Genomic DNA, 55,325 nt, shown 5'->3' with positions numbered 1-55,325 from the left:
GGAGCGGGAGAACGCCGACAGGGCCTGGATGGGGCCGAGTGAGTCCGGGTCGCGCTCGTACGCCTCGCTCAGCAGCCGGTGGCCCTCGGAGGCGTCGTGCCGCATGCCGGACAGGGCGCGGCGGATCTCACCGAGGGACTCGTGGTCCAGGGGGCCGCTGCGGCCGCGCTCCATCAGGCGGCGGGCTTCGCTGAGGCGCGTGGAGGCGTGGTCGAGGTAGACCCGGCCGCGCTCGTCCGCCCCGTCGGCCAGGCCGAGCTTGACGTCCTCGATGCCGCGCTTGAGGCCGTAGAGCGAGTCGCCGGGCAGGGCGTCCGAGCTCGCGGCGGAGACTCCGCCGAAGGCGCTCGCGGCCACGCCGACGCTGAGTCCGCCCGCCGTGAGGCCCTTGGCGAGGCGGGACCGCGGCCGGAACTTCTTCAGGGAACTCGCGCGGTGAGCGCCACGGGCGCGGGTGGAGCGCTGCTCGGGGACCGCGCGGTCCGTCGCCCCGCCTCCCGCGGTGCCCTCCTGGAGCATGGCCTCGAACGCGGCCACCAGCTGGGCCCGCTGGACGACCTTGACCTCCGGGTCGAGCTCCGGCTTGGGCAGCGCCCCGAGACCGGAGGCGAGCGCCAGCAGGCGCGCCCCTTCGGTCGCTTCCGCGGCTGCCGGGGCCGGTGCCGCGCCCTCGGACTGCTCGGCCGCCGCCGTGCCCGGCTCGGACTCCTCCAGGGCCTGGGCGAAGGCGTTCGCCCGCCGGTGCGCCGATACGTTCGCGATCACTGGCGGCACCTCCTCTCGTCATGACGGTCGACTCCCCAGGGGGTCCTGAGGGTTGCACACCCTGACGGCAACCACACGATCGAGTGATCGAAGTCGGCCAGGGAGTGACCACAGGGAGCCTGCATCCCGCACAACGAGCGGCGCGGCACTTGGGTTACGGACGCCGGAGGATCGGATGCCGAAGTCAACGGACTTTCACGGATTGTGAGTTGGCTGTCGCCAAGCGTGCGGGCCGGTCAGCGGGCGTCTTCCGGGAGGAGCCGGGCGAGGGTGCGGACGGCCCGGTACTGGAGGGTCTTGATGGCGCCCTCGTTCTTGCCCATGACCCGGGCGGTCTCGGCCACGGAGAGGCCCTGAAGGAAGCGGAGCGTCACGCACTCCTGCTGCTGCGGGTTGAGCCGCCGCACCGCGTCGAGCAGGGCGGCGTTGGAAAGGGACTCCAGGACGGAGTCCTCGGGGGAGCGCTCGACCTCGTTGGCGTCGAGCATCTCGCCGGTGGTGACCTCCAGGCGGAAGCGGCTGGACTTGAAGTGGTCGGCGACGAGGTTGCGGGCGATCGTGACGAGCCAGGCGCCGAAGTCACGGCCCTGCCAGGTGAAGGTGCCGATGCGGCGCAGGGCGCGCAGAAAGGTCTCGCTGGTGAGGTCCTCGGCGGTCGCCTTCCCTCCCACTCGGTAGTAGATGTAGCGGTACACGGTGTCGCTGTACTGGTCGTAGAGACGCCCGAAGGCGTCGGCCTCGCCGGCCTGGGCGCGCTCGACGAGGTCCATCATCCGGGCGCTGTCGCTGTCCGCCGCCGGGCGGCGGGCGGTGGCCGCCCCGGACGGGCGGCCTCGTCTGCCGACCGCGGCGCTGCCGTCGGCCAGTGCGTAGCACGGACCGACGGGCGCGGCGGTGGCGAATGCGGGGACGGCGTACGCGGTGGGGACGAAGCCGCGCAACAGGTCGAGGACCGTTGCGCGCAGCGTAGCCAGGCCCGAGGCGTCAACCCCGACGTGTGGGTACACGGGACTCCCAGAGGCAGAGCTTCCATCACGTGCAGTGCGGGACCTTTCACCCGTCGTAGCGACGGAGGGGTACCGGTTTGCGTCTGAGGAGAATAACGCTTCGTGCAGGCGCTGCTACACCGAGTTGCTCAAATCATCGATTACGTCGCTTCCGTAACCGATTGACGCCGGATCAAGTGCCGGAGCGTGAGCGGTTGTTGATCGGAAAGGTTCGGATTGGGGCTGAGTCCAGGGCGTGTTGTGGCCGTGTCCAGCCAAGAGGACTGGACACGAGGTTGTGGGGGTACGCCAGTTGGATTTACGGGGTTTGTCATCCCGTAAACGAAGGTGTCCCGCTTTGATCGACCGGTCAGCGACGGCGGCGGTGCAGGGCGATGGCGGCCGCCGTGCCGCCCGCCACCGCGCCGACGCCCGCGGCGGCCGGGATGCCGACCTTGGCGGCCTTGCGGCCGGTGCGGTAGTCGCGCAGGCGCCAGTCCAGCTCGCGGGCGTGCCTGCGCAGCTTGGAGTCGGGGTTGATGGCGTACGGGTGACCGACCAGGGAGAGCATCGGGATGTCGTTGTGCGAGTCGCTGTAGGCGGCGCAGCGGCCGAGGTCCAGGCCCTCGGCGGCGGCCAGGGCGCGGACGGCCTCGGCCTTGGCGGGGCCGTGCAGCGGCTCGCCGACGAGTTTGCCGGTGTAGACGCCGTCGACGGACTCGGCGACCGTGCCCAGGGCGCCGGTCAGGCCGAGGCGGCGGGCGATGACCGTGGCGATCTCGACGGGGGCGGCCGTGACCAGCCACACCTTCTGCCCGGCGTCCAGGTGGGCCTGGGCGAGGGCGCGGGTGCCCGGCCAGATGCGCTCGGCCATGTACTCGTCGTAGATCTCCTCGCCGATCGACTGGAGTTCGGCGACGCGGTGGCCCTTGACGATGGACAGGGCCGACTCGCGGGCCTCCTGCATGTGCTCGGGGTCCTCGACGCCGGCCAGCCGGAACCACGCCTGCTGCCAGGCGAAGCGGGCGAGCTCGCGGGTCTCGAAGAACTTCCGTTTGTACAGGCCCCGGCCGAAGTGGAAGAGGGCGGCGCCCTGCATCACGGTGTTGTCCAGGTCGAAGAAGGCGGCGGCCCGGTCGTCGCCGTGGACCGGGAACTGCGGTTCCTCGGTCGTGCCGGCGGCTTCCTGGGAGGACTTGCGTGCTGCCTCCGCCGAGGCCTCGCCTGCCAAAACGCTCCGCGCCGTGGCGGAGCGCCTACGGGGGGTGAGCCATCCGAGAGCGGCCATGGCGTGAGCATAGCCAGTTTGTTCGGGGGTTCCGGAGCCGAGAGGTTCGGACCCTGTGAACTCTCGGCGAGCGTGTCGTTAAAGACGCCGTGCGGGACGGGCGCGTCCGGCGTGTCCCCGGCCCTCCGGCGGGCTTCCCCGCACGCGCGGGCGCGCGACAATGGCGGAATGAGCCCTCTCTTCCGCCGCAGGCCCTCCGGGGACCGGCTCGTCACGCTGATCCGCAAGCCCGGCTGCCACCTGTGCGACGACGCACAGGTCGTCGTGGAGAAGGTGTGCGCCGATCTGGGCGTCCCCTGGGAGCAGAAGGACATCACCCAGGACCGGGAACTGCACGACCGGTACTGGGAGCAGATCCCGGTCGTACTGGTGGACGGCGAGCAGCACACCTTCTGGCGCGTGAACGAGGAGCGCCTGCGCAGGGCGCTGACCGACTGAACGCGACGGCGAGCGGACTGACCGAGCAGTACAAAGTGGCCCGAACGTCGCTTAGGATCGATGGCGACTTGGTCTCGGGGGCGGGATTCACTGAGGAAGTGTGTGGTTTTGCCCCCAGAAGACAAGGAACGGTGGTGCCTGTGCGCCGGTTCCCCACACCCGCGCCGGGGGTGCGTGAGCCCGGTCACGTTGGGCGGGCAAATCGGACACCATCTTTGTGCACGCGTTCACAAAGACATAGCCTGCATTCGACGGGGCGGTCATGTAGGGACGTATGACCGCCTACAGCCCCGCTCTACCCGCAGGAGCACCGTGGCAACTGGCCGAACTCACCGACCGGCGACCCGCAGCCGAGGGATTCCCGAGGCCACCGTCGCCCGGCTTCCGCTGTACCTCCGCGCGCTGACCGCACTGTCGGAGCGCTCGGTGCCCACGGTCTCCTCCGAGGAGCTCGCGGCCGCGGCGGGGGTCAACTCCGCGAAGCTGCGCAAGGACTTCTCCTACCTCGGCTCCTACGGGACCCGGGGCGTCGGCTACGACGTCGAGTATCTCGTCTACCAGATCTCCCGCGAACTGGGGCTCACCCAGGACTGGCCGGTCGTGATCGTCGGTATCGGCAACCTCGGCGCCGCCCTCGCCAACTACGGCGGCTTCGCCTCCCGCGGGTTCCGCGTCGCCGCGCTGATCGACGCCGACCCGGCCATGGCGGGCAAGCCCGTCGCCGGGATCCCGGTGCAGCACTCCGACGACCTGGAGAAGATCATCCAGGACAACGGCGTGTCGATCGGTGTCATCGCCACCCCCGCCGGTGCCGCCCAGGCCGTCTGCGACCGGCTCGTGGCCGCCGGTGTCACCTCCATCCTGAACTTCGCGCCGACCGTGCTGTCCGTCCCGGACGGCGTCGACGTGCGCAAGGTCGACCTCTCCATCGAGCTGCAGATCCTCGCCTTCCACGAGCAGCGCAAGGCCGGCGAGGAGGCCGCCGCCTCCGACGGGGGCGCCCCGGCCGCCGCCGCGCGCAGCGAGTCCGCCGACCAGGGACCCGACGGGGACATGCCCGCCGTGATGCCGGCATGAGTCTCCTCGTCGTCGGGCTCAGCCACCGCAGCGCCCCGGTCAGCGTCCTGGAGCGGGCCGCGCTCAGCGCTGACGCCCAGGTCAAGCTGGTGCAGGACACCGTCGCCGCCGAACCGGCGAGCGAGGCCGCGGTGCTCGCCACCTGCAACCGCATCGAGCTCTACGCCGACGTGGACAAGTTCCACGCCGGTGTCGCCGAGCTGTCCACGCTGCTCGCCCAGCACAGCGGGGTCGGCCTGGAGGAGCTCACTCCCTATCTCTACGTGCACTACGAGGACCGGGCCGTCCACCACCTGTTCTCGGTGGCCTGCGGGCTGGACTCGATGGTCGTCGGCGAGGGGCAGATCCTCGGCCAGATCAAGGACTCCCTGGCCCGGGCGCAGGAGCTGCACTCCGCGGGCCGGCTGCTGAACGACCTGTTCCAGCAGGCCCTGCGGGTCGGCAAGCGCGCCCACTCCGAGACCGGCATCGACCGCGCCGGCCAGTCCCTGGTCACCTTCGGCCTGGAGCAGCTGGCCCGGGGCGGCGATGTCCAGGAATGGGCCAGGGGCAAGAAGGCCCTGGTCATCGGGGCCGGATCGATGTCCTCCCTGGCCGCGGCCACGCTCGCGCGGGCCGGGGTCGCCGAGCTCGTCGTCGCCAACCGCACCTTCGACCGGGCCGAGCGGCTCGCGCAGATCCTGTCCGAGGGCGACGACACGGACGTGCTGGCCCGCGCGGTCCCGATGGAATCGGTGCCGGTCGAGCTGACACGTGCCGATCTCGCCGTCTCCTGCACCGGCGCGACGGGCCTGGTCCTGACGGCCGAGGCGGTCGCGCGGGCGGTCGAGGGCCGAGTGGCCGCGCCGCCGGCCGGCGGGGACGGACCGGCGGCGGCGGGCCGCGCGACCGGGCCAAACGCGCCGCACGGCACGCCTTCCGCCGCCGGTCCCGGCGGCGAGGACGGCTGCCCGCTGGACCTCTTGGCGGTGCAGGGCACCGCCGGGTTCTCCGTGCTGGGCGAGGCCGCCGTGGCCGGGATGGCCGCCGCCGACCTGGAACAGCACGCGGCCTGGGTCGACAACGGCACGGCGGGCGGCGCCCAGCGCGGTCCCGCCCGGGCCGGAGCGGCCGGCACCCTCGACCCGGCCGCGGACACCGACGCCATCGCCGCGCTCGCCGCGACCGTGGCCACCGCCGGGCGGATCCCCGAGCGGCGCCGGCCCGAGCCGGCCGAGCAGCCGCAGCGGCCCGAACCCGTGCTGTTCCTGCTGGACCTGGCCATGCCGCGCGACATCGACGCGGCCGCGCACCGGCTGGCCGGAGTGCGGCTGGTGGACATCGAGTCGCTCGCCGAGGCGTCCGCGGACGCTCCGATGGCTGCCGATGTGGACCAGGTCAGGCGTATCGTCTCCGACGAGGTCGCGGCCTTCGGGGCGGCCCTGCGGGCCGCGCACATCACGCCGACCGTGGTCGCCCTGCGCACCATGGCCGCCGATGTCGTGGCCAGCGAGATCGCCCGCCTGGACGGACGGCTGCCCGGCCTCGACGACAAGCACCGCGCGGAGATCACCCAGACCGTGCGGCGCGTGGTCGACAAGCTGCTGCACGCGCCGACCGTGCGGGTCAAGCAGCTCGCGGCCGAGCCCGGCGGCGCCGGGTACGCGGACGCGCTGCGCACCCTGTTCGACCTCGACCCCGAGACGGTGGCCGCCGTCTCCCGGGCCGAGGACAGCACCACCCAGAGAGACCGAGGCCCGGCATGACTGACAAGGCGCTGAGGCTCGGCACCCGGCGGAGCAAACTCGCCATGGCCCAGTCCGGGCAGGTGGCCGAGGCCGTGACCCGGGTGACCGGGCGGCCCGTGGAGCTCGTCGAGATCACCACGTACGGCGACGTCTCGCGTGAGGCGCTCGCGCAGATCGGCGGCACCGGCGTGTTCGTCACCGCCCTGCGCGACGCGCTGCTCAGGGGCGAGGTCGACTTCGCCGTGCACTCGCTGAAGGACCTGCCGACCACGCAGCCCGACGAACTCGTCGTGGCCGCCGTGCCCGAGCGGGAGGACCCGCGGGACGTGATCGTCGCCCGGGACGCGCTGAAGCTCACCGACCTGCCCGCCGGGGCGCGCATCGGCACCGGCTCGCCGCGCCGCATGGCCCAGCTCAACGCGTACGCGCGCAGCCACGGCCTGGACATAGCGACGGTCCCGATCCGCGGCAACGTCGACACCCGCATCGGGTTCGTGCGCAGCGGCGAGCTCGACGCCGTCGTGCTGGCCGCCGCCGGGCTGAACCGGATCGGCCGCGGCGACGAGGTGACCGACTTCCTGTCGGTCGACACGATTTTGCCCGCCCCCGGCCAGGGGGCCCTGGCGATCGAGTGCACCGCGGGCAACGCGGACCTCGTCGCCGCGCTCGCCGAACTCGACGACCCGTTCACGCGGGTCGCCGTGACGGCCGAGCGGTCACTGCTCGCCGCCCTGGAGGCCGGCTGCAGCGCCCCCGTGGGCGCGTTGGCCGACCTGCCCCCGCTCTCGGCTCCGCTGGAGCGCGGGGACCCCCAGGCCGACCGGCAGATTTTCAAGGAAATGCGCCTGCGTGGCGTCGTCGGCACCACCGACGGCTCGCGCATGGTGCAGTTGTCCACCACCGGTCCCGTGCCCGACACGCACGAGGGGGCCATGGCGCTCGGACGCGAACTGGCGTCCGAGATGCTCGCCCAGGGCGCGGCCGGTCTGATGGGGGAGCGAGCACATTGAGCCCCACCACCCTTTCCGCCGGTCCTGAACACGGGCACGTCACCTTCCTGGGTGCCGGACCCGGAGATCCGGGACTGCTGACTCTGCGCGCCGTCGAGGCACTGGCCAACGCGGACGTCCTCGTCGCCGAGCACGAGGTGCTCGACGTCGTACGTCAGCACGCCAGGCAGGGCGTCTCCGAGGTGCACACGGACGCGGATCCTTCGCAGGAGCCGACCCCGGGCACAGGAACGCCCCAGCTGACGGTAGTTGACGGCACGTCAACCACCGCGCCCGTCCCCGCGGTGCGGGATGCCGCACATCTTGTCATGGAGGCCGCGCGGGGCGGCAGGCGGGTCGTGCGTGCGGTGTCCGGTGACCCGGGCCTCGACACGTACGCGGCCGAGGAGATGCTGGCGTGCGCCGCCGCCGGGGTGCCCTTCGAGGTCGTCCCCGGCATCGCGAGCGCCGTCGGCGTGCCCGCGTACGCCGGTGTGCCGCTGCGGGACGCGCAGGGCGCGGACGTGCGGTTCGTGGACGCGCGCACGGCCTCGGACCGGTGCTGGACGGAGGTCGGGGCGTCGGACGGCACGGTCGTCGTCTCCACGACGCTGGACTCCGTCGCCGCGGCGGCCGGCGAGCTCGTCTCCGCCGGGCGCAAGCCGGACACCCCGATGACGGTCACCGTCGCCGGCACCACCACCCGGCAGCGCACCTGGACCGCCACGCTCGGCACGATCGCGCAGACGCTGAAGCAGGCCAAGGTGCTGCCCTCGCCCGAGGGCGGCCGGCCGGTGATAGCCGTGGTCGGGGATCGTTCCGCCGCCGCGCAGCGCGACCAGCTCGCGTGGTTCGAGTCCAAGCCGCTGTTCGGCTGGAAGGTGCTCGTACCGCGCACGAAGGAGCAGGCGGCGTCGCTCTCCGACCAGCTGCGGTCGTACGGGGCCGTGCCGCACGAGGTGCCGACGATCGCCGTCGAGCCGCCGCGCACGCCCCAGCAGATGGAGCGCGCGGTCAAGGGCCTGGTCACGGGCCGCTACGAGTGGATCGCCTTCACCTCGGTGAACGCGGTCAAGGCCGTGCGGGAGAAGTTCGAGGAGTACGGGCTCGACGCGCGTGCCTTCGCGGGCATCAAGGTCGCGGCCGTGGGCGAGCAGACCGCCAAGGCGCTGATCGCCTTCGGTGTGAAGCCCGACCTGGTACCGAGCGGCGAGCAGTCGGCCGCCGGGCTGCTGGAGGACTGGCCGCCCTACGACCCGGTGTTCGACCCGATCGACCGGGTGTTCCTGCCGCGGGCCGACATCGCCACGGAGACGCTGGTCGCCGGGCTGATCGAGCTCGGCTGGGAGGTCGACGACGTCACGGCCTACCGGACCGTGCGGGCCTCGCCGCCGCCGGCGGAGACCCGCGAGGCGATCAAGGGCGGCGGGTTCGACGCCGTGCTGTTCACGTCCTCCTCCACCGTGCGGAACCTGGTCGGCATCGCCGGCAAGCCGCACAACGTCACCGTGATCGCCTGTATCGGCCCGGCCACGGCGAAGACCGCCGAGGAGCACGGGCTGCGAGTGGACGTCATGGCGCCGGAGCCGTCGGTGCACAAGCTCGCGGAGGCGCTGGCCGACTTCGGCGCGAAGCGGCGGGCCGCGGCCCTGGAGGCCGGCGACCCGGTCACCCGGCCGAGCGAGCGGCGGCCGGGGGCGCGGCGGCGGCGGTCGACCACGTAGCGGCCGCGCGGGCCGACCTGCTGGGTGGCTGCGGCTACGCGGGTGTCACCGCGTGGCCGTAGCGCAGCAGGTTGTCCGGGTCGTAGGTGGCCTTGTCGTGGCGCAGGCGCGCGTACACCTCCGGGGTCCAGGCGCGGGCGATGTCCTGTTCGTCACCGGGCGTGCCGTGGATGTTGACCATGGTGCGGCCGGTGCCGTAGGGGGCCATCGCCGTGTAGAGGCGCCGGGTCGCCTGCTCGACGGCCTCCGCCACGGGCGGTGCGGGCATGATCCCGACCGACTCCATGAAGTACCCGGCGTCGCGGGCGCAGACGGCGTCCTCGACGGGGGCCGGGCGCGCGAGTGCCCCGCCCATGTGGCGCAGCGAGGCGACGAGCAGGGGGTGCTCGACCCCGGCTGCGGGGCCGACCTGCTCCAGGAACGTGCTCAGGGCGTCGGGGGTCAGGTCGCGCAGGAGCATGCAGCACTCCCGGGCCGGCAGCGGGTCCTGGGGTTCCATGTGGATGCGGTCCAGGGCCGCGTACTCCATCTCCTCCACCAGGTCGACGGCCACGGGGGCGATCCGGCGCAGCGGGGCGATCAGCGCTTCGCCCTCGGCCGGGTCGCCCGGCCAGGCGACGGCGACCCGCGCCCAGAAGCCGCCGCGCAGGGGTTCCGGGATCTGGGGGATGGGCGGCAGGCGCAGCACCGAGAACATGCTGCCCATCGCGTCCGGGACCGTGCGGGTCCAGTCCGACCAGGCGTGCAGCAGGGCCTCGGTGTGTCCGGCGTGCCAGTGGAGGCCGCCTCCGTAGAGGCGGGGCAGCGGGAGCACTTCGGTGACCAGGGAGGTCACCACGCCCACGTTGCCCTTGCCGCCGCGCAGGGCCCAGAACAGTTCCGGCTCGTGGTGGGGGTCCGCCTCGCGCAGGCGGCCGTCCGGGGTGACGACCTGGAAGGAGCGGACCAGGTCGGCGGCGTAGCCGTAGGCGCGGCCGAGGACCGGGAGTCCGCCGCCGAGGGTGTAGCCGACGACGCCCGCGTCGGTGGAGGTGCCGCACAGGCCCGCCAGGCCGTGCGGGGCGCAGGCCGCCAGCACGTGGCTCCACTTCGCGCCCGCGGCGATCCTCGCGGTGCGGGTGGCGGGGTCGACCTGGACGTCCGTCATGCGGGACGTGGTGATCAGCAGGCCGCGTTCGATGGGGAAGTTGGCGCCGTGGCCGGTGGCCTGGACGGCGACCGGGGTATGGGTGGCGTGCGCCCAGCGCATGGCGGCGACGACATCGTCGGTGCCGGTGGCTCCCACGACGACGTCCGGGGTGTGCAGGGCGGCCAGGTTGAAGCCGGTGACCTCGTCGGCGTAGGCGTCGTCGCCGGGGCGCAGGACGGGGCCGGAGATCTCCGAGAGGGCGAAGAGGTCGGGGGTGTGGTCGGGGGCGGTCATCGCGTCCTCCGTGGGGGCGGGTACGGAGGGACGGCGGCGGCGAGGGGCGGGCCGTCGGGGTCCTCGGGTGCGCTGCTTTCAGGATGGACCTGGGGGGTCGCGGGCGCATGGCGGGGCCGGGCGGCGCCGGGTGCCCGGCGGCGGTGCCGGGGCGGGAGGGGACACGGTCCGTGGACCAGGGTGGCTGCGCCGACAGTGCGTCGGCATCGGGGCGTTCGGGGCGGGCGTAGCGTAGGGGGCATGACGACGTACGGATCATTTCCCGGTGCGCGGCCGCGACGGTTGCGGAGCAGTCCCGTGATGCGTCGGATGGTCGCCGAGACCCGGCTGCACCCCGCCGACCTCATTCTCCCCGCCTTCGTGCGCGAGGGCGTCAGCGAGCCGGTGCCGATCGCGGCCATGCCCGGGGTCGTGCAGCACACCCGCGACAGCCTGAAGAAGGCCGCCGCGGAGGCGGTCGCGGCGGGCGTCTCCGGGATCATGCTGTTCGGTGTGCCGGAGGAGTCGAAGAAGGACGCGGTCGGGACGCCGGGGACCGATCCGGACGGGATCCTCCAGGTCGCCCTGCGGGACGTGCGGGCCGAGGTCGGCGACGAGCTGCTCGTCATGTCCGACCTGTGCCTCGACGAGACGACCGACCACGGCCACTGCGGGGTGCTCGACGCGCGGGGGCGGGTCGACAACGACGCGACCCTGGAGCGGTACGCCGAGATGGCCCAGGTCCAGGCCGACGCCGGGGCCCACGTGGTCGGGCCCAGCGGGATGATGGACGGGCAGATCGGGGTCGTCCGCGACGCCCTCGACCAGATCGGGCGGGAGGACGTGGCCATCCTCGCCTACACCGCCAAGTACGCCTCCGCCTTCTACGGGCCCTTCCGCGAGGCCGTCGGCTCCTCGCTCCAGGGGGACCGCAAGACCTACCAGCAGGACCCCGCCAACGCGCGCGAGTCCCTGCGCGAACTCGCCCTCGACCTGGAGGAGGGCGCCGACATGGTGATGGTCAAACCGGCCGGTCCCTACCTGGACGTCCTCGCCCGGGTCGCGGACGCCGTGGACGTGCCCGTCGCCGCCTACCAGATCTCCGGCGAGTACTCGATGATCGAGGCCGCCGCCGAGAAGGGCTGGATCGACCGCGACCGGGCGATCCTGGAGACCCTGACCGGGATCCGGCGGGCCGGGGCGCGGAACATCCTCACCTACTGGGCCACCGAAGTGGCCCGGAAGCTGAGGGAGCAGTAGGACAGGGCCTGGTCGCCGTCGCGCGGCCGGTACGTGGCCGTCGCGTCCGGACGGGGGCGGGCGACCGTGCGGCGGGCACCATCAAGTCGCCCGGGCCGTTAGGTTGTTGACCGACGGAGTGGTTGCCGCTTTGACCACCTAGCCCCCAGGAGACGTCCATGTCCGGTGACGCCCTCGACCAGGACCCCGCCGAGCTGCGAAGGAGGATCGACAGCAGCAAGGCGCACCCGGCGCGGGTCTACGACGTCTTCCTCGGCGGCAAGGACCACTACCCGGCGGACCGGGAAGCGGCGGCCGCCGCGCTCGCCGCCAACCCGCGCGGGTACCTCGACGTGCGGCACAACCGGGACTTCCTGCGGCGCGCGGTGACCTCGCTGGTGGAGCGGGACGGCGTCCGGCAGTTCCTCGACGTCGGGACCGGGCTGCCGACCGCCGAGAACGTGCACCAGATCGCCCAGCGGATCGCGCCCGAGGCGCGGGTCGTGTACGTCGACAACGACCCCGTCGTGCTCGCCCACGCGCGCGCCCTGCTGACCAGCGGTCCCGAGGGACGCACCGACTACATCGACGCCGACCTGCGGGACCCGGGCCACATCCTCGAACAGGCCGCCAAGACCCTGGACTTCGACCGGCCGGTCGCGCTCTGCCTGGTCGCCGTCCTGCACTTCGTCGCGGACGACGAGGCGTATCCGCTGGTGCGGGAGCTGCTCGACGCGCTGCCCGCCGGCAGCCGGCTGGTGCTCAGCCACCTCACCGAGGATCTCAACCCGGAGAACATCCGGGCGGTCCAGCGGACCTACACCGAGCGGGGGTTCACCTTCGTGCTGCGCTCCCGGGCCGAGGTCGAGCGGTTCTTCACCGGCAACGGGCTGGAGATCGCCGACCCGGGCGTCGTCCCCGCGCACCGCTGGCGGCCCGACCACGCGGCCCCGGTCCCCGAGCGGCCGGAGGAGTCCTTCCTCGCCGGACTCGACGACATCGAGAAGGTGCGCTACCACGACATCAACGACGTCACGGACGCGGACATCAACGTCTACGCGGCGGTCGGGCGCAAGGGCTGACGACCTCATCGGTGCCGGCTCCCCGACGCCCGTCCGCATGCCGGAAAACTTCTTGTAGCCAGCATGCATGTCCCTAGGCTGCGGGGCACGCCGTCCCGTAGCCGAAGGAGCCGTGTCATGACCGTCGCCGAGCCCGTTGCCGTTCCTTCGCCCGTGCCGCCGCTCGCCGCGCGGGCACGGGCGGTCGGCGGTTCTCCCGTGCGGGACATCCTCGCCGTCACCGCCCGCCCGGAGGTGATCAACTTCGCGGGCGGGCTGCCGGCGCCGGAGCTGTTCGACGCGGCGGGCATCGCGGACTCCTACCGGGCGGTGCTGGCCGAGCAGCCCGCGCGGGCGCTGCAGTACTCCACCACCGAGGGCGAGCCCGCGCTGCGGGCCGCACTGGCCGCCCGGACCACCGCCCGCGGGCTGCCCACCGGGCCCGACGACCTGCTCGTCACCACCGGCTCCCAGCAGGCCCTGTCCCTCCTGGCCACCGCGCTGCTCGAACCCGGTGACACCGTCCTCGTCGAGAACCCCTGCTACCTGGCCGCGCTCCAGGCCTTCGGTCTCGCCGGTGCCCGCGTCGTGCCCGTGCCCGGCGACGAGCGGGGGCCCGACCCCGAGGCGCTGGAGGCACTGGTGGTGCGCGAGCGGCCCAGGCTGCTGTACACCGTGCCCACCTTCCAGAACCCCACCGGCCACACCCTGCCCGCCGACAGGCGCGCCGCCGTGGCCGCCGTCGCCGCCCGGCGCGGGCTGTGGATCGTCGAGGACGACCCTTACGGGGAACTGCGCTACGAGGGCGAACGCCTGCCCTGGATCGCCGCCCTGCCGGGCGCCGAGGACCGCACGGTGCTGCTCGGCAGCTTCTCCAAGGTCATGGCCCCCGGGCTGCGGCTGGGCTGGCTGCGGGCGCCCGGGGAACTGCGGCGGGCCTGCGCCGTCGCCAAGCAGGCCGCCGACCTGCACACCCCGACCGTCAACCAGCTCGCCGCCGCCCGGTACCTCGCCGACCACGACCTCGACGCCCACGTCGGGCGCGTCGCCGGGATCTACCGCGCCCGCCGCGACGCCATGCTCGCGGGGCTGGCCGACGCGCTGCCCGAGGGCTCGGTCTGGAACCGGCCCGAGGGCGGCATGTTCCTCTGGGCGCGGCTGCCGGAGCCGTACGACACCACACGGCTGCTGCCGCGCGTGGTGCGCCACGACGTGGCCTACGTCCCCGGCGCCCCGTTCTACGCGGCCCGGCCCGACCGGGCCACCCTGCGGCTGTGCTTCGTGACGCAGACGCCGCAGGAGATCGGGGAAGGGCTGCGCAGGCTGGGCGAGGGGCTGCGGGACGGCGCGCCGGGAACCTAGGACCCGGGGCGCGGCCCCGCCGTGGCGGAACCGGGACGCGGGCTCAGTCCCACCAGAAGTGCCACGTCCGGCGGCCGAGGACCTGCTGCTCGGCGTAGGCCCGCGGGGACGGGTCGGCGCGGTGCCGGAGGTTGTCCGGGCAGAACGCGAAGTGCTCGGCGGCGACGGCCTCCGCGTCGGCGGGCGTCGTGGGCGGGGCGGCGACCGACAGCAGCAGGTGGTCGAAGCCGAGCGCCGTGACGCGTATGCCGAAGCGGTCCTCCCAGTCGCGCAGGACCGCGCCGAGCCGCGCCGGGTCGGCCTCGTGGTGCACCGCGCCCGTCCAGCCGATCGCCGCCGGGATGTCGGCGCTGCGGCGGGCCGGGACGAGGGCCAGGCGGGGGTCCTTGAGGGGGCCGCCCTCGCCGAGCAGCGTCTCCGCGACCTCGGCGGACACCGGGTCGGGAGCCCCGCCCGCGGGCGGGGCCGTGTCCGCGCCCGGCCAGGGGGCGCCGTCCGCCGCGTGCTCCCGCCAGTACTCCGCCAGGACCTCCCCGGCGTCGTGGTCCCCCGGGTACGACACGTCCGCGGGCGCCAACTCCCAGCGGTCCGGGCCGCCGTGGCCGCCCCCGACGTCGAGCACGACCGGCAGCAGGCCGCTGCGCCGGGCCGGTGCCAGCGCCTCCCAGCCACCCGGCCGGGCCCGCTCCCGCGCGCACCACAGCAACGGCTCGTGCCAGGGCCCCTCGGCCGTGGTGTCGACCAGGGCACCGGCGGGGAGCCGCAGTCCGAGCGCGCCGCCGGCGGGGTCCGCCGCCAGGGCGGGCAGGGGGTTCGGGAGAGTCGCCATGGGGGTGACTGTAGGGCGGGCCACTGACAACGCGGCCGGCCGCGTCGCACCCGTGCCCCGAAACGGCCGCGCCCGCTCCCGTCACCGGACGGGAGCGGGCGCGGGCCGACGCGGGATCAGAGCCGCTCGGGCGTCCGGATGCCCAGCAGGGCCATGCCCCGCTGCAGGGTGCGGGCCGTGACGTCGCACAGGAACAGGCGGTTCCCGACCTGCTCGGGCGTCCCGGCCTTCAGCACCGGGCACTTGTCGTAGAACGCCGTGTACAGCGACGCCAGCTGGTACAGGTACGCCGCCAGCTTGTGCGGGGCGTACTCCCGGGCCGCCTCGGCCACCGTCTCCGCGAAGGAGTCCAGGTGCAGGCCCAGCGCCCGCTCCGCCGCGTGCAGTTCCAGCTCCGGGTGCGCGGCCGGGCGGGAGTCGCCGGCCTTGCGCAGGATCGACTGGATGCGGGCGTAGGCGTACTGGAGGTAGACCGACGTGTCGCCGTTCAGCGAGACCATCTGGTCCAGGTCGAACTTGTAGTCCCGGCTGGCCGACGTCGACAGGTCCGCGTACTTCACCGCGCCGACCCCCACCTGGGCGCCCCGCTCGGCGATCTCCTCCTCGGACAGGTCCTGCGCCTTCTCCCGGACCACCGCCGAGGCGCGGTCGATCGCCTCGTCCAGCAGGTCGACCAGGCGGACCGTCTCGCCCTCACGGGTCTTGAAGGGCTTGCCGTCCTTGCCGAGGACCGTGCCGAAGGCCAGCTGCACCGCCTTGACGTCCTCGTTCAGCCAGCCCGCCCTGCGCGCCGTCTCGAAGACCATCTTGAAGTGCAGCGACTGGCGGGCGTCCACCACGTACAGCAGCGTGTTCGCCTTGAGGCTGAACACGCGGTCGCGGATCGCCGACAGGTCGGTGGCCGCGTAGCCGTAGCCGCCGTCCGACTTCTGCACGATCAGCGGGACCGGCTTGCCGTCCGGGCCCTTGACGTCGTCGAAGAACACGCACAGCGCGCCCTCGGAGCGGACCGCGACACCCGACTCCTCCAGGAGGCGGCAGGTCTCGGCGAGCATGTCGTTGTACCCCGACTCGCCGACGATGTCCGCGTCGCGGATCTCCATGTCCAGCTTCTCGAAGACGGAGAAGAAGTAGATCTTCGACTCGTCGACGAACCTCTGCCACATGGCCAGCGTCCGCGGGTCGCCCGCCTGGAGGTCGACCACCCGGCGCCGGGCGCGCGTCTTGAACTCCTCGTCGGAGTCGAACAGCTTGCGCGAGGCCTTGTAGAGGCGGTCGAGGTTCGACATCGCCTCCTCGCCGGACACCTCGGCGTCCCGGTGGTCCAGCTCGTGCGGGTGCTCGTCCAGGTACTGGATGAGCATGCCGAACTGGGTGCCCCAGTCGCCGATGTGGTGGCGCCGGACCACGTTCTCGCCGGTGAACTCCAGCAGCTGCACCACCGCGTCGCCGATCACCGCGGAACGCAGGTGGCCGACGTGCATCTCCTTCGCCACGTTCGGCTGGGCGTAGTCGATGACCGTGGTGCCGGGCCGCTCGGTGTACGGCACGCCGAGCCGGCCGGTGTCGTCCGCCCAGCGCGCCGCCAGGTTCTGCGTGATCGCCCGGTCGGTGACCGTGACGTTCAGGAAGCCGGGCCCGGAGACCTCGACGTCCCCGATCAGTCCGCCCGACTCCACCCGGGCAACGACCTGCGCCGCCAGCTCCCGCGGGTTCGCCTTCGCCTTCTTGGCGAGGGCCAGGATCCCGTTGGCCTGGAAGTCGGCCCGGTCGCTTCGTCGCAGCAGCGGGTCCGCGGACCCGGCCTCCGGCAGAGCTGCCGACAGGGCCGCCGCGAGGCGCTGGTGGACGGAGTCGCTGAGGGACGTGACCGAGGCCATAGGAAGGGGTGCCGTTCTCCTCGTGGGAATGGATAGACCCGGTCAGTATCCCACGGGGGTAAAGCCGTTTCCCCGGGCGCGAGCAGGTCTGGGACAATGGGGCGGTCAGCCGTGCGACCGTACCGGCTGCCCGATGCAGAAAGAAGGACGTGCCGATCGTGGCTCAGAGCACCGAGACCACCGACTGGGTCTCCCGTTTCGCGGATGAGGTCATCGAGGAGTCGGAGCGCCGGTCCCCGGGCAAACCCGTCGTCGTCGCGTCCGGGCTGTCGCCGTCCGGCCCCATCCACCTCGGGAACCTGCGCGAGGTCATGACCCCGCACCTCGTCGCCGACGAGATCCGCCGCCGGGGACACCAGGTGCGCCACCTGATCTCCTGGGACGACTACGACCGCTACCGCAAGGTGCCGGCCGGTGTCCCGGGCGTCGACGAGTCGTGGGCCGAGCACATCGGCAAGCCGCTGACGTCCGTGCCCGCGCCGAAGGGGTCGCCGCACGCGAACTGGGCCGAGCACTTCAAGGCCGCGATGATCGAGTCGCTGGCCGAGCTGGGCGTGGAGTTCGACGGGATCAGCCAGACCGAGCAGTACACCTCTGGCGCGTACCGCGAACAGATCCTGCACGCCATGAAGCACCGCGGTGACATCGACGCCATCCTCGACCAGTACCGGACGAAGAAGGCCCCGGCCAAGAAGCAGCAGGGGCAGAAGCCGCTCGACGAGGCCGAGCTGGAGGCCGCCGAGGGCTCCGGCGCCGCCGCCGAGGACGACGGCAGCTCCGGCTCCGCCGGCTACTTCCCGTACAAGCCGTACTGCGGCAACTGCGAGAAGGACCTCACCACCGTCACGTCCTACGACGACGGCTCCACCGAGCTGACCTACGCCTGCACCGCGTGCGGCTTCTCGGAGACGGTCCGGCTGAACGAGTTCAACCGCGGCAAGCTGGTCTGGAAGGTCGACTGGCCGATGCGGTGGGCGTACGAGGGCGTGATCTTCGAGCCCTCCGGCGTCGACCACTCCTCGCCCGGCTCGTCGTTCCAGGTCGGCGGGCAGATCGTCGGGATCTTCGGCGGCAAGCAGCCGATCGGCCCGATGTACGCCTTCGTCGGCATCTCCGGCATGGCGAAGATGTCCTCCTCCAAGGGCGGTGTGCCCACCCCGGCCGACGCCCTGCAGATCATGGAGCCGCAGCTGCTGCGCTGGCTCTACGCCCGCCGCCGGCCCAACCAGTCCTTCAAGGTCGCCTTCGACCAGGAGATCCAGCGGCTCTACGACGAGTGGGACCGGCTCGACGCCAAGGTCGCCGACGGCAGCGCCCTGCCGGCCGACGTGGCCGCGCACTCCCGCGCGGTGCGCACGGCCGCCGGCGAGCTGCCCCGCACGCCCCGGCCCCTGCCGTACCGGACGCTCGCGTCCGTCGCGGACATCACCGCCGGGCACGAGGACCAGGCGCTGCGCATCCTCAGCGAACTGGACCCGGAGCAGCCGCTGACCTCGCTCGACGAGGCCCGCCCGCGCTACGACAAGGCCGAGGCGTGGATCAACACGCACGTCCCGGCCGACCAGCGCACCATCGTGCGCGACGAGCCCGACGCCGAGCTGCTGAAGTCGCTCGACGAGCAGGGCCGCGAGTCGCTGCGGCTGCTGCTCGACGGACTCGCCGACCACTGGTCGCTCGACGGGCTGACCCACCTCGTCTACGGCGTGCCCAAGGTGCAGGCCGGGTTCTCCGCCGACGCCACGCCGAAGGAGCTGCCGCCGGAGATCAAGACCGCCCAGCGGTCCTTCTTCGCGCTGCTGTACCACCTGCTGGTCGGGCGGGACACCGGGCCCCGGCTGCCCACGCTGCTGCTGGCGGTGGGGCAGGACCGGGTGCGGTCCCTGCTCGGCGAGTAGCACGCGTCGGCCAGGAGGGGCCCTCGGGTGAGGGCCCCTCTTTCCGTGGCGGTCAGGCGATGTGGTCCTCTTCCAGTTCCGCCGAGTGGCGCTTCTGGAAGCGCTCCACGAGGGACTTCAGCTCACCCGGGCTCAACGCCGTGCCGTAGGTGGCCTGGATGTTGTCGCCCAGCGCGCGGGGCGTCGGGTAACTGCCGTCGATCGACTGGCGGAACACCTGGTAGTACGCCTCCTCGTCCGGCTCCGGGGCCGGGGGCGTGCCGCCGCCCTCGCCGAGTTCCCGCGTGCGGTTCGGGCCCACCGGAATCGGGAAGCTGCCGGTGTCCTCGGGGGACGGCGGCTCACGGTCGTACTCGGGCTGGTACCGCTCGGCCTCCTGCTGCTCCGCGATCCACTGCGCGTAGTGCTCGGCCGGGTCGTAGTCGGGGTCGTAGCCGCCCTGGTACTCGACCTCGCGCGGGGTGTTGAACCACGGGCTCTGGTCCGGCTCGGGCTCCTGGTCCAGGTCCAGTCGCTCGGGCTCGGGGCCGCTGTCGAGCTCCAGGCGCTGCTCCCCGGCTCCCGCCCGCGGGCCGTGCGCCGCGCCCGCGGCGCGAGGGCCCGCCGTCACCTCCGGCTGCGGCGGGGGCGGCGGGATCAGAGCCGGCTCGATGCCCGCCGCCGCCAGGCCCGCCGGGGCCGTCTCCGCCAGCGGCACCCCGTAGCGTGCCAGCCGCAGCGGCATCAGCGACTCCACCGGCGCCTTCCTGCGCCACGACCGCCCGAACCGGGAGCGCAGCCGCGCCTGGTACACCAGCCGCTCCTGCTCCAGCTTGATCACCTGCTCGTAGGAGCGGAGCTCCCAGAGCTTCATCCGGCGCCACAGCAGGAACGTCGGGACCGGGGAGAGCAGCCAGCGGGTGAGGCGCACGCCCTCCATGTGCTTGTCGGCCGTGATGTCGGCGATGCGGCCGATCGCGTGCCGGGCCGCCTCGACCGAGACGACGAAGAGCACCGGGATCACCGCGTGCATGCCCACACCGAGCGGATCCGGCCAGGCCGCGGCGCCGTTGAAGGCGATCGTGGCCGCCGTCAGCAGCCAGGCCGTCTGGCGCAGCAGGGGGAACGGAATCCTGATCCACGTCAGGAGCAGGTCCAGGGCCAGCAGGACGCAGATGCCCGCGTCGATGCCGATCGGGAAGACGTAGGAGAAGTTCCCGAAGCCCTTCTTGAGGGCCAACTCACGGACCGCCGCGTACGAACCGGCGAAGCCGATGCCGGCGATGATCACGGCACCGGCCACGACCACGCCGATGAGAACGCGGTGCATCCGAGTCAGCTGCAGTGGCGCGGCCACCCGTACTCCCCTCCCCTTGCGTGTTGTTGCGCGCAACAGGGTGGCACATGTGTACGGCGAACGGGTGGCCGGATCCCGCCGGGCTTGTTCGGCTCCGCTACGCGGACTTGCTGGACGGCGACTTCGACGCGGCCTTCGAGGGCTCGTCCGAGGCGTCCCCCGACGCCGGCTTCGACGCCGGCCCCGACGGGTCCTTCGAGGCGGACTTCGACGGAGCACCGCTCGCCTCGCCGCCGCCCGAGCCGTTCGCCTCGGACACCGCCGCGACGGCCTCCTTGGCGGCCTTCTTCGCGTCCTTCAGCAGGTCGTCGGCGCTCGGCGTCTTGTCGCCGGCCAGGCCCGCGCCGTTGTAGTCGAGCGTGACGACCACGTTCTCCACGCGCGCCACCACCGTCTGCTGCCTGAAGGTGCCTTCCTTCTTCTTCAGGTCGTAGCGCACGGCCGACGCCTGGTCGCCCGTCCCGGGCACCGGCTCCGACTCGACGCCCTTGGCGCCCTCCGCGGCCTGCACGTCCTGGACCTGCTTCTCGTAGTACTCCCGGGCCAGCTTGTCGGCCGGGCCACGGGTGACGTCCGACTCGAAGCGCAGCATCGACACGTTCAGCCAGCGGAACTGCGAGCCCTTCACCCCGTTGTTGTCCAGGCTGTTCCAGGAGCAGCTGGCACGCGTCGAAACGTCGTCCGACTTGCCCTCCTTGCCCGACTTGCTCTTCGGGACGAGGTCCTCCAGCGTCTTCTTCCGCAACGCCTTGCACGGCTCCGGAAGCTTGCCGTACGCCGCCGCCTCCACGGTCGGCGACGGGCTCGCGGACGCCGACGCGGCGGCCTTCTCGGCCTTGTCCGAGCTCTCGCCGGAGCCGGAGTCCGAGGAGCAGCCGGCGGCGACCAGCATCACGGGGACGGCGGCCGCGCAGACAAGGGCGCGGTTCAGGCGCTTCGCTCGCTGCTCTCGCTCTTCTCGTCGCTGCATGGTTCCTTCACTCATGACGCTCGTGGTTCCCTGCGGTCGGAACGGGTCCGAGTGGTCACGGTACGCGGTGGGGCAGCGGTGTGTTCTTCCTCCGGGTGCTCCGCCCGTGCCTGTGGAGGTGCCGTGAAACGGCCTCACCCGCTCAGCGAATCCGCCAGCCGGGAGGCCAGTTTCTGGGCTCTGTCCTGCATTTCCTCGCTGTCCGGCACGACGCCGACGGTCGCCGGCTGCTCCGCGTACTCGATGGTCACGATGACGTTGGACGTGCGGAACGCCACAGTCACCGTGCGCTGCTTGGCGGTCGAACCGGAGCTGCTCAGCTCGTCGTCGAGGAACGCCTCGTCGCCGAGGTCCTCCAGCACGCGCGGCCGGAGTTCCGTCGGGGGCGCGTCGGCGGACGCCGAGGGCGAGGAGGAACCGGACGGCGAAGGGGAGCCGCTCGGGGCCTCGGAGGAACCGCCCGCAGGGGTGCTGCCCGCCACCGACTCCGTGGTGGTCGGCTCGGGCAGGTGGGCCGCCGCCCGCCGCTCCGCGAACAGCCGCTCGGCCTGGCTGTCGTCGCTGACGGCGTTGTCGTAGGAGACGACCCGCTCGAAGTCGACGAACAGATGGTCCGTCGCGTCCCGGGAGTCGACCTTCCAGCGGCAGCCGACCTTGCGGTCCGTGTCGAACGTCGACGTCGGCTCGCCCTCGTAGGCCTTCTCGCGCTGCGCCTCGTCGCGGATCTCCCGGATGCCGGGCAGGAGTTCGTCGAGGGTGCCCTCGCCGATCGCGGTGCAGGGCTCCGGCAGCGTGCGGTAGCGGCCGGGCTCGGCGGCGGGTGACGCCGTGCCGGTGCCGCCCGGGTTGGAGTCGTCCGTGGTGCCGCCGTCGCCCGAACCGCCGGTGCAGCCGGCCAGCAGCACCGCGAGGAGCGCCGCGGTACCGGACACGTACGCCTTCCGTTGCACGTGGGGCTCCTCTCGAGGCGGAAATCGGCTTGCCGCCGCGGGGCGGCCGGTGAGCACAATGTTTATCGCACGCACTGCCGTGGACGCCGGTCCGGAATCCCTTTCGCCGACCTTGGCTCCGGTATTTGCTCTTGAGGACTTCTGTTCGTTTACGGGGGATTGAGGACGTTATGTCGTATGTAGAGATGCCTGGCGCGAAGGTGCCGATCCGGATGTGGGCCGACCCGTCCACCGTCGAGGAAGGGGCCCTCCAGCAGCTCCGCAACGTCGCCACCCTGCCGTGGATCAAGGGTCTGGCCGTCATGCCGGACGTGCACTACGGCAAGGGTGCGACGGTCGGCTCGGTCATCGCGATGCAGGGCGCGGTGTGCCCGGCGGCGGTCGGCGTCGACATCGGCTGCGGGATGTCGGCGGTGAAGACGTCCCTGACGGCCAACGACCTGCCCGGCGACCTGTCCCGGCTGCGGTCCCGGATCGAGCAGGTGATCCCGGTGGGCCGCGGGATGCACGACGATCCCGTCGACCCGAGGCGGCTGCACGGCTTCGGCACGGCCGGGTGGGACGACTTCTGGGGGCGGTTCGACGGGGTGGCGGAAGCGGTCAGGTTCCGTTCGGAACGCGCCGGAAAGCAGATGGGAACACTCGGCGGGGGTAACCACTTCGTCGAAGTCTGCACGGATACGACCGGATCCGTCTGGCTGATGCTCCACTCCGGTTCCCGCAACATCGGCAAGGAACTGGCCGAGCACCACATCGGCGTCGCCCAGAAGCTCCCGCACAACCAGGGCCTGGTCGACCGCGACCTCGCCGTCTTCGTCGCGGACACCCCGCAGATGGCGGCCTACCGCAACGACCTGTTCTGGGCGCAGGAGTACGCCAAGTACAACCGCTCGATCATGATGGCGCTCCTCAAGGACGTGATCCGCAAGGAGTTCAAGAAGGCCAAGCCGGTCTTCGAGCCGGAGATCTCCTGCCACCACAACTACGTGGCGGAGGAGCGGTACGAGGGCATGGACCTGCTGGTGACCCGCAAGGGCGCGATCAGGGCGGGCTCCGGTGAGTACGGGATCATCCCGGGCTCCATGGGCACGGGTTCGTACATCGTGAAGGGCCTCGGCAACGACAAGTCCTTCAACTCCGCCTCGCACGGCGCCGGCCGGCGCATGAGCCGCAACGCGGCCAAGCGCCGGTTCTCGACGAAGGACCTGGAGGATCAGACGCGGGGGGTGGAGTGCCGTAAGGACTCCGGTGTCGTGGACGAGATCCCGGGCGCCTACAAGCCGATCGAGCAGGTCATCGACCAGCAGCGCGATCTGGTGCAGGTCGTGGCACGGATCAAGCAGGTGGTCTGCGTCAAGGGCTGACGACCGCCCTACGCCTCGCGGTGCACCTTCGTGTTCGACGCCTGGGCGCGGGGGCGGACCACCAGGAGGTCGATGTTGACGTGGGCGGGGCGGGTGACCGCCCAGGTGATCGTGTCGGCCACGTCGTCGGCGGTGAGGGGGTCGGGCACGCCCTCGTAGACCTTCGCCGCCTTCTGCTCGTCGCCGCCGAAGCGGGTCAGGGCGAACTCGTCCGTCCGGACCATGCCGGGGGCGATCTCGATGACGCGGACCGGCTGTCCGACGATCTCCAGGCGCAGGGTCTCGGCCAGGACGTGGGCGCCGTGCTTGGCGGCGACGTAACCGGCACCGCCCTCGTAGGTGGCGTGGCCCGCGGTGGACGAGACGACCACGACCGTGCCGTCGCCGCTCGCGATCAGCTTGGGCAGCAGGGCCTGGGTGAGGTTGAGCGTGCCGATGACGTTCGTCTCGTACATCCGCCGCCAGTCGGCCGGGTCGCCGGTGGCGACCGGGTCGGCGCCGAGCGCGCCGCCCGCGTTGTTGACCAGGACGCCGATCGTCCTGAAGGCCGTGGCGAACTCGTCGACGGCCGCGCGGTCGGTGACGTCCAGCGGGTAGGCCGTGGCCTGGTGGCCCGCGTCGTTGATCTCCTCGGCCAGGGCCTCGATGCGGTCCTTGCGGCGCGCGGTGAGGACCACCCGGTAGCCCGCGGCGGCGAGTTGGCGTGCCGTGGCGGCGCCGATGCCGCTGCTCGCGCCGGTGACGACGGCGATGCGGGAGGCTGCGGGCGGGGTGGCGGTGGCCATGGGAGCTCCTCGGGTGGATGGGCCGGCCGGCCCGTGCGGCAGGGCGTGCGGCCAGGATAGAAGGGGCCCGCGGTGGGAGAATGGGGGTGGGTGATCCCCGGTCCCTGGAGGTGGATCATGGGCGAGGCACGTGAGGTCATGGACCGGCTCACGGACGCGGTCACCACGCACGCCGACCTGGCGGCCGTCGGCGATCTGTACGCCGAGGACGCGGTCGCCTTCACGCCGGACGAGGGCGAGCTGCGCGGGCGGGACGCCATCGTGGCGTACTGGCGGACGATGACGCAGGCGGTGCCCGACGCGAGGTTCCACCGGCTGCACGCGTACGAGGCCGGGGACACGGCCATCGACGAGGGGATCTACAGCGGGCGCAACACGGGGCCGCTGGAACTGCCCAACGGGGAGACGCTGCCGCCGACGCGGAAGGAGGTGCGGATCCGCGGGGTGGACATCGCGACCGTGAAGGACGGGCGGATCGTGGACTACCGGCTGTACTTCGACGAGATGGATTTCCTGGGGCAGCTGGGGCTGCTGCCGGACGGGCCGTTGTGACCGGCGGCGGTCAGTTGCCTCGCGGGGCGTACATGAGGACCGCCATGCCCGCGAGGCAGATCAGCGCGCCCGCGATGTCCCAGCGGTCCGGGCGGTAGCCGTCGGCGACGACGCCCCACAGGATCGAACCGGCGACGAAGATCCCGCCGTACGCGGCGAGCACCCGGCCGAAGTGGGCGTCGGGCTGGAACGTCGCGACGAATCCGTAGGCGCCGAGCGCGAGGACGCCGCCCGCCGCCCAGAGCCAGCCCTTGTGCTCGCGCACGCCCTGCCAGACGAGCCAGGCGCCGCCGATCTCGAGGAGGGCGGCGAGGACGAACAGGGCGGCGGAGCGGAGCACGGACATGGCGGTCAGCTTCGCACGCCCGTGGGGCGGTGCCCGGTCAGGCGCCGGCGTTGTCGGCGTCGTAGCGCTCGCGGGCGGCCCTGACCTCGTCGAAGCGGGTCTCCGCCCAGTTCTTCACGGCGGTCAGCAGCAGGGCCGGGTTGTGGCCGAGGGGGGTGATAGTCGACGCGGACCGGCGCGGTCGGGGTGAGCGCCGGCGGGGCGCGGCTGGCGGAGCTGGTGCGGCTGGTGGACGAGGGGGTACCGGCGACGCGGGTGGCCGAGACGTTCGCACTGGACGACGCGGCGAAGGCGCACGCCCGGCTGGACGAGGGCGGGGTGCGGGGGCGCCTGGTACGGGTGCCCTGACCCGACGCCGGGGGCGCGTCACGGGCGGCTCTGCCCCCGGCTCCCGGCCCGGGCCTCCGCGGCGTAGGCCGTGGGGGGTACTCCCACCGTGGCCGTGAAGTCCCGCACGAGGTGGGCCTGGTCGGCGTAGCCGAGGTCGGCGGCGAGGGCGGCCCAGTCGACGTCGTCGCGGGTGCCGGCCTGTTCCAGGGCCTCGTGGATGCGGTAGCGGAGGACGATCCACTTGGGGCTGACGCCGACCTGGGCGGCGAAGAGCCGTTGCAGCGCCCGCACCGACAGGCCCCGCGCGCGGGCGAAGTCGCCGACGCGGCGCACGGCGCGGTCGGCGCGGATGTGCCGGACGAGGTCGATGGCGAGGTCGGCCCGGGGGTCCGGGGCGCAGGGCAGGGAGAGCAGGAGGGCGTCGAGGGCGGCCACCCGGGCCCGGTCGTCGGCGCCGGTGACGATCGAGCGGACGGTGTCCTCGGTGATCTGCGGGAACACCTCCCGGGCGGGCAGCGCGCGGCCCGTCCAGCGGGTGGCCGGCGCCCCGGGCGTGTACGGCCGGAAGCCGCCCGGGCGGAACTTCGCCCCGCAGACCCGGCCCCGTCCGGTCAGCTTCCTGGTGTAGAGCCCGAGGGCGACGCCGGTGACCTCCGCGTAGGGCGGTCCGTCGTCCTCGTCCCACTGGAAGGTGAGGTTGACGGACGGGTGCGGGACGATGTGGGAGGCGTAGGGCGCGGGCAGGTCCCAGTCGATCAGCCAGTACCACTCGACGTACCGGCGCAGCGGCTCGGCGGGCTCGTGGCGGCGGAACCGCACGCGGCTGAGCAGTCCCGACGGGTCGACGATCCCGCGGGTGTCGTGGCGGGGTGCCTCCATGGCCGGATCGTACGTCGCGTTTCTTCAAGAAGGGCAGCCCCGGCGCTTTCTACGGTCGGGGCATGGACACGAACCACACGCGGACGTACGGCATCGGTGAGCTGCTGGACCTGGCCCGGGAGCGGGCGGTGCCGGTGGTGCGGGGCATCGGGGACGGGATGCTGGACGCTCCCACGCCGTGCGCCGAGTACGACGTGAAGGCCCTGGTCAACCACCTGTTCCAGGTGATCGTGCAGTTCCAGCGGCTGGCCGGGAAGGAGGCGGCGGACTTCGGTGAGCCGGCCGACGTGGTCTCCGGGAGCCCCGAGTGGCGCGAGCGGCTGGCCGCGGAGGCGGAGCGGCTGGTGGCGGCCTGGTCCGCGCCCGGTGCGCAGGAGGGCACGACGGGCGGGATGGGCCTGCCCGCGCGGCTGGTCGGCGCGATGGCGTTGCTGGATCTGACGGTGCACGGGTGGGACCTGGCGCGGGCGACGGGCCAGGGCGACCCGGGTGCCGACGACGCGGTCGTGGCGGAGCTGTCCGGCGCGGTGGAGGAGCTGGCGCCGACGGCCCGGACGATGGGCGTCTTCGGGGAGCCGGTGCCCGAGCCCGAGGGCGCGTCGGCGTTCGAGCGGCTGCTGGCGCGGACCGGCCGGAACCCCGCCTGGGAGCGGCCCGAGGCGCGTCGGCACTCACGAGGTATGGTTGAACTGTAAACAACCTGGAGGGTGAGCGACCATGCAGTTCGGGATCTTCAGCGTCGGCGACGTCACGCCCGACCCGACGACCGGCCGGACACCGACCGAGCGCGAACGCATCAAGGCGATGGTCGCCATCGCGCTGAAGGCCGAGGAGGCCGGTCTGGACGTGTTCGCGACCGGGGAGCACCACAACCCGCCGTTCGTGCCGTCGTCCCCGACCACGATGCTCGGCTACGTCGCCGCCCGCACCGAGCGGCTGATCCTCTCCACGGCCACCACCCTCATCACCACCAACGACCCGGTGAAGATCGCCGAGGACTACGCGATGCTCCAGCACCTGGCCGACGGCCGGGCCGACCTCATGCTGGGCCGGGGCAACACCGCCCCCGTCTACCCCTGGTTCGGGCAGGACATCCGGCAGGGCATCAACCTCGCCGTCGAGAACTACGCCCTGCTGCACCGGCTGTGGCGCGAGGACGTCGTGGACTGGGAGGGGAAGTTCCGCACGCCCCTGCAGGGCTTCACCTCCACGCCCCGCCCGCTGGACGGCGTGCCCCCGTTCGTCTGGCACGGCTCGATCCGCTCCCCGGAGATCGCCGAGCAGGCCGCCTACTACGGCGACGGCTTCTTCCACAACAACATCTTCTGGCCGGCCGACCACACCCGGCGCATGGTCGAGCTGTACCGGGAGCGCTACGCCCACCACGGCCACGGCACGCCCGAGCAGGCGATCGTCGGACTCGGCGGGCACGTGTTCATGCGGAGGAACTCCCAGGACGCCGTCCGCGAGTTCCGGCCCTACTTCGACGTCGCGCCGGTGTACGGCCACGGGCCGTCGCTGGAGGACTTCATGGACCAGACGCCGCTGACGGTGGGCTCACCGCAGCAGGTCATCGAGAAGACGCTGGCCTTCCGCGAGTACGCCGGCGACTACCAGCGCCAGCTGTTCCTGGTCGACCACGCCGGGCTGCCGCTGAAGACCGTGCTGGAGCAGATCGACCTGCTGGGCGAGGAGGTCGTACCGGTGCTGCGCAAGGAGTTCGCGGTGGGCCGCCCGGCGGACGTGCCGGACGCCCCGACGCACGCCGCCCGGCTCGCCGGGGACCGGCGGTGAGAGGGCAGTAAGAAGGACGCCCCGGCGCAGCTCACCCGGCCCCGCGGGCCCCGCGGCGGGGCACACTGGACGCGTGTCCCACACCGTGCTGCTCGCCGAAGACGACCGCGCCATCCGCAACGCCCTGGAGCGCGCCCTGACCCTGGAGGGTTACCGGGTCGTGGCCGTCGCCGACGGGGTCGAGGCGCTGGCGCAGGCGCACCGCAACCGCCCGGACGTCCTCGTCCTGGACGTGATGATGCCCGGCATCGACGGGCTGCAGGTGTGCCGCGTGCTGCGCGCCGAGGGCGACCGGACACCGATCCTGATGCTCACGGCGCTCGTGGAGACCGCCGACCGGATCGCCGGCCTGGACGCGGGCGCCGACGACTACGTGGTGAAGCCCTTCGACGTGGAGGAGGTCTTCGCCCGGCTGCGCGCCCTGCTGCGCCGCACCAGCCCGGTCGGCGCCGGGAACGCGCCCGCGCCCGCGGAGGCGCCCCGGCCGGTGCCCGAGCGGTTCGTCGAGGCCGCCGGCATCCGCATGGACCCGCAGGCCCGCCGCGCCTGGCGGGGCACGCGCGAGCTGGAGCTGACCCGCACCGAGTTCGAACTGCTGGAACTGCTGGTCCGCAACTCGGGCATCGTCCTGGACCACTCCACGATCTACGACCGCATCTGGGGCTACGACTTCGGCCCCGGCTCCAAGAACCTCGCCGTCTACGTCGGTTACCTGCGCCGCAAGCTCGACGAGCCGGACGCGCCGCAGCTGATCCACACGGTGCGCGGCGTGGGTTACGTGCTGCGGGAGGACTGAGTGGGCCGCCTCGGCCGGCTGACGGCCGGACGCCGGCCGAAGCTGGTCTCGCTGCGCACCACGTTCGCGGTGTCGTTCGCGGCGGTGACGGCGGCCGTGACGATCCTGGTCGGCATCCTCTCCTACAGCGCGGCCGCGCGGCTGGTGCGGGTGGACCAGCAGACCGTGTTCGACGAGGTCGTGCAGGACCTGCGGGACGAGGTCAGCCAGAACCGGATGTCGCCCGGCGACTTCTCCTCCGCCTCGCCCGGACACGACCTGGTGCGGCCCGCCCGCACGGACGTGCAGGTGCTGGGCCCGGACGGACGGATCGTGGACCGGGGCAGCCCGGGGCTGCCGGTCGTCGCCGCCGATGTGCGGATCGCCGCGGCGGCCGACTCCGGCCGGGTCGTGCAGCACAAGGACGTCGACGTCGGTGACGACGTCTACCGCGTCGCGACCGTGTCCCTCGGCGACGGCCGGGGCGCGGTGCAGGTCGCGCAGGAGTTCAGCGACGTCGAGGACCTGCTGCGGGCGCTCCAGCAGCGCACGCTCGCGCTGGTGGCCGCGGTGGTGCTCGGCGCGGGGCTGTTCGGCTGGTGGCTGGCCCGGCGGATCACCCGCCGGCTGGTCGTGCTCACCGACGCCGCCGAGGACGTCGCCCGCACCCGCCGCCTCGGCATCCAGGTGCCGGTGGCCGGGCACGACGAGGTGGGGCGGCTGGGCCGGGCCTTCGACCGCATGCTGGGCCGGCTCGCCCAGTCCGAGGAGGACCAGCGCCGCCTGGTCCAGGACGCCGGCCACGAACTCCGTACGCCGCTGACCTCCCTGCGCACGAACATCTCCCTGCTGCGCCGCATCGACGAACTCCCGCCCGCCGCCCGCGAGGAACTGGTCGCCGACCTTGGGCAGGAGGCCCGCGAGCTGACCGACCTGGTCAACGAGCTCGTCGACCTCGCGGCCGGGCAGTCCGACACGGAACCGCCCCGGCGGGTGGACGTCGCCGAACTCGCCGAGGAGGTCGCCGCCCTCGCCCGGCGCCGCAGCGGCCGGCGGATCCTGCTGCGCGCCGGCGGCGACACCACGACCCACGGGCGGCCCGGGATGCTCACCCGGGCGCTGTCCAACCTCGTCGAGAACGCCGTGAAGTTCGACCAGGGCGGCACGGCCCCCATCGAGATCGTGGTCGCCGGGCCCGCCCGGCCCGGCACGATCCGCGTCGAGGTCCGCGACCGCGGCCCCGGCGTAGCGGACAGCGACCTGGACCGCGTCTTCGACCGCTTCTACCGCGCCGCCGACGCCCGCTCCCTGCCGGGGTCCGGGCTGGGCCTGTCCATCGTGCGGGAGGTGGCGCTCGCCCACGGGGGCGCGCCGTTCGCGCTGCGCAGGGACGGCGGCGGAACGGTGATGGGGTTCACGGTGAGCGGACGGCTCCCGGAGGACTGAGGCCGGGCGCGCCGCCCGCGGGGTGGTGCCCGCAGGGGTGTTCACGCACGGCCCCGCCGGAGCAGATATCCGGGGCGGGGCCGCGAACGTCGCGCCCCGGGGCGAGGGGAGGACCGGCAGCGTGCTGAGTGACGAGGAGGCCGCCGCCCTGGCGGAGATCGACGAGGCGGCCCTGGCCCGGACCCTGCAGGAGCTGATATCCGTACCCAGCGTGACCGGAAGCGCCGCCGAGTCGGAGCTGCAGCACCAGCTGGCGGGCCGGCTGGAATGGCTGGGCCTGGAGACCGACCTGTGGTCCATGGACCTGCCCGCCCTGCGGGCCCACCCGGACTTCCCGGGCACCGAGGCACGCCGCGACGAGGCGTGGGGCCTGGTCGGCACCACGCCCGACGGCGGCGACGGACCCACCCTGATCCTCCAGGGCCACGTCGACGTCGTACCGCCCGGCGACCTCGCCGCCTGGGACGGCGACCCGTTCGTGCCCCGGGTGACCGGGGACGTGGTGCACGGGCGCGGCGCCTGCGACATGAAGGCGGGCATCGCCGCGCACCTCGCCGCGCTGGCCGCGATCCGCGCGGCCGGGATCCGGCTGCGCGGCCGGGTCGCCGCGCACTTCGTCGTCGGCGAGGAGGACGGCGGCCTCGGCGCCTTCGGCACACTGCTCCGCGGCCACCGCGGCGACGCCTGCGTCATCGCCGAGCCCACCGCGGGCACGCTGATCACCGCCAACGCGGGCGCCCTGACCTTCCGCCTGACCGTGCCCGGCCGGGCCGCACACGCCAGTTCCCGGGAGCGCGGGGTGAGCGCGGTCGACGCGTACCTGCCCCTGCACCGGGCCCTGGCCCGTCTGGAGGCCGCACGCAACGCCGACCCGGACCCGCTGCTGGCGGAGTACCCCCTCCCCTACGCCCTGTCCGTCGGCACGGTGCGCTCCGGCGACTGGGCGAGCAGCGTCCCCGACCTGCTGGTCGCCGAGGGCCGGCTCGGCGTACGCCTCGACGAGGACCCGGCCGACGCCCGCCGCGCCCTGGAGGAGTGCGTGGCCGAGGCCTGCGCCGCCGATCCGTGGCTGCGCGCCCACCCCGCGACCGTGAGCTGGCCCGGCGGCCAGTTCGCCCCCGGCCGCCTGCCCGACGGCCACCGGCTGCCCGCCGTCCTGCGCGGCGCCTGGTCCGACACGGCCGGCGGCCCCGCCCTGCGCGAACGCGGCGCGACGTACGGCAGCGACCTGCGCCTGTACAGCGCCGCCGGCATCCCCACCCTGCAGTTCGGCCCGGGCGACATCCGGGTCGCGCACGGCGCCGCGGAGCGGGTGTCGGTGCGCGAGACGGCGGCGGTGGCCCGGGCCCTGGTGGTGGCGGTGCTGCGGACGGTGGGGACGAAGTGAGGGCCCGGGCGGCCGACGTCAGGGCGCCCGGGGCCGCTCAACCGCTGCGCGTCCGCGTGGACGGTGTCCGCGCGGAGCGGCCGCTCACCCCTGGAGCCCGTAGAAGCGGATCGGTGAGTTCGGCTCGAAGCCGATCCTCGGGTACACCGGTGCTCCCGCCGCCGTCGCGTGCAGGGTCGCCCGGGTCAGGCCGGTGGCCCTGGCGCCCTCGTGGAGGGCCTTGCGGGTCACCGCCTCCCCGTAGCCCCGTCGCTCCCAGTCCGGGTCCGTGGCCACGAGGACGACGAACAGGCGGCCCTCGGCCTCCACGGTGGCGGCGCAGGTGACAGGGGTGCCGTCGCGCAGCCCCAGGTAGGCGTGCACCTCGTTCTTCCACAGCGCGGAGCCGGCGAGGCCGTCGCGGGCGTCCTCCGGCGGGAAGCCGTAGGCCCGCGCGTTGAGGTCCGCGTAGGCGCGCAGCAGCTCGTCGTCGGTGACGCGCGTGAACGTCAGGTCGGGGTGGGCCGGTTCGGGCAGCGACGGCAGGTCGGCCGCCATGCCGGTGCCGGGGAAGGCGTACGCCAGGCCGGCCGCGGCGGCGGCCTCGTCGAGCCCGGCCCGGGCCCGTTCGTCGAGCAGGTCCTCGAAGACCCACAGGAACCCGGGCCGCTCCTTCGACCGCATCACGCCCGCCGCCTCGCCGAGCCGCTGCTTCAGCAGCCCGGCGTCCGCGCCGACGTCCGTCAGCGTGAGGCAGTTCCAGAACGGGAAGCGGCAGTCGGCCCACCGCACGGCGATCCCGGGCAGGTCGCGGACGTCCGAGGAGGGATCACGGTCGAGCACCATGGCCCGCCAGACCAGCGCGAGTTGTTCCATCGACTCGACCGAGTCCGCGTGACGGCGCATGAAACCCCCAAGGGCGTCGAAAGGGCGCGGGCCGCACGGACGGTACACGCTCGCCGCCGCCCGGGGGCGGGTACCGGCCAGGCCGTCAACCGGGGCAGCGGCACCGCCTCGGATCGCCGTTCGAGATGCCATCCGTTCCCATGAAATCCGGCACCGGGCCGTGTGTCCGGCGGCCGGCTCGCCATTGTGCTGGTCGGGTCTGTCCCAACCGCGAACGGAGACGCCCTGTGCGAATGTCTGATATCCAGCGCTGCGACGTCCGGCCTGGACGACTCGTCGAGTGGACGCTCAGTCCGGCGACCGTCGCGACGGCGAAGGCGCTGCCGGAGGACTCGCGGCCGCCCGCCTACATCCAGGAGTCCCACCTCCGGACGGCGCGCTCGGTGCGCGAGGACGGCCTGTTCGTGCCGACCTGGCTCGGGGCCGCCTTCGACCTGCCCGGCCGGGCCGACCTGGACGCGCTGGGCGCGGCCCTGCGCGGCTGGACGCTGCGGCACGAGACGCTGCGCAGCGGCTTCCGCTGGGCGGGCGGGCCGGGCGACTCGATCCGCCGCTTCACGCTCGACGCGGACGCCGTGTCGCTGCACCGCGAGGACGTCGGCGACTTCACCGACCCCGCGGCCCTGGCGCAGCACCTCCAGGACCGCTTCGACACCACGGCGGACGCCCTGCGCTGGCCCAACCTCATCTACACCGCGGTCGTCAGGGACGACACCACCAGCGTGTACATGGCCTTCGACCACAGCAACGTCGACGCGTTCTCGATCTACCGCATCCCGGCCGAGATCCACGAGCTGTACGCCGCCCACCGCAGCGGACGCACCCCGGACCAGGCACCGGTCAGCAGCTACGTCGACTTCTGCGAGGCCGAGCGGGCGGACGCGGACCGGATCGACGCCGACCACGAGGTCGTGGCCCGCTGGCGGGAGTTCATCCGGCGCTGCGACGGGCGGCTGCCGGGCTTCCCCGTCGACCTCGGGCTGGAGCCCGGTGACACGCTGCCCACCCAGAAGCTGATGCGCGAGATGCTCGTGGACGCGGACGCCGCCGCCGCGTTCGAGGCGTACTGCCGCCCCTGCGGCGGCACCCTGGTCGGCCTGCTGGCCGCGACCGCGCTGATCGTCCACGAGATCGGCGGGGAGCCCGTCTACCGCACCGTGGTGCCCTTCCACACGCGGGCGCGGTCGGCGTACTCGGACTCCGTGGGCTGGTACGTCGGCGGCGCGCCGATCGAGGTGCCCGTGGCCCGCACGCCCGACTTCCCGGCCGCGCTGACGACCGTGCGCAACGCGCTGCACGCCGCCCGGCCGCTGGCCCGCATGCCGCTCGCCCGCGTGCTGCGGCTGCTGGGCGCCGACTTCCGGCCGACCTCTCCGGACATGTACTCGATCGTGTCGTACACCGACACCCGCGCCATCCCGGACTCCACGCGCTGGACCGAGCGCAACGCCTACGGCCTGATCAGGGTGTCGTACGGCGACCAGGTCTGCGCCTGGGTCACCCGGCTGCACGAGGGGCTGTGGTTCGCGGCCCGCCACCCGGACACCGACGTCGCCCACAAGAACCTGCGGCTGTACGCCGACCGGCTGCGCGACATCGTCCTGTCGGTCGTGGACCGCGCCCCCCACACCAGGCGGTGAGACGCCGCGGGTGCTACACGCCCGCGTACGAGTGCAGGCCGGAGACGAACATGTTGACGCCGTAGTAGTTGAACAGCCAGCAGGCGAAGGCGAGCAGGGCCAGGTAGGCGGCCTTGCGGCCCTTCCAGCCGGCCGTGGCGCGGGCGTGCAGGTAACCGGCGTAGGCGACCCAGGTGATGAAGGACCAGGTCTCCTTGGGGTCCCAGCCCCAGTAGCGGCCCCAGGCGTCGCCCGCCCAGATCGCGCCCGCGATGATCGTGAACGTCCACAGCGGGAAGACGGCGGCGTTCACGCGGTAGGAGAACTTGTCCAGGGAGGCGGCGGAGGGCAGCCGCTCCAGCACCGAGGTCGCGAAGGTGCCGGGACGGCCGCCGCCCGCGAGCTTGTTCTCGTAGGAGTCCTTGAACAGGTACAGGATCGTGCCGACCGCGCCCACGTAGAAGACCGCGCCGCAGAAGATCGCCGTGGAGACGTGGATGTACAGCCAGTACGAGTGCAGCGCCGGGACCAGCTGGTCGCTCTCGGTGTACAGGACCGTGACCGCGAGGCCCAGGTCGAGCAGGACGGTGGTGGTCAGGAACAGGCCGAGCCAGCGGATGTTCTTCTTCAGCGCCAGCAGTCCGAGGTACACGCCGACGGCGACCGTGGAGAACGTGATGTTGAACTCGTACATGTTGCCCCACGGGGCCCGCTCCACCGAGGCCGCGCGGGCGATGACGCCGCCCAGCTCCAGCAGGAACGCGAGCACGGTGAGGGAGATGGCGATGCGGCCGTACAGGTCGCCCTGCGCGTCACCGCCGTGCGCTCCCGGGCCGTCCGGCACGTCCCGCTGGCCGGCCGCGGCCCGCACGGTGACCTTCGGCCGCTCCAGCACGGCGGTGCCGCCCGCCTGGTTGACGGTGACGGCGGGCGCCTTCTTCGCCTCGGGCTTCGCCGTGAGCGCGGCCGCCGTGCGGGCGACCTTGCTGCGGCTGCCGAAGAGCCATTCGGCGATGTACGCGAAGAAGGCCAGGGTGTAGACGGCCATCGCGGAGTAGATCAGCGTATTGCTGAGGTTGGCCAGGTTCTCGTTGGTCGCGGCGGCGAGCGTCACTGCTTCTCAGCCCCTTCGGCGGGTACGGGGGTCGTGGTGCCCGGCTCCTGGGCGGGGTCGGGGGAATCTGCGGGGTCGGGCGCGGCGGGCGCCTGGTCGTACAGGATCCCGGCGAGGTCCCCCAGTTCCTCCGGGACCTTCGCGGACTCGCTGCGGCCGAGCCCGGCCATCTCGACGACGGTGACGCCGTCGGCGCCCCGGACCGCGCGGACCCAGACGCGGCGGCGCTGGATGAACAGCGAGCCGGCCAGTCCGAGGATCGCGGCGACGGCGCCGCCCAGGGCCCAGCCGCTGGCGGGCTGCTGGGTGATCTGGAACTGCGCCCACTCCTTGATGTCCTTCTCGAACGTGACCGAGCCGGCGCCGTTCGGCAGCTGCATGGTCTGGCCGGGCTTGAGCAGCTTCTTCAGCAGCTTGCCGTCGGAGCCCTTGAACTCCTTCATGTTCTTCTTGTCGAGCTGGTACACGCTCTGCGGCAGGCCCGAGTCGACGCCCAGGTCGCCGTGGTACGCGTTCAGCGCGAGCACCGGGCTCATCAGCGCCGGGAACTGGGAGACCATCGCGCCGCCGTTGTAGGTGGGCACGAAGAACGCCTGGAAGCCGAGCTGTTCCTTCTCGCCCTCGGCGTTGCGGTAGCCGTCCATGACCTTGACGGCGCCGGAGGAGGTGGCGAAGCCGTCCAGCGGCAGCAGCGGCACGGCGTCGCGGTAGACGATCTTGCCCTTGCCGTCGCGGACGGTGACGACCGGGGCGTAGCCGTGGGCGGCGAGGTAGACCTTGGTGTCGCCGATGGTGAGCGGCTCGTTGACCTTGATGGTCCTGTGCCGGTCCTTGCCGTAGGCGCCCTCGCTGTAGTCGACCGTCGCCTGGTACGTGCGCGGGGTGCCCCGGTTGGGGCCGCTCATCTCGTAGGTGCCCTCGAAGTCCTTCAGGCGGAAGCTGAAGGGGTTCAGGTCGTCCTGGGTGAAGAGGTTGCCGGACTTGAAGTCGTCGTACTGGGTGAGGGTGTTGGAGAAGCCGTCGCCCTCGACGACCAGTTTGAAGCCCTCCGCTTTGAACAGCTGGCCCCAGGCGAAGGCGATCAGCATCACGATCAGGGCCAGGTGGAAGACCAGGTTGCCGACCTCGCGCAGGTAGCCCTTCTCGGCGGCGACCGCGTCACCGGCGAGGTGCGCGCGGAAGCGGCGCCGCTTCAGCAGGGCGAGCGCGGCCTCGCGGACCCGCTCCGGCTCGGCCGTGGTGCGCCACGTGGTGTGGGCGGGCAGCCGGGTCAGCCGCCTGGGCGCGCCCGGCGGGCGGCCGCGCAGCTGGCCGACGAACTGCCAGGTGCGGGGCACGATGCAGCCGATGAGGGAGACGAACAGCAGGATGTAGATCGCGGAGAACCACACCGAGCTGTAGACGTGGAACAGCCCGAGCTTGTCGTAGACGTCGCCGAGGGTGGGGTTGTTCTTGCGGAACTCGGCGACCTTGGTGGCGTCGATGCCGGTCTGCGGGATCAGCGAGCCGGGGATCGCGCCCAGGGAGAGCAGCAGGAGCAGCAGCAGCGCGACCCGCATGGAGGTCAGTTGCCGCCAGAACCAGCGGGCCCAGCCGATGACGCCCAGGGACGGCAGGGCGGGCGCCTCCTCCTTGGGGGCGGTGGACAGCTGGGCTCCGGCGTCGCCGAGGTCCTGGTCCTCGGAACCGCCGGCGGGGGCCGGTTCGGTGGTGCCGGTCTTGCTCATCGATCAGATCCCCACAGTGAAGCCGTTGGACCAGGACTGCATGTCCTGCACGATGACGTCCCAGGCGCCGGTCAGCAGCAGCAGACCGGTGACGATCATCATGCTGCCGCCGATCCGCATCACCCAGACGTAGTGGCGCTTGACCCAGCCGAAGGCGCCCAGCGCCTTGCGGAAGGCGACCGCGGCGAGCACGAAGGGCACCCCGAGGCCGAGGCAGTACGCCACCGTCAGTATGGCGCCGCGGCCCGCGCTGCCCTGGTTGGACGAGAGCGCCAGCACCGAGGCGAGGGTGGGGCCGATGCAGGGCGTCCAGCCGATGCCGAACAGCGCGCCCAGCAGCGGTGCCCCGGCCAGGCCGGTCACCGGCCGCTTGTGGAAGCGGAACTCGCGCTGCGTCATCCAGGGCATCAGCCCCATGAAGAACACGCCCATGAGGACCATGAGCCCGCCGAGGACCTTGGACAGCACGTCCCGGTTGGCCTGGAGCGTCTCGCCGAAGTAGCCGAACAGCGCCCCGGAGGAGACGAAGACGGCGGTGAAGCCGAGCACGAACAGGGAGGCCCCCGCGACCATCCGGCCGCGCCGGGCCTCGGCCAGGTCGGTGCCGGTGACGCCGGTCACGTAGGAGAGGTAGCCGGGGACGAGCGGCAGGACGCAGGGGGAGAAGAAGGAGACCAGTCCGCCGAGCAGCGCGATGGGCAGGGCCGCCAGCAGGGCGCCGTTGAGCACCGTGCCGTTGTAGCCCGTCGCCGCGAGCGTGGTGACTGCGGAGGTCACGTCACTTCTCCGCGAGGACCGGGGCGATCATCTTGCGCAGCTTCTCCTCGCTCAGCGCCTGCAGCGAGCGGGCGGCGATCTTCCCCTCCCGGTCGAAGACGAGCGTGGAGGGGATCGCCTGCGGGTTGAGGGTGCCGCGCTCGAAGCGGAGCATCAGCTTGCCCGTCGGGTCGTACAGGCTCGGGTACGTCACCCCGTAGGCCTCCTCGAAGGCGAGGGCCGGGCCGGTGCTGGTGTCGCGGGTGTTGATGCCGACGAACTGGACGCCCTCGTCCTTCAGGTCCTCGGAGACCTTCTGGAAGCCGGGGGCCTCGGCGCGGCAGGGCGGGCACCAGGAGCCCCAGACGTTGACGACGACGACCTTGCCCTTGTAGTCGTCGACGTCCAGCTGCTTGCCGTCGACGGTCTTGCCGGACAGGTCGGGGGCGTCCGCGCGTTCGCCCTTGTCCGCGGTGGCGATGCCGTCCTTGCCCAGGACGAAGTTGGTGTCGCCGCCCCCGCCCGACGTCCCGCCGGAGCTGCACGCGGACAGGGTCAGCGCGGCGGCCGCGGCACCGGCGGCGAGCAGGACGGCGCGGCTACGGGTGCGGTTCGAGCGCAGGGGGGCGTGGCTGGCGGCACTCATGTGAAAAGTTTCGCATGTCCGTTCCGGGGATCTCGCCCGCCCCCCTTGCGGGCGGAAAACCGCATTTCAGGCGGCGTTCGAGGAGGGAGAGCCCGAGTTCGTGGGGGTTGACTTCAGGAACTCCCGCCAGCCGCCCGCCGGCTGCTGGCCGACATCGAGGGTCCGCAGCTTCGCGAGCACCTCGGGCCGCTGCGCGTCCATCCAGTCGACGTACTGCCGGAAAGAGACGAGACGCACATCGCCGCCCTTTTCCTTGGCGCGGGCGATGTGCTTGAAGGCCTCCTCGACGGCGTCCATGTAGATGCCGCCGTTCCACTGCTCGAAGTGGTTGCCGATGAAGAGCGGTGCCCGGTTTGTCTTGTATGCCCGCTTGAATCCCTGGATGTACGCCTGCGCCGCCTGCTCGCGCCAGCCCGGGTAGTTGTGCGCGGGGGCCTTCGTGGAGTTCAGCGACTGGTTGGCCAGCATGTTGTAGTCCATCGACAGGACCTCGAAGCGGCGGCCGGGGAACGGTATCTGCTGCAGGGGCAGGTCCCAGATGCCCCGCCGCTTCACGGGCCAGACCTGGCGACCGCCCGGGGAGGAGGCGTCGTAGCGCCAGCCCAGCGCGCGGGCGGTGGGCAGCAGGTTGTCCTGGCCGAGCAGGCAGGGCGTGCGGCCGCCGACGAGCTCCTTGTCGTAGTCGAACGGCAGCGCGGGCAGGTCCGTCCAGCCGGTGTTGGTGCGCCACTCCTTCACGAAGGACTTCGCCTGGTCGATCTCGCTGCGCCACTGCCGGGGCGTCCAGTGCTTGACCGAGCCGTGGGAATCGCCGCAGAAGTGGCCGTTGAAGTGCGTGCCGATCTCGTGGCCCTCCAGCCAGGCGCGGCGGACGTTCTTCAGGGTGTCCTTGATGTGCGCGTCGGTGAGGTAGCCGATGTCGGAGGCGCCGCGCGGGTTGTTCGGCGGGTCGTACAGGCGCTTCTTCGACTCGGGCAGCAGGTACAGCCCGGACAGGAAGAAGGTCATGCTCGCGCCGTGCTCCTTGGCCAGGTCCAGGAAGCGCGGGAAGAGGCCGTTGCCGACCTCGCCTGCGCCGTCCCAGGAGAACACGACGAACTGCGGGGGCGCCTGGCCCGGCTGAAGGGGCTCCGGCTTCGCGGGCTGGTGCGGCTGCTTGCCGGTGTAGGCGGTGGAGCCGTCGCCGATGGGGCGGGCGGTGGGCTCGGGCTTCGACCGGCCCCGCGCGCTGTCACCGCCGGAACCGTCGGCGTGGCTCGCGTCGTCCGACCCCGTGAGGCCGGCGCACCCGGCGAGCGAGACAGCGGCGGCGGCTCCCGCGCCGATTGAGAGCATTCCCCTGCGGGAGTAAGGGCGCATTGCTTCCCCGATCCGTCACGTTCTCTGGTGGTCACCCAGTCAGAGGACGTGACGGTCGGGGAGGTTCCGGAAAAATTTGCAGATTCCGTAACGAAGGAGTCAAAAACGATCGCAAAGGGTCAGAGCCCGTCTTGGGCAGGCCCTCGCTCGCGATCGGTCCGCCTAGGCGCCGAACGCCTTGTCCTTGCCCTTCACCGGCTTCGCCCCCGCGAGGAGGTGCGCCGGGACGAGGTCGCGGGCCGGCTCGCTGTAGCCCACGGAGACGATCCGGTCGCCCTGGTACGTGAAGGTCGTCAGCGAGGCGAGCGTGCACTGCCGCCTGCGCGGGTCGTGCCACAGCCGCCGCCGCTCGACGTAGGACCGCACGATCCAGATGGGCAGCTGGTGGCTGACCACCACCGCCTCGTGCCCGCGCGCCCTGTCCTTCGCCGCGCCCAGCGCGCTCATCATGCGCACGACCTGGTCCACGTACGGCTCGCCCCAGGACGGCCGGAACGGGTTGACCAGGTGCCGCCAGTTGCCGGGCTTGCGCAGCGCCCCGTCCCCGACGCCGAACGTCTTGCCCTGGAAGATGTTCTCCGCCTCGATCAGCCGCTCGTCCGTCGCCAGGTCCAGCCCGTGCGCCTTGGCGATCGGCTCGGCCGTCTCCTGCGCGCGCTCCAGCGGCGAGGCGACGACGTAGGTCACGTCCCGGGGCGCCAGGTGCTCGGCGACCCGGTCGGCCATGCGGCGGCCGAGCTCGGACAGGTGGTAGCCGGGCAGCCGGCCGTAGAGGATGCCGTCCGGGTTGGCGACCTCGCCGTGCCGCATGAGGTGGACGACGGTGATGTCGTCGTCGCTCTTGCTGCCCTTGCCGCTGTTCGTGCTCTTGTCGCTCTGGGGGCTCGTCGCGTCGCTCATGCCGTCGCCTCCGCCGCGGCGCGGGCCGCCGCCGGGAGGGCGTCGGCGATCTTCTGCACGGCCCGCTCGTCGTGCGCGGTGGACACGAACCACGACTCGAAGGACGACGGCGGCAGGTACACGCCGTTCGCGAGCAGCGAGTGGAAGAACGCGGTGAAGCGGAACGACTCCTGCGCCTTGGCGTCCTCGTAGTTGCGCACGGGCCGGTCGGTGAAGAACACCGAGAACATGTTGGAGGCGGTCTGCAGCCGGTGCGCCACGCCTTCCTTGGCCAGGGCCTCGGTGACGAGCCCCTGGATCTCCCGCGACACCGCGTCGACCTTCGCGTACGCCGCGTCGTCGAGGAGCCTGAGCTGGGCCAGCCCGGCGGCGGTCGCGACGGGGTTCCCGGAGAGGGTGCCGGCCTGGTAGACCGGCCCGGCCGGGGCGAGGTGGGCCATCACGTCCGCGCGGCCGCCGAAGGCCGCGGCCGGGAAGCCGCCGCCCATCACCTTGCCGAAGGTCATCAGGTCCGGGACCACGCCGTCGACCCCGAACCAGCCGGCGCGGCTGGTCCGGAAGCCGGTCATGACCTCGTCGGAGATGTACAGCGCGCCGTTCTCGGAGCAGATGTCCTTCAGACCCTGGTTGAACCCCTCGGCGGGCGGGACGACGCCCATGTTGCCCGGCGAGGCCTCGGTGATCACGCAGGCGATCTCGCCCGGGTGGGCCCGGAAGGCCGCGCGGACGGCGTCGAGGTCGTTGTAGGGCAGGACGATGGTGTCGCCGGCCTGGGCGCCGGTGACGCCCGGGGTGTCGGGCAGCGCGAAGGTGGCCACGCCGCTGCCGGCCGCGGCGAGCAGCGAGTCGACGTGCCCGTGGTAGCAGCCCGCGAACTTGACCACCTTCGTCCGCCGGGTGAACCCCCGCGCGAGCCGGATCGCGGACATGGTCGCCTCGGTCCCGCTGGACACCAGCCGCACCTGCTCCAGCGGCGCGACCCGGGCGACCATCTCCTCGGCGAGCGCGACCTCGCCCTCGCCGGGCGTGCCGAAGGACGTGCCGCGGGCGACGGCGTCCTGCACGGCGGCGATCACCTCCGGGTGCGCGTGCCCGAGGATCATGGGACCCCAGGAGCACACCAGGTCCACGTACTCCCGCCCGTCGGCGTCCGTCAGGTACGGGCCCGTGCCGGACACCATGAACCGGGGGGTGCCGCCGACGGCCCGGAAGGCCCGGACCGGGGAGTTCACGCCGCCGGGCGTGACGGCCGCCGCGCGGTCGAACAGAGCCTGCGAGGCCGGTGCTTCATACGGATATGCCAGTTCACTCATGACCTGCGACTTCTCCGACCTTCTCCGACGTAGTCGGGCTCCGGGTGCCAGTGACCTGTTCAGGGTAGGCCAGGGCTCCGGGAGCGAGGGCGCGGGACAACCGGACCCCGGGCCCCTGTGGTCTGCGAGACTGGGACCTGATACACACAGCTCGAGCGGCCCCACGCTGGTCGGAGGCTGCGAAGATCCTGCGGACAGATGTTTCAGCGCACGTTTCGGCGGGCGGCCGTGGGGGAGGTCACTGACACGATGATCGGGTTGCGCGGCGGGGGCGACGCGTTCTGGAAAAGCAGTCGGGTGGAGATATGCATCGCGGTGGCGGACTGGGCGAGGGGACTGATGACCTGGGTCCTCGACGTGCCCGGCGGGGAAGGCACCGGCGCGAAGCGGAGGACACGCAGGAGACACCTCGGGCCCAGGGTCGGCCGGGTGAACCGGAGCGCCTCGACGGACGTACTGAACGGCGAGTGGACGATCTTCGGGCCGGGAGCGGGAATGGTGGTCGGGTGGGGGTGACGTACAAGTACTTCGGCGCGCCCGACGGCGCCACGGCGGCCCGCGTCCCGATCTCGATGCGTCCCGAGGAACTCGGCGGCGACGAGCTGGGCATGAACGGCATGTTCACGAAGATCAAGCCGGAGACCATGGCCGCGATGGTCCTCACGGGCATCGAGGGCGTCCCCCTGCACAAGGTCCCGCCCCTGGAACTGGTCGTCCTGCACCCCGACTACGCGGTCGTCAAGCTCCCCATGACGGTCGTCGACCCGCTGCGCGGCATCGGCGAGGAGGCGGTCGGAGCGGCGGCCTTCATCTGGTCGACGGTCCCGGACCGGGGCGGCCCGCGGGACGCGTTCAACGTGTACCAACTGCTGCACGAGTGGCAGGACTTCAGCCATCGGCTGCACGAGGCGGGGCATCAGCCTTATTGCTTGGTGTGGCCCTGAGCTGGGGTTTCGTAGGAGTCGGGCGGGGTCTTCGGGCCTCGCCCTTTTGCGTGCCGGGGAGGGGCCGTCAGGCGGCCAGGGCACATTGGTGCTCTTGCTGGGCGCTGCCCGAGCCGCACATGCCCCCGCTTCAGACAGAGGGCGGGTAGAGCGGCGCGGGGCCGCGACCGGTCCCCTGTTCCGGTCGCGGCCCCGCTGTCGCGGGTGTTGAGGCCGGTCACGAGCCGCAGCAGCCGCCCGCCGAAGCGTCCTCGGCAGCGGTGCTCACTGCCGCGGGCGCGGCGAGCTGAACGAGCTGGGGTTCCGGTGCGGCGCAGCAGCCGCCGCCGTCGGTCTGCTGAGCGTCGGGGGTGTCGAAGAGGCCCGCGCCGCCGCAGACGCCGGTCTCGGGGAGGGTGAGTTCGACGCGGTCGGCGGATTCGAGGTCGCCGGCGATGGCCGCGGCGACGGAGCGGACCTGCTCGTACCCGGTCATGGCCAGGAAGGTGGGGGCGCGGCCGTAGGACTTCATGCCGACCAGGTAGATGCCCTGCTCGGGATGGGAGAGCTCGCGGTGGCCGTGGGGGTAGACGGTGCCGCAGGAGTGCTGGTTGGGGTCGATCAACGGGGCGAGTTCCACAGGTGCTTGGAGGCGCTCGTCGAGGTGCAGGCGGATTTCGGAGAGGAAGGACAGGTCGGGACGGAAGCCGGTGAGCACGATCACCTCGTCCACGGGCTCCAGGCGGCGGCCGTCCTCGCCCACCAGGACCAGGCGTCCGTCGGCGTCGCGTTCGAACGCCTCGGTGCGGAAGCCGGTGACCGCGTCCGCGTGCCCCTTGTCGACAGCGGCCTTCGCCGCGAGGCCGAGGGCGCCGCGGGCGGGGAGCTGGTCGGCGGTGCCGCCGCCGAAGGTGGAGCCTGAGATGCCCCGGCGCAGGACCCACACCGCGTGCGTTCCCCCACCGTCCTCGGACTCGGCCAGCTCGTCGAGGTACGCGAGCGCGGTGAACGCGGAGGCGCCCGAACCGATGACGGCCGTGCGCCTGCCCGCGTACCGGGCACGGACGGCCGGGTTCTTCAGGTCGGGCACGCGGTAGGTGATCCGGTCGGCCGCCGCCTTCTCCCCGAGCGCGGGCAGGCCGCTGCCGCCGGCCGGACCGGTCGTGGCCCAGGTACCGGAGGCGTCGATCACCGCGCGGGCGAGGATGCGCTCCTCGCGGCCGTCGGCGTACTCGACGTGCACGACGAAGGGCTGCTGTTCCCGGTCGGCGTCGACGATCCGGTCGCGGCCCGCGCGGGAGACACCGGTGACGGTGGCTCTGGTGCGGACCTTGTCGCCGAGGGTGTCGGCGAGTGGCTGCAGGTACTGTTCGGCCCAGTCGCCGCCGGACGGGTACGTCGCCGGGTCGGGCCGGGTCCAGCCGGTGGGGGCCAGGAGCTTCTCGGCGGCCGGGTCGACGACCTCACCCCAGGTGGAGAACAGCCGCACGTGGCTCCACTCACGCACGGCCGCGCCGGCCTTGTCGCCCGCTTCCAGGACGAGGGGCTCGATGCCGCGCTCGATGAGGTGGGTGGCTGCGGCCAGTCCGGCGGGGCCGGCCCCGACGACGATGACGGGGAGCTGCTGGGTGCTCATGATGCTCGGTCTCCTCTGGGGATGAAGGGGTCAGCGCGCGTGGGTGAAGGCGGTCATCTGGGCGTGCCGCCGACGTTCTGCCACGCGGGAGGCGCTGTCGCTGACCTGGGCGCAGCCGTCGCAGAAGCTGACTCCGGCCAGGTGGCGGGTGGTGCGGCGGACCCGGGCCGCGGTGAGAACGGTACGGAGATGGTGGTCACGACGACCCCTTGTTTCGATGCTTGTCGATGTCCCTGTCACCTCGGAGCTTGCCACCCGTATCGACGAGTGTCAACATAGACGCATGTCGAAATCAGAGGTCGTGGGTTTGCCCGTCCTGCAGGACGGCGACGTCGTGCCGTGCTGCCCGCCGATCACCGCCGGGGAGCTGTCCCCGGCGGACGCGGAGAAGATGGCCGCCATGTTCAAGGCACTCTCCGACCCGGTGCGCCTGCGGCTGTTCTCCAAGATCGCCTCCCACCCGGGCGGCGAGGCGTGCGTGTGCGACATCGCCGACGTCGGCGTCTCCCAGCCGACCGTCTCCCACCACCTCAAGAAGCTGCGCGAGGCCGGACTGCTGACCTCCGAGCGGCGCGGCACCTGGGTCTACTACCAGGTCGCCCCGTCCGTAGTGGCGGCCATGGCGGCCATGCTCGACCTGCGCGGCTGACCGCCGCCAGGAACCGGCTCCGCGGTCAGGCGCCGCAGCCGGGCGGGCAGCAGCGCAGCAGGTACTCCTTGAGGGCGTCCAGGCGATGGGCCATGGTGGCACCGTCGGCGCGGTAGAAAACCTGCTTGCCCTCCTTGCGGGAGAGGACCAGACCGCCACGACGCAGCAGACTCAGGTGCTCGGAGGCGGTTGACGGCTTGAGGCCGCATCGCTCGGCGATCTCTCCGACGGTCAACTCGCGAGCCCCGGCGAACTGCTGCATGACCAGTTGGCGGGTCTCGCTCGCCAGAGCCTTGAGGAAAGGGCGAGGTCGGCCGCGATCGGGGCGCCGGAGTTTCCTCCGCCGATCACGAGGACGTGCTGTCCGGCGAAGTCGCCTGGGCGGCGGTAGTTCACGGTGTGCAACTGCCGCCCGGTGAAGTCGCTGCTGCCGGGGACGGCGGGGACGAGGGGCCGCGACCAGGTGCCGGTGGCGCTGATGACCGCCCGGGCCCGCCAGCGGCCGGAGTCGGCCTCTACCAGGAGCCGGTCGCCGTCGCGGTGCACGGCGTCCACTCGGGTGCCGTGCTGGACGGGCAGGTCGTAGCGCTTCTCGTAGTCGGTCAGGTAGTCCACCACGTGACCGGCGTCGGGGTAGGTCTCGCCGGGCTGTACGGGCATGGGCCGGCCGGGCAGGGAGGAGTGGTCGGCCGGGGAGAACAGGCGCAGCGAGTCCCACATGTGCTGCCAGGCCCCGCCCGGCGCCGGTTCGGCGTCTGGAACGGTGAAGTCGATGCCCTGGCGACGGAGGTGGTAGCCGGCGGCGAGCCCTGCCTGACCACCACCGACCACCACCACATCCGTGTGCTGCGTCACGGCGCCGTCGTCACCGCGTCGTCAGTGAACTTTTTACGCCAGGCGAGCGCGACGTAGACGAGGCCGATCAGCACCGGGACTTCGATCAGCGGTCCGACGACGCCGGACAGGGCCTGGCCGGAGGTGACGTCGAAGGTGGCGATGGCGACCGCGATGGCCAGCTCGAAGTTGTTGCCCGCCGCGGTGAACGCCAGGGTCGTGGTCCGGTCGTAGGCCAGCCCCAGGCTCTTGCCGAGGAGGAAGGTGCCGAAGAACATGACCGCGAAGTACACCAGCAGCGGCAGCGCGATGCGGGCGACGTCCAGCGGCTGGGAGGTGATGGTCTTGCCCTGCAGGGCGAAGAGGATCACGATCGTGAACAGCAGCCCGTACAGCGCCCAGGGGCCGATCCTCGGCAGGAAGCGGGACTCGTAGCCCTCGCGGCCCATCTTCTTCTCGCCGACCCGGCGGGTCAGGAAACCGGCCAGCAGCGGGACCCCCAGGAAGACGACCACGTTGAAGGCGATCTCCCACATCGAGATGTCCAGGTGCTCCCCGTCACCGAGCCCGAGCCACCCGGGCAGCAGGTCGAGGTAGAACCAGCCCAGCAGACCGAACGCGATCACCTGGAACACCGAGTTGAGCGCCACCAGTACGGCAGCGGCCTCACGGTCGCCGCAGGCCAGGTCGTTCCAGATGATGACCATGGCGATGCAGCGGGCCAGACCGACGATGATCAGACCGGTGCGGTACTCGGGCAGGTCCGGCAGGAAGATCCACGCCAGGGCGAACATCACCGCGGGTCCGAGGATCCAGTTGACGACCAGGGAGGAGATCATCAGTTTGCGGTCGCCGGTGACGGTGTCCAGCTTGTCGTAGCGGACCTTGGCCAGGACCGGATACATCATGATCAGCAGGCCGAGGGCGATGGGCAGGGAGACGCCGCCGACCTCCACCTTCGCCAGCGCGTCGTTCAGTCCGGGGATCAGTCGCCCGAGCCCCAGGCCGACGGCCATGGCGATGAGGATCCACACCGCGAGGTAGCGGTCAAGGGTGGAGAGCTTCTTGACGATCGAGTCGTCCCCCGCCCCGGCCGGAGCGGAGGTGGTGGGCTCGGTGGAGGTCACGGGCAGGCCCTCTTGTTGTCGGCGGCGGTACGGGCCTGCTCGGCCAGGTCGGCGAACTGCCCGGCGAGCTTGGCGATGACGTCGGGGCGGAGCTTGTAGTAGGTGAAGCGCCCGCACGGCTCGGTCTCCACGACCCCGGCCTCGCGCAGGACCCTGAGGTGGTTGGAGAGATTGGTCTGCCGGGCGCCGGTCTCCTCGACGAGGTGCGTGGTGCACAGCGTCTCGCGGGCCAGCAGGGTCACGATCCGGAGCCTGAGCGGGTCGGCCAGCACCCGGATCAGGTCAGTGTCGACTGACGTCATCATGGACTGATACTCTCACATCACTCCGAGCTGATACCAGCCGGGGCTGACGCCTGGGGACCCGCGCCCCTCTGCCCCGAAGGGGGTTCCCGTGACCGCATCCCCGCCCCCCGTCCTGCCCGATGAGCGCCTCGCGTCGGGCATCGCCCGACTCGCCCTGCGCTACCGCGGGCGCTTCGCCCCGGAGACCATCCAGCGCCTCGTCACCGACTCCTTCGAACGGCTGGCCGAGCACGCTCGTGTCCGCACCCACCTGGTCGTACTGGCCGAGCACCTGGCCACTGAGCGGCTGGACGCGCTGGCACACGTGCAGGGGGTGCCCGACTGCGGCCTGCCCCGCGTGCTGTTTGTCTGCGGCCACAACGCCGGCCGTTCGCAGATGGCAGCAGCCCTCCTCGCGCACCGCGCGGGCGGACACGTGGTCGTTTCGTCCGCGGGCGCGCTCCCGGCCGCCGAGGTCGATCCGGTCGTCACCCAGGTGCTCACCGAGGCCGGCGTGGACCTCAGCGACGCGTTCCCCAAGCCACTGACCGACGAGGTCGTGCAGGCCGCCGACATCGTCATCACCATGGGATGCGGGGACGCCTGCCCCGTCCTGCCCGGCCGCCGCTACCTCGACTGGCCCGTCACCGACCCCGAGGGTGCCCCGATCGCCATGGTCCGCGGCATCCGCGACGAGCTCGACGCCCACATCACCGAACTGCTCGCCTCCCTGCCGAGCAGCTGAATCCGCGCCCCGCACCACCGTATGGATCACTGACGAAGGAAGAACCGATGTCCTCCAGCCCGCTCGCCTCCGTGCTGTTCGTCTGCGTCCACAACGCCGGCCGCTCCCAGATGGCCGCCGGATTCCTCCAGCACCTCGCGGGCGACCGGATCGAGGTCCGCTCCGCCGGCTCCGTCCCGGGCGACCAGGTCAACCCCTCTGCCGTCGAGGCCATGAAAGAAGTCGGCGTCGACATCGCCGACGCCAAGCCGAAGATCCTGACCACCGAGGCCGTCCAGGCGTCCGACTACGTCATCACCATGGGCTGCGGCGACGCCTGCCCCGTCTTCCCCGGCAAGAAGTACCTCGACTGGGCCCTTGAAGACCCGGCGGGCAAGGGCGTCGAGGCCGTCCGCCCGATCCGCGACGAGATCAAGACCCGCGTCGAGGCGCTCATCGCCGAGATCGACGCCAAGCGGGAGGCGTGACCTCGGTGAGCGGCACCGGCGTACGCGAGGTCATCGGCTCCGGCCCCGCCGGATACACAGCCGCCCTCTACACCGGCCGCGCCGGACTCAAGCCGCTCGTGTTCGGCGGTGCGATCTTCGTGGGCGGCGCGCTCACACGACGACCGGGGTCGAGAACTTCCCCGGCTTCCCCGAGGGCATGGACGGCCCGGGTCTGATGACGAACATGCGCGCCCAGGCCGAGAGGTTCGCGCCGAGATGGTCGACGACGACATCGTCGCCGTCGACCTCACCGGGGACATCAAGACCGTCACCGACACGGCGGGCACGGTGCACCGCGCGAAGGCGGTGATCGTGGCGACCGGCTCCGGCTACCGCAGGCTCGGCCTGCCCAGGGAGGACGAGCTCTCCGGCCGGGGCGTGTCCTGGGGTGCCACCTGCGACGGCTTCTTCTTCCGGGACCGCGACATCGTGGTGGTCGGCGGCGGTGACACCGCGATGGGAGGAGGCGACCTTCCTCACCCGCTTCGCCCGTTCGGTGACCGTCGTTCACCGGCGTTCCACGCAGCGCGCCTCGCAGGTCGGGCAGGGCCGGACGTTCGGGTTCAGGCGTTGTAGCCGCCGTGGGCGTCCAGCACCGCGCCCGTGACGTACGACGCGGCGGGGCTCGCCAGGAAGGCGATCGCCGCGGCGATTTCGTCGGGGTGCCCCGTGCGTTGCAGGGACAGCGAGCTGAGCAGGGCCTTGAGGGTGTCGGGGTCCGGCGGTTGCATGCCGTTGTCCATCAGCCCGGCTTCCACGACGTTGGCCGTGATGTCGCGGGGCCCGAGGTCCCGTGCGACCCCCATGGTGTACCTCTCGATGCCTGACTTGGTCGCCGAGTAGTCGGCAACGCCCGGGATGCCGACCCGGGAACCCAGTCCGGAACTCACCGTGATGATGCGGCCGCCCGTGCGCAGCACTCGGGATGCGGCCCGGATGACGGCGATCACGCCGAGGTAGTTGGTGGCGTGCATCCGGTCCAGTGCGGCGGTGTCGGCGTCCGGGTCGTCCACCGTGCCGGCCACGGAGATCGCCGCGTTGTTGACGAGGATGTCCAGGCCGCCGAAGTGCGCGACCACGTCGTCGATCAGCGCCGGCGCCCGGCTCGTGTCCGCCTGGTCGGACTTGAAGGCGACGGCCTTTGCCCCCTTGCCGTGCACCTCCTCGACGACGGCCTGCGCCTGCTGCTCGGAGCTGACGTAGGTGAAGGCGACGTCGGCGCCTTGCTCGGCCAGGAGCCGTACGGTCGCGGCTCCCAGTCCGCGCGATCCCCCCGTGACCAGGGCGACCTTGCCCGTGAGTGGTTTGCTCATTCTTCTCACCTCGTTGATTGATCCTCTCCGGCAGTCGCAACGTTAATGGTTACGACAGGCTGTCGCAACATTCACTGTTACGACTGCCGTAACATGAGGCGTGGTGACCGAGAGGAGGAGCCCGTGAGCGCCAACAGCAGGCTGACCATCGCTGCCCACGCGCTGGCCTGGATCGGCCTCTACCAGCGCCAGGGCCATGAGGTCGCCACCTCCGAGCAGATCGCGACCAGCGTGAACACCAACCCCGTGGTGATCAGACGGCTGCTCGGCGAGCTGCGCAGGGCCGGGCTCGTGGAGTCCCGGCGCGGCGTGGGCGCGGGCTGGTCGCTGGCACGCGAGCTGGAGTCGATGACCCTGCTCGACGTGTACGAGGCAGTGGAACCCGGCCCGCTGTTCGCGATGCACCGCACCACCCCGGACCAGGGATGCGTGGTGGGTCACGGCATCCAGCCGGCCATGCAGAGCATCTACGAGGGCATCGAGGAGACCGTGAGACACGAGCTGGCCCGCGTCACGCTCGCGGACGTACTCCGGGACGTACTCGCGGCACCTCGCTAGCCTCTCCGTTACGCCCTGACATCACCGAGATCCCCATCTGAGCCCAGTCCGGCGAGCAGTCTGGCAACCGTGTTGCAGTGCCCTGTCTCCCGCAAGGGCGCCGCGACATCAAGGGTCTGGGCGAGCTCCGCCACGTCGTCGAGGAGACGCCTCGAGAAGGCCCGCCCGTGATCGTGTGACGAGCTCTGCGCGAGTCTCACCGGTCCGACTCCGAGCAGTGGCAAGTCGAGCCTGGCACCGCCCTCGCAGGGGACGATTTCAAGATTGACCCGCATCAGATGTCAGCCAGCGTCTGGAACGCCTTGGCCGTGGCGGTCGACCACCTCCACCGCTTCCTCACCGGCAGTGGAGACGGCGTCCGGCGGGGCCCGGTCAGGCGTCCTCGGAGCCGGTGGGCCGGTCCAGGTAGGCGTGCAACGCCCCCGCCCCCTCGATCATCCCCCGCGTCCGGGTCGTCAAGGTTTCGCCGCGGGTGGTGATCGCCGCCCGCAGGGCCTCGCTGCTGCCCTCCCGGCGCAGGCCCTCCAGGACCGGTCTGATCTGGTCGAACAGGTAGTGGCTGCGGCGCAGGGTGTGCACCAGGCGGGCGTCGCGGACGTCGGTCGGCTCGTAGACGCGGTAGCCCGTGGAGCGTTCGCGGGACGGGGTGAGCAGGCCGGCGGTCTCCCAGACGCGCAGGGCGGACGTGCGGACGCCCAGCAGCGCGGCCACCTCGCCGATGCGCAGGCCGCCGGAGCGGGGGAGCGGGGCCGGGGGCTCCCGTGCCAGCAGTTCCAGGGCCTCGCTCGCCGCCCGCAGGGAGACCCGTTCCTCGTGCAGCGCGGCGTGCGCGGCGTCGACCAGGGCGAGCGCACCCGGGACGTCCCCGTCGTGGACCGCGCGCATGATCGCCGTCGACGTCACCGGGCCGTACCCCCGCAGCAGGGCCCGGTAGGCGAGCAGGGCCCGGCGGTGCGCCTCGCCGAAGACGCGGTAACCGGACGCGGTCCGCGCCGCCGGAGGGAGCACCCCGGCCTGTTCGTAGTTGCGGATCTGCTGCGTCGAGACGCCGGCCAGGCGGGCCAGGTCGACGGGACGGAGGCGGCGGTCGTTCTTCATCGGTTTGAAGGTTACGGCAAGAGGGGTCCCGCCTGCGGCTCGAAAGTCTCAACGTCGGACATCAATGGAACACTTGAAGGAATGGACTCCTGGATTCACGTCACCGGTGCGCGTCTGAACAACCTCAAGAACGTCTCCCTCTCCCTGCCGAAGAACCAGCTGGTCGTCATGACCGGCCTGTCCGGCTCCGGCAAGTCCACCCTCGCCTTCGACACCCTCCACCGGGAGGGCCAGCGGCAGTACCTGGAGTCGCTGGGCATGGTCACCGGCCTCGTCAGCAAGCCCGCCGTCGACTCGATCACCGGCCTGTCCCCGTCCATCAGCGTCGACCAGCACCACACCAACCGCAGCCCCCGCTCCACGGTCGGCACGGTCACCGAGGTGTTCACCTACCTGCGCCTGCTGTGGTCGCGCGTCGGCGTACGGCCGTGCCCGGGCTGCGGGCAGGGCATCCCGCCCTCGTACGCCGACGGCACCGAACCCGACGAGGACGCCGAGGCCGAGCAGCGGCCCTGCCCGCACTGCGGCACCCTCGTGCCCGACCTCGTCATGGGCTCCTTCTCCTTCAACAAGCCCGCCGGTGCCTGCCCGGCCTGCACCGGCCTCGGCGAGGTCATCCGCCCCGACGTGCGGCGCCTGGTCGACGGCGGCCGGTCGGTCGCCGACGGGGCGGTACGGGGCTGGAACGCCAAGTACACCCAGTGGGCCCTGCCCGTGCTGCGCGCCGCCGCCGCCCACTACGGCCTTCCCTTCGACACGGACCGGCCGGCCGGCGACCTGAGCGCGCCGGAGCGGGACCTGCTGCTGTACGGCGTCGAAAGCCCCGAGTCCGGCGCCACTTCCCCGGCACCGAACCGCCGAGGACGGTGTCGGCGGGCCGTTTCGAAGGGGTCGCGACGGCACTGCTGCGCCGTTACGACGAGCGCGCCGACGACCCCGACTACCGCGAACGGGCCGAGCAGCAGGGCCTGGTGAGGCAGCCGTGCGCGGAGTGCGGCGGAACGCGGCTGCGGCCGGAGAGCCGGGCGGTGACCGTGCACGGCCTCACCATCGTGGAGGCCGCGCGGCTCCCGCTGGCCGACCTCGGCACCTGGCTCGCCGGCCTGCGGGAGCGGACCACCGGCGACGAGTGGCTGCTCGTCGAGCCGGTCGTGGCCGACCTGGAGGAGCGGGTGCGGCGCCTGGTGGACGTCGGGGTCGGCTACCTCACCCTCGGCCAGGCCACACCCAGCCTCTCGGCCGGGGAGACGCAGCGGCTGCGCCTGGCCGCCCTGCTCGGCTCCGGCCTGACCGGTGTCCTGTACGTCCTCGACGAACCGACCATCGGCCTGCACCCCTCGGACACCGCCCGCCTGGTCGGCGTCCTGCGCCGCCTGCGCGACCTCGGCAACACCGTGCTGGTCATCGAGCACGACCTGGAGGTGCTGCGCGCCGCGGACCACGTGGTCGACGTCGGCCCGGGCGCGGGCCGTGACGGCGGCCGAATCGTCGCCGCCGGCACCCCCGAGGAGGTCGCCCGCACCGAGGGCTCGGTGACCGGCGCGTACCTGTCCGGGCGCCTGTCCGTGCCGGGTTCGCGCCGGCGCGGCGACAGCGACACGGCCGTCGTGATCCGCGGGGCACGCGCCCACAACCTCAAGGACCTGACGGTACGGATCCCGCTGCGCCGCCTGGTGACGATCACCGGCCCGTCCGGCTCGGGCAAGTCGACGCTGCTGCTGGACATCCTCGGCCGGGCCGCCCGGCGGCACTTCGACCGGGCCGGGGACCCGCCCGCCGAGCACGACGGCATCGACGGCTGGGAGCACCTGTCCAAGGCCGTCCTCATCGACCAGGAGCCGGTCAGCCGCCTCCCGCGCTCCAACGCGGCGACCTACTCGGACGTCTTCACCCCGATCCGCGAGCTCTTCGCCGCCCGCAGCCGGGGCGCCCTCACCGCCGGGCACTTCTCCTTCAACGTGCCCGGGGGCCGCTGCGAACGCTGCGAGGGCGCGGGCGTCCTCACCGTGCGCATGCACTTCCTCCCGGCGGTGGAAGTCCGCTGCCCCACCTGCCAGGGCCGCCGCTTCCGGCCGGAGGTGCTGTCGGTCCGCCACGAGGGCCACGACATCGCCGAGGTGCTCCGCGCGACGGTCGACGAGGCCCTGACCGTGTTCCGCGACGTGCCGCCGATCGCCGCCCGGCTGCGCCGCATGGCGGACGTCGGCCTGGGCTACCTCCCGCTCGGCCAGCCCGCCACCACCCTCTCCGGCGGCGAGGCCCAGCGCCTGAAACTCGCGAAGGAACTGGGCCGGCGCACGACGGGCCGCGCGCTGTACCTCCTCGACGAACCGACGACCGGTCTGCACTCCGCCGACACCGCCCGCCTCCTCGACGTCCTCCAGCGCCTGGTCGACGCCGGGCACTCGGTCGTCACCATCGAGCACAACACCGACGTCGCCCGCGCCTCCGACTGGCTGATCGACCTCGGCCCGGTGGGCGGCGCGGGCGGCGGGCAGCTCATGGCGCAGGGCGCACCCGGCACCTGAACGTCTCGGGCACCTGAACGCCCCCGGCACCTGAACGTTTCCGGCTCCTCACGCGTCTTCGTCGCGTAACCGTCGTGACGGAGCGCGGGCTCCAGGGGGAGGCGTACCGATGAAGGTGTCCTGGCCGAGGTGGTCGCTGCCGGTGGCGGCCGTCCTCGCCCCGCTGAGCGCGGGCTGCGCGCCCCCGTCCCCGGACGGCGGCGCGCGGCCGGCGCCCTCCTGCGCCTACGTCGTCGAGTACGACGGGCGCACCTACCTCGGCCGGGACGAGACCGACGTGCCCCTCGGCCGGTCGCTCGGCCCCGCCACCCGCCCGGCCTGCGACGACACACCCGGCGACGGCGACGACGGGGAGGAGCCGGTCCCGACGACCGCGTTCGCCGTGCGGGGTGTGGACCCCGCCGTCGCGGTCGCGGTCGCCGAGGGCACCGACGCGTACCGCCTCGTCGTCGCCGAGTCCGTCGAGGACCTCCCGCCCGCGCTGCGGAAGCTGACCGGCGGCTCCTGAGCCCGGCCCCGGTTCAGCCGCCCTGCCGTTCCAGCACCGCGTAGTCGGCGAAGCTGCGGCGGTAGCGCAGGTGCCGGGTCTCCTGCGTGTGCCTGCGCTGCCACTCCTCCACCTCGCCGGGCGCCCGGCACGGCCCCGAACTCGCCCCGCAGTCCGCGTCCTCGCCCGAGACGCAGTACGCCTGGTACTCGGGCAGGGCGGACGGGTCCTGCACGATCGTGTACGGCACGTACCGGAAGACCCTGCGCGCCGGTGACTCCCCGCCGTGCTCCTCCCGTTGGTGCTGGCGCAGCAGCACGTTCGCGTCCGTCACGGCACTCGCGTCGAACACCGCCCGGGCCCGGTCCCGCCGGACGGACAGCTCCTCGCACACCGCGCAGCCCCGCACCGGCAGCGGAGGCCGGTTCGGATCAGCCGACAGCCCTTCCCTGGAACGGTCGTTGGCCGCGCGCACGCCCGCGCTGAGTCGTTCGTCCGGGGTCGCCTCCCGGACCCGCGCCGCATCCGCCTGCCACTCCCGGCCGCCGCCGACCGGGCGCAGCATCACGTACGGGCCGATCCTGTCCTGGTACTCGCCGACCCTGTTCGTCCGCGGGTCGTAGACGAGCGTTCCCGGTTCCATTTCGCGCACCTCCGTCACTCTGGGTGTATTGAGCGTTGCGCACGGGAATGGCTCGCTTCAATGCTTGGCGTGTGACACCGGTGCACTGTCACGGAGGGGATGCCGTGAGCCGACGGA

General features: G+C 72.4%; 51 protein-coding genes and 4 pseudogenes (2 of these 55 cut by a window edge). 27 read left to right on the top strand and 28 right to left on the bottom strand.

The window, feature by feature from the left end; genetic code table 11:
• The 3 genes from AC07DA_RS26590 to AC07DA_RS26580 form a co-directional block, all read right to left on the bottom strand.
• Positions 1 to 765 carry the 5' portion of a DUF5667 domain-containing protein gene (locus AC07DA_RS26590; RefSeq protein WP_479130712.1) on the bottom strand. 489 nt of this gene lie to the left of the window's left edge, so the window shows 765 of its 1,254 coding nt (coding positions 1-765); the start codon lies at positions 763 to 765; its stop codon lies beyond the left edge, outside the window.
• A 236-nt stretch (positions 766 to 1,001) separates the two neighbouring features.
• Entirely contained in the window at positions 1,002 to 1,772 is a 771-nt protein-coding gene (locus AC07DA_RS26585) for an ECF subfamily RNA polymerase sigma factor, BldN family (RefSeq protein WP_031117141.1), read from the bottom strand.
• A 349-nt stretch (positions 1,773 to 2,121) separates the two neighbouring features.
• The gene (locus tag AC07DA_RS26580; RefSeq protein WP_425950186.1) at positions 2,122 to 3,039 is read right to left on the bottom strand and encodes an HAD family hydrolase; all 918 of its coding nucleotides are present in this window, start codon (positions 3,037 to 3,039) and stop codon (positions 2,122 to 2,124) included.
• A 168-nt stretch (positions 3,040 to 3,207) separates the two neighbouring features.
• Between AC07DA_RS26580 and AC07DA_RS26575 the strand changes: the two genes are divergently transcribed.
• The 5 genes from AC07DA_RS26575 (at position 3,208) to AC07DA_RS26555 (ending at position 8,994) form a co-directional block, all read left to right on the top strand.
• Positions 3,208 to 3,477: a glutaredoxin family protein gene (locus tag AC07DA_RS26575; protein ID WP_479130711.1), complete on the top strand. Its 270-nt coding sequence runs from the start codon at positions 3,208 to 3,210 to the stop codon at positions 3,475 to 3,477.
• A gap of 312 nt (positions 3,478 to 3,789) precedes the next feature.
• Positions 3,790 to 4,554 (top strand): redox-sensing transcriptional repressor Rex, encoded by a 765-nt coding sequence (locus AC07DA_RS26570; RefSeq protein ID WP_479130710.1) that lies wholly within the window; start codon positions 3,790 to 3,792, stop codon positions 4,552 to 4,554.
• A complete protein-coding gene (locus AC07DA_RS26565) occupies positions 4,551 to 6,299 on the top strand; it encodes a glutamyl-tRNA reductase (protein WP_479130708.1) in 1,749 nt (582 codons plus the stop codon). Before AC07DA_RS26570 ends, AC07DA_RS26565 begins: the two co-directional genes overlap by 4 nt.
• Positions 6,296 to 7,291, top strand: coding sequence for a hydroxymethylbilane synthase (gene hemC, locus AC07DA_RS26560; RefSeq protein ID WP_479130707.1), 996 nt, complete (start codon positions 6,296 to 6,298; stop codon positions 7,289 to 7,291). Before AC07DA_RS26565 ends, hemC begins: the two co-directional genes overlap by 4 nt.
• The gene (locus AC07DA_RS26555; RefSeq protein WP_479130706.1) at positions 7,288 to 8,994 is read left to right on the top strand and encodes a bifunctional uroporphyrinogen-III C-methyltransferase/uroporphyrinogen-III synthase; all 1,707 of its coding nucleotides are present in this window, start codon (positions 7,288 to 7,290) and stop codon (positions 8,992 to 8,994) included. The genes hemC and AC07DA_RS26555 overlap by 4 nt, the downstream gene beginning before the upstream one ends.
• 34 nt (positions 8,995 to 9,028) lie before the next feature.
• Here the strand turns inward: AC07DA_RS26555 and AC07DA_RS26550 are convergent, their stop codons facing one another.
• Positions 9,029 to 10,417 carry an FAD-binding oxidoreductase gene (locus tag AC07DA_RS26550; protein ID WP_479130705.1) on the bottom strand — a complete coding sequence of 463 codons (1,389 nt, stop codon included), beginning with the start codon at positions 10,415 to 10,417 and terminating at the stop codon, positions 9,029 to 9,031.
• Between the two features lie 240 nt (positions 10,418 to 10,657).
• Here AC07DA_RS26550 and hemB point away from each other — a divergent pair, with 240 nt between their 5' ends.
• The 3 genes from hemB to AC07DA_RS26535 all read left to right on the top strand — a co-directional run bounded on the left by hemB (position 10,658) and on the right by AC07DA_RS26535 (position 14,058).
• A complete protein-coding gene (hemB, locus tag AC07DA_RS26545) occupies positions 10,658 to 11,656 on the top strand; it encodes a porphobilinogen synthase (protein WP_479130703.1) in 999 nt (332 codons plus the stop codon).
• 158 nt (positions 11,657 to 11,814) lie between these two features.
• On the top strand, positions 11,815 to 12,717 hold the full coding sequence (locus AC07DA_RS26540; RefSeq protein WP_479130702.1) for an SAM-dependent methyltransferase: 903 nt from the start codon (positions 11,815 to 11,817) through the stop codon (positions 12,715 to 12,717).
• Positions 12,718 to 12,834: 117 nt separating this feature from the next.
• On the top strand, positions 12,835 to 14,058 hold the full coding sequence (locus AC07DA_RS26535) for an aminotransferase-like domain-containing protein (RefSeq protein ID WP_479130701.1): 1,224 nt from the start codon (positions 12,835 to 12,837) through the stop codon (positions 14,056 to 14,058).
• A gap of 43 nt (positions 14,059 to 14,101) precedes the next feature.
• Here AC07DA_RS26535 and AC07DA_RS26530 read toward each other — a convergent pair whose 3' ends face one another.
• A complete protein-coding gene (locus tag AC07DA_RS26530; RefSeq protein WP_479130700.1) occupies positions 14,102 to 14,887 on the bottom strand; it encodes a DUF4253 domain-containing protein in 786 nt (261 codons plus the stop codon).
• A 116-nt stretch (positions 14,888 to 15,003) separates the two neighbouring features.
• Complete coding sequence (gene argS, locus AC07DA_RS26525) at positions 15,004 to 16,767, bottom strand: arginine--tRNA ligase (protein ID WP_479130699.1); 1,764 nt, start codon at positions 16,765 to 16,767, stop codon at positions 15,004 to 15,006.
• Between the two features lie 149 nt (positions 16,768 to 16,916).
• Between argS and lysS the strand changes: the two genes are divergently transcribed.
• Complete coding sequence (gene lysS / locus AC07DA_RS26520) at positions 16,917 to 18,662, top strand: lysine--tRNA ligase (RefSeq protein ID WP_479130698.1); 1,746 nt, start codon at positions 16,917 to 16,919, stop codon at positions 18,660 to 18,662.
• Positions 18,663 to 18,714: 52 nt separating this feature from the next.
• On the opposite strand, the gene AC07DA_RS26515 is transcribed toward lysS, so the two are convergent.
• The 3 genes from AC07DA_RS26515 to AC07DA_RS26505 form a co-directional block, all read right to left on the bottom strand.
• Entirely contained in the window at positions 18,715 to 19,971 is a 1,257-nt protein-coding gene (locus tag AC07DA_RS26515) for a DUF2637 domain-containing protein (RefSeq protein WP_479130697.1), read from the bottom strand.
• Between the two features lie 124 nt (positions 19,972 to 20,095).
• Complete coding sequence (locus tag AC07DA_RS26510; protein ID WP_479130696.1) at positions 20,096 to 20,968, bottom strand: DUF3558 family protein; 873 nt, start codon at positions 20,966 to 20,968, stop codon at positions 20,096 to 20,098.
• A gap of 134 nt (positions 20,969 to 21,102) precedes the next feature.
• On the bottom strand, positions 21,103 to 21,918 hold the full coding sequence (locus AC07DA_RS26505) for a DUF3558 domain-containing protein (RefSeq protein WP_479130695.1): 816 nt from the start codon (positions 21,916 to 21,918) through the stop codon (positions 21,103 to 21,105).
• Between the two features lie 170 nt (positions 21,919 to 22,088).
• On the opposite strand from AC07DA_RS26505, the gene AC07DA_RS26500 reads away from it, so the two are divergent.
• On the top strand, positions 22,089 to 23,282 hold the full coding sequence (locus AC07DA_RS26500; protein ID WP_479130694.1) for an RtcB family protein: 1,194 nt from the start codon (positions 22,089 to 22,091) through the stop codon (positions 23,280 to 23,282).
• A gap of 8 nt (positions 23,283 to 23,290) precedes the next feature.
• Here the strand turns inward: AC07DA_RS26500 and AC07DA_RS26495 are convergent, their stop codons facing one another.
• Positions 23,291 to 24,067 carry an SDR family NAD(P)-dependent oxidoreductase gene (locus AC07DA_RS26495; protein ID WP_479130693.1) on the bottom strand — a complete coding sequence of 259 codons (777 nt, stop codon included), beginning with the start codon at positions 24,065 to 24,067 and terminating at the stop codon, positions 23,291 to 23,293.
• Positions 24,068 to 24,184: 117 nt separating this feature from the next.
• Here AC07DA_RS26495 and AC07DA_RS26490 point away from each other — a divergent pair, with 117 nt between their 5' ends.
• On the top strand, positions 24,185 to 24,619 hold the full coding sequence (locus tag AC07DA_RS26490; protein ID WP_479130691.1) for an ester cyclase: 435 nt from the start codon (positions 24,185 to 24,187) through the stop codon (positions 24,617 to 24,619).
• 10 nt (positions 24,620 to 24,629) lie between these two features.
• Here the strand turns inward: AC07DA_RS26490 and AC07DA_RS26485 are convergent, their stop codons facing one another.
• Complete coding sequence (locus AC07DA_RS26485; RefSeq protein WP_479130690.1) at positions 24,630 to 24,965, bottom strand: YnfA family protein; 336 nt, start codon at positions 24,963 to 24,965, stop codon at positions 24,630 to 24,632.
• Positions 24,966 to 25,133: 168 nt separating this feature from the next.
• Here AC07DA_RS26485 and AC07DA_RS26480 point away from each other — a divergent pair.
• A pseudogene (locus tag AC07DA_RS26480) lies at positions 25,134 to 25,313 on the top strand (zinc-binding dehydrogenase); the annotation flags it as partial.
• A gap of 18 nt (positions 25,314 to 25,331) precedes the next feature.
• On the opposite strand, the gene AC07DA_RS26475 reads toward AC07DA_RS26480, so the two are convergent.
• On the bottom strand, positions 25,332 to 26,174 hold the full coding sequence (locus tag AC07DA_RS26475) for a DUF6597 domain-containing transcriptional factor (protein WP_479130689.1): 843 nt from the start codon (positions 26,172 to 26,174) through the stop codon (positions 25,332 to 25,334).
• A gap of 62 nt (positions 26,175 to 26,236) precedes the next feature.
• On the opposite strand from AC07DA_RS26475, the gene AC07DA_RS26470 reads away from it, so the two are divergent.
• The 5 genes from AC07DA_RS26470 (at position 26,237) to AC07DA_RS26450 (ending at position 31,576) form a co-directional block, all read left to right on the top strand.
• Positions 26,237 to 26,869, top strand: a complete 633-nt coding sequence (locus tag AC07DA_RS26470) for a TIGR03086 family metal-binding protein (protein ID WP_479130688.1) — start codon at positions 26,237 to 26,239, stop codon at positions 26,867 to 26,869.
• 22 nt (positions 26,870 to 26,891) lie between these two features.
• The gene (locus AC07DA_RS26465; protein WP_479130687.1) at positions 26,892 to 27,968 is read left to right on the top strand and encodes an LLM class flavin-dependent oxidoreductase; all 1,077 of its coding nucleotides are present in this window, start codon (positions 26,892 to 26,894) and stop codon (positions 27,966 to 27,968) included.
• A gap of 73 nt (positions 27,969 to 28,041) precedes the next feature.
• A complete protein-coding gene (locus AC07DA_RS26460; RefSeq protein ID WP_479130686.1) occupies positions 28,042 to 28,764 on the top strand; it encodes a response regulator transcription factor in 723 nt (240 codons plus the stop codon).
• Positions 28,765 to 30,189 carry a HAMP domain-containing sensor histidine kinase gene (locus AC07DA_RS26455; RefSeq protein WP_479130685.1) on the top strand — a complete coding sequence of 475 codons (1,425 nt, stop codon included), beginning with the start codon at positions 28,765 to 28,767 and terminating at the stop codon, positions 30,187 to 30,189.
• 121 nt (positions 30,190 to 30,310) lie between these two features.
• Positions 30,311 to 31,576 (top strand): ArgE/DapE family deacylase, encoded by a 1,266-nt coding sequence (locus tag AC07DA_RS26450; protein WP_479130684.1) that lies wholly within the window; start codon positions 30,311 to 30,313, stop codon positions 31,574 to 31,576.
• 84 nt (positions 31,577 to 31,660) lie between these two features.
• Here the strand turns inward: AC07DA_RS26450 and AC07DA_RS26445 are convergent, their stop codons facing one another.
• Entirely contained in the window at positions 31,661 to 32,461 is an 801-nt protein-coding gene (locus AC07DA_RS26445; protein WP_479130683.1) for a GNAT family N-acetyltransferase, read from the bottom strand.
• Between the two features lie 227 nt (positions 32,462 to 32,688).
• Here AC07DA_RS26445 and AC07DA_RS26440 point away from each other — a divergent pair, with 227 nt between their 5' ends.
• Positions 32,689 to 34,101, top strand: a complete 1,413-nt coding sequence (locus AC07DA_RS26440) for a condensation domain-containing protein (RefSeq protein WP_479130682.1) — start codon at positions 32,689 to 32,691, stop codon at positions 34,099 to 34,101.
• Positions 34,102 to 34,114: 13 nt separating this feature from the next.
• On the opposite strand, the gene ccsB is transcribed toward AC07DA_RS26440, so the two are convergent.
• The 7 genes from ccsB to hemL all read right to left on the bottom strand — a co-directional run bounded on the left by ccsB (position 34,115) and on the right by hemL (position 41,895).
• Positions 34,115 to 35,194 carry a c-type cytochrome biogenesis protein CcsB gene (gene ccsB, locus AC07DA_RS26435; protein ID WP_479130681.1) on the bottom strand — a complete coding sequence of 360 codons (1,080 nt, stop codon included), beginning with the start codon at positions 35,192 to 35,194 and terminating at the stop codon, positions 34,115 to 34,117.
• Positions 35,191 to 36,921, bottom strand: a complete 1,731-nt coding sequence (gene resB, locus AC07DA_RS26430) for a cytochrome c biogenesis protein ResB (RefSeq protein ID WP_479130680.1) — start codon at positions 36,919 to 36,921, stop codon at positions 35,191 to 35,193. The genes ccsB and resB overlap by 4 nt, the downstream gene beginning before the upstream one ends.
• A 3-nt stretch (positions 36,922 to 36,924) precedes the next feature.
• Positions 36,925 to 37,698 carry a cytochrome c biogenesis CcdA family protein gene (locus tag AC07DA_RS26425; protein ID WP_479130679.1) on the bottom strand — a complete coding sequence of 258 codons (774 nt, stop codon included), beginning with the start codon at positions 37,696 to 37,698 and terminating at the stop codon, positions 36,925 to 36,927.
• A gap of 1 nt (position 37,699) precedes the next feature.
• Positions 37,700 to 38,323 (bottom strand): TlpA family protein disulfide reductase, encoded by a 624-nt coding sequence (locus AC07DA_RS26420; protein ID WP_479130678.1) that lies wholly within the window; start codon positions 38,321 to 38,323, stop codon positions 37,700 to 37,702.
• 66 nt (positions 38,324 to 38,389) lie between these two features.
• The gene (locus AC07DA_RS26415; RefSeq protein WP_479130677.1) at positions 38,390 to 39,682 is read right to left on the bottom strand and encodes a polysaccharide deacetylase family protein; all 1,293 of its coding nucleotides are present in this window, start codon (positions 39,680 to 39,682) and stop codon (positions 38,390 to 38,392) included.
• 162 nt (positions 39,683 to 39,844) lie between these two features.
• Positions 39,845 to 40,582 (bottom strand): histidine phosphatase family protein, encoded by a 738-nt coding sequence (locus AC07DA_RS26410; protein ID WP_479130676.1) that lies wholly within the window; start codon positions 40,580 to 40,582, stop codon positions 39,845 to 39,847.
• Positions 40,579 to 41,895 carry a glutamate-1-semialdehyde 2,1-aminomutase gene (hemL, locus tag AC07DA_RS26405; protein ID WP_479130675.1) on the bottom strand — a complete coding sequence of 439 codons (1,317 nt, stop codon included), beginning with the start codon at positions 41,893 to 41,895 and terminating at the stop codon, positions 40,579 to 40,581. Before hemL ends, AC07DA_RS26410 begins: the two co-directional genes overlap by 4 nt.
• Positions 41,896 to 42,200: 305 nt before the next feature.
• On the opposite strand from hemL, the gene AC07DA_RS26400 reads away from it, so the two are divergent.
• Positions 42,201 to 42,839 carry a hypothetical protein gene (locus AC07DA_RS26400; protein WP_479130674.1) on the top strand — a complete coding sequence of 213 codons (639 nt, stop codon included), beginning with the start codon at positions 42,201 to 42,203 and terminating at the stop codon, positions 42,837 to 42,839.
• Between the two features lie 217 nt (positions 42,840 to 43,056).
• Here the strand turns inward: AC07DA_RS26400 and AC07DA_RS26395 are convergent, their stop codons facing one another.
• Positions 43,057 to 44,454 carry an NAD(P)-binding domain-containing protein gene (locus tag AC07DA_RS26395; RefSeq protein ID WP_479130673.1) on the bottom strand — a complete coding sequence of 466 codons (1,398 nt, stop codon included), beginning with the start codon at positions 44,452 to 44,454 and terminating at the stop codon, positions 43,057 to 43,059.
• 283 nt (positions 44,455 to 44,737) lie between these two features.
• Between AC07DA_RS26395 and AC07DA_RS26390 the strand changes: the two genes are divergently transcribed.
• The gene (locus tag AC07DA_RS26390; protein WP_473870467.1) at positions 44,738 to 45,103 is read left to right on the top strand and encodes an ArsR/SmtB family transcription factor; all 366 of its coding nucleotides are present in this window, start codon (positions 44,738 to 44,740) and stop codon (positions 45,101 to 45,103) included.
• A 25-nt stretch (positions 45,104 to 45,128) separates the two neighbouring features.
• Here the strand turns inward: AC07DA_RS26390 and AC07DA_RS26385 are convergent, their stop codons facing one another.
• The 4 genes and pseudogenes from AC07DA_RS26385 to AC07DA_RS26370 form a co-directional block, all read right to left on the bottom strand.
• A complete protein-coding gene (locus AC07DA_RS26385; RefSeq protein ID WP_479130672.1) occupies positions 45,129 to 45,365 on the bottom strand; it encodes an ArsR/SmtB family transcription factor in 237 nt (78 codons plus the stop codon).
• Positions 45,366 to 45,399: 34 nt separating this feature from the next.
• Positions 45,400 to 45,958 (bottom strand): annotated as a pseudogene (locus AC07DA_RS26380) (FAD-dependent oxidoreductase); the annotation flags it as partial.
• On the bottom strand, positions 45,955 to 47,064 hold the full coding sequence (gene arsB, locus AC07DA_RS26375; protein ID WP_479130671.1) for an ACR3 family arsenite efflux transporter: 1,110 nt from the start codon (positions 47,062 to 47,064) through the stop codon (positions 45,955 to 45,957). The pseudogene AC07DA_RS26380 and the gene arsB, both read right to left, overlap by 4 nt.
• Complete coding sequence (locus tag AC07DA_RS26370; protein WP_479130670.1) at positions 47,061 to 47,369, bottom strand: ArsR/SmtB family transcription factor; 309 nt, start codon at positions 47,367 to 47,369, stop codon at positions 47,061 to 47,063. The genes arsB and AC07DA_RS26370 overlap by 4 nt, the downstream gene beginning before the upstream one ends.
• 88 nt (positions 47,370 to 47,457) lie before the next feature.
• On the opposite strand from AC07DA_RS26370, the gene AC07DA_RS26365 reads away from it, so the two are divergent.
• The 3 genes and pseudogenes from AC07DA_RS26365 to AC07DA_RS26355 all read left to right on the top strand — a co-directional run.
• Entirely contained in the window at positions 47,458 to 48,093 is a 636-nt protein-coding gene (locus AC07DA_RS26365; RefSeq protein WP_479130669.1) for an arsenate reductase ArsC, read from the top strand.
• A gap of 47 nt (positions 48,094 to 48,140) precedes the next feature.
• Complete coding sequence (locus AC07DA_RS26360) at positions 48,141 to 48,560, top strand: arsenate reductase ArsC (protein ID WP_479130668.1); 420 nt, start codon at positions 48,141 to 48,143, stop codon at positions 48,558 to 48,560.
• 5 nt (positions 48,561 to 48,565) lie between these two features.
• Positions 48,566 to 49,140 (top strand): annotated as a pseudogene (locus AC07DA_RS26355) (NAD(P)/FAD-dependent oxidoreductase); the annotation flags it as partial.
• Positions 49,141 to 49,144: 4 nt separating this feature from the next.
• Here AC07DA_RS26355 and AC07DA_RS26350 read toward each other — a convergent pair.
• A complete protein-coding gene (locus AC07DA_RS26350) occupies positions 49,145 to 49,894 on the bottom strand; it encodes an SDR family NAD(P)-dependent oxidoreductase (protein ID WP_479130666.1) in 750 nt (249 codons plus the stop codon).
• Positions 49,895 to 50,017: 123 nt separating this feature from the next.
• On the opposite strand from AC07DA_RS26350, the gene AC07DA_RS26345 reads away from it, so the two are divergent.
• Complete coding sequence (locus tag AC07DA_RS26345; RefSeq protein ID WP_479130665.1) at positions 50,018 to 50,452, top strand: Rrf2 family transcriptional regulator; 435 nt, start codon at positions 50,018 to 50,020, stop codon at positions 50,450 to 50,452.
• 372 nt (positions 50,453 to 50,824) lie between these two features.
• Here the strand turns inward: AC07DA_RS26345 and AC07DA_RS26340 are convergent, their stop codons facing one another.
• Positions 50,825 to 51,550: a MerR family transcriptional regulator gene (locus AC07DA_RS26340; protein WP_479130664.1), complete on the bottom strand. Its 726-nt coding sequence runs from the start codon at positions 51,548 to 51,550 to the stop codon at positions 50,825 to 50,827.
• Between the two features lie 81 nt (positions 51,551 to 51,631).
• Between AC07DA_RS26340 and uvrA the strand changes: the two are divergent.
• Positions 51,632 to 54,078: pseudogene (uvrA, locus tag AC07DA_RS26335) on the top strand (excinuclease ABC subunit UvrA).
• Positions 54,079 to 54,187: 109 nt separating this feature from the next.
• The gene (locus AC07DA_RS26330; RefSeq protein WP_479130663.1) at positions 54,188 to 54,586 is read left to right on the top strand and encodes a DUF6281 family protein; all 399 of its coding nucleotides are present in this window, start codon (positions 54,188 to 54,190) and stop codon (positions 54,584 to 54,586) included.
• A gap of 13 nt (positions 54,587 to 54,599) precedes the next feature.
• Here AC07DA_RS26330 and AC07DA_RS26325 read toward each other — a convergent pair whose 3' ends face one another.
• Complete coding sequence (locus AC07DA_RS26325) at positions 54,600 to 55,208, bottom strand: DUF7848 domain-containing protein (RefSeq protein WP_479130662.1); 609 nt, start codon at positions 55,206 to 55,208, stop codon at positions 54,600 to 54,602.
• A gap of 104 nt (positions 55,209 to 55,312) precedes the next feature.
• Here AC07DA_RS26325 and AC07DA_RS26320 point away from each other — a divergent pair, with 104 nt between their 5' ends.
• A protein-coding gene (locus AC07DA_RS26320) for a helix-turn-helix domain-containing protein (RefSeq protein ID WP_479130661.1) crosses the window boundary here: on the top strand, positions 55,313 to 55,325 show its 5' portion. 938 nt of this gene lie beyond the right edge of the window; the window shows 13 of its 951 coding nt (coding positions 1-13); it begins with the start codon at positions 55,313 to 55,315; its stop codon lies off the right edge, out of view.

This window comes from Streptomyces sp. NPDC044921 (assembly GCF_056432865.1).
This window is presented reverse-complemented; position numbering and strand designations above follow the sequence as displayed.

Excerpts from the sequence above, each read along its gene's own strand:
- AC07DA_RS26580 (WP_425950186.1), bottom strand. The coding sequence starts at position 3,039 with ATGGCCGCTCTCGGATGGCTCACCCCCCGTAGGCGCTCCGCCACGGCG.
- AC07DA_RS26575 (WP_479130711.1), top strand. The coding sequence starts at position 3,208 with ATGAGCCCTCTCTTCCGCCGCAGGCCCTCCGGGGACCGGCTCGTCACG.
- AC07DA_RS26565 (WP_479130708.1), top strand. The coding sequence starts at position 4,551 with ATGAGTCTCCTCGTCGTCGGGCTCAGCCACCGCAGCGCCCCGGTCAGC.
- hemC (WP_479130707.1), top strand. The coding sequence starts at position 6,296 with ATGACTGACAAGGCGCTGAGGCTCGGCACCCGGCGGAGCAAACTCGCC.
- AC07DA_RS26550 (WP_479130705.1), bottom strand. The coding sequence starts at position 10,417 with ATGACCGCCCCCGACCACACCCCCGACCTCTTCGCCCTCTCGGAGATC.
- hemB (WP_479130703.1), top strand. The coding sequence starts at position 10,658 with ATGACGACGTACGGATCATTTCCCGGTGCGCGGCCGCGACGGTTGCGG.
- AC07DA_RS26540 (WP_479130702.1), top strand. The coding sequence starts at position 11,815 with ATGTCCGGTGACGCCCTCGACCAGGACCCCGCCGAGCTGCGAAGGAGG.
- AC07DA_RS26535 (WP_479130701.1), top strand. The coding sequence starts at position 12,835 with ATGACCGTCGCCGAGCCCGTTGCCGTTCCTTCGCCCGTGCCGCCGCTC.
- AC07DA_RS26530 (WP_479130700.1), bottom strand. The coding sequence starts at position 14,887 with ATGGCGACTCTCCCGAACCCCCTGCCCGCCCTGGCGGCGGACCCCGCC.
- argS (WP_479130699.1), bottom strand. The coding sequence starts at position 16,767 with ATGGCCTCGGTCACGTCCCTCAGCGACTCCGTCCACCAGCGCCTCGCG.
- AC07DA_RS26515 (WP_479130697.1), bottom strand. The coding sequence starts at position 19,971 with ATGCACCGCGTTCTCATCGGCGTGGTCGTGGCCGGTGCCGTGATCATC.
- AC07DA_RS26510 (WP_479130696.1), bottom strand. The coding sequence starts at position 20,968 with ATGCAGCGACGAGAAGAGCGAGAGCAGCGAGCGAAGCGCCTGAACCGC.
- AC07DA_RS26500 (WP_479130694.1), top strand. The coding sequence starts at position 22,089 with ATGTCGTATGTAGAGATGCCTGGCGCGAAGGTGCCGATCCGGATGTGG.
- AC07DA_RS26495 (WP_479130693.1), bottom strand. The coding sequence starts at position 24,067 with ATGGCCACCGCCACCCCGCCCGCAGCCTCCCGCATCGCCGTCGTCACC.
- AC07DA_RS26490 (WP_479130691.1), top strand. The coding sequence starts at position 24,185 with ATGGGCGAGGCACGTGAGGTCATGGACCGGCTCACGGACGCGGTCACC.
- AC07DA_RS26485 (WP_479130690.1), bottom strand. The coding sequence starts at position 24,965 with ATGTCCGTGCTCCGCTCCGCCGCCCTGTTCGTCCTCGCCGCCCTCCTC.
- AC07DA_RS26475 (WP_479130689.1), bottom strand. The coding sequence starts at position 26,174 with ATGGAGGCACCCCGCCACGACACCCGCGGGATCGTCGACCCGTCGGGA.
- AC07DA_RS26470 (WP_479130688.1), top strand. The coding sequence starts at position 26,237 with ATGGACACGAACCACACGCGGACGTACGGCATCGGTGAGCTGCTGGAC.
- AC07DA_RS26465 (WP_479130687.1), top strand. The coding sequence starts at position 26,892 with ATGCAGTTCGGGATCTTCAGCGTCGGCGACGTCACGCCCGACCCGACG.
- AC07DA_RS26445 (WP_479130683.1), bottom strand. The coding sequence starts at position 32,461 with ATGCGCCGTCACGCGGACTCGGTCGAGTCGATGGAACAACTCGCGCTG.
- resB (WP_479130680.1), bottom strand. The coding sequence starts at position 36,921 with ATGAGCAAGACCGGCACCACCGAACCGGCCCCCGCCGGCGGTTCCGAG.
- AC07DA_RS26420 (WP_479130678.1), bottom strand. The coding sequence starts at position 38,323 with ATGAGTGCCGCCAGCCACGCCCCCCTGCGCTCGAACCGCACCCGTAGC.
- AC07DA_RS26415 (WP_479130677.1), bottom strand. The coding sequence starts at position 39,682 with ATGCGCCCTTACTCCCGCAGGGGAATGCTCTCAATCGGCGCGGGAGCC.
- AC07DA_RS26410 (WP_479130676.1), bottom strand. The coding sequence starts at position 40,582 with ATGAGCGACGCGACGAGCCCCCAGAGCGACAAGAGCACGAACAGCGGC.
- hemL (WP_479130675.1), bottom strand. The coding sequence starts at position 41,895 with ATGAGTGAACTGGCATATCCGTATGAAGCACCGGCCTCGCAGGCTCTG.
- AC07DA_RS26400 (WP_479130674.1), top strand. The coding sequence starts at position 42,201 with ATGCATCGCGGTGGCGGACTGGGCGAGGGGACTGATGACCTGGGTCCT.
- AC07DA_RS26395 (WP_479130673.1), bottom strand. The coding sequence starts at position 44,454 with ATGAGCACCCAGCAGCTCCCCGTCATCGTCGTCGGGGCCGGCCCCGCC.
- AC07DA_RS26390 (WP_473870467.1), top strand. The coding sequence starts at position 44,738 with ATGTCGAAATCAGAGGTCGTGGGTTTGCCCGTCCTGCAGGACGGCGAC.
- AC07DA_RS26385 (WP_479130672.1), bottom strand. The coding sequence starts at position 45,365 with ATGCAGCAGTTCGCCGGGGCTCGCGAGTTGACCGTCGGAGAGATCGCC.
- AC07DA_RS26370 (WP_479130670.1), bottom strand. The coding sequence starts at position 47,369 with ATGATGACGTCAGTCGACACTGACCTGATCCGGGTGCTGGCCGACCCG.
- AC07DA_RS26360 (WP_479130668.1), top strand. The coding sequence starts at position 48,141 with ATGTCCTCCAGCCCGCTCGCCTCCGTGCTGTTCGTCTGCGTCCACAAC.
- AC07DA_RS26350 (WP_479130666.1), bottom strand. The coding sequence starts at position 49,894 with ATGAGCAAACCACTCACGGGCAAGGTCGCCCTGGTCACGGGGGGATCG.
- AC07DA_RS26340 (WP_479130664.1), bottom strand. The coding sequence starts at position 51,550 with ATGAAGAACGACCGCCGCCTCCGTCCCGTCGACCTGGCCCGCCTGGCC.
- AC07DA_RS26330 (WP_479130663.1), top strand. The coding sequence starts at position 54,188 with ATGAAGGTGTCCTGGCCGAGGTGGTCGCTGCCGGTGGCGGCCGTCCTC.
- AC07DA_RS26325 (WP_479130662.1), bottom strand. The coding sequence starts at position 55,208 with ATGGAACCGGGAACGCTCGTCTACGACCCGCGGACGAACAGGGTCGGC.